Source organism: Methylobacterium sp. Leaf469 (assembly GCF_001424745.1).
GTDB lineage: Bacteria > Pseudomonadota > Alphaproteobacteria > Rhizobiales > Beijerinckiaceae > Methylobacterium.
Genome location: NZ_LMRE01000014.1, coordinates 1 through 45,062, shown reverse-complemented (window position 1 = coordinate 45,062; position 45,062 = coordinate 1). Strand labels below are relative to the sequence as shown.

Below are 45,062 nucleotides of genomic sequence, written 5' to 3'. Positions count from 1 at the left end.
GTACTGTGTCTCAAGACACGGGAGAGTCGGTCGCCGCCAGACCTGCACAGCACATCACATCCCCTCCAGACGATCACACCGAACAGGCCGCCCCACAAAGGGCGGCCTGTTCGCGTTCGCGGGGCGGTCGATGACCAAATCGTCATGCAGGCGCCAAAATCCGCTCATGGGTGCCATCCTCTCCTCAATCGAAGAGGGGAGGGGGCATGGGATACGCTTCACCGTCGCATCGCGAGACCGTATCGTTCGACGCCATGCGACTGCTCATCATCGAGGACGACCGCGAGGCAGCGTCCTATCTTGTCAAAGCCTTTCGGGAAGCCGGTCACATGCCGGATCTTGCCCATGACGGCCTTGACGGCTACGCCCTTGCCCGCGAGGGCGATTACGATATGCTCATCGTCGATCGGATGCTTCCAAAGCTCGACGGTCTATCCCTGATCCGGTCCCTGCGCGAACAAGCCGTGACGACGCCGGTGCTGATTCTCTCGGCCCTCGGTCAGGTCGACGATCGGGTGAAGGGCCTGCGGGCCGGCGGCGACGATTACCTTCCCAAGCCCTACGCATTCTCCGAACTGCTCGCCCGCGCCGAGATCCTGGCACGTCGTCGATCGGCGCCGGCCGGAGCCGTCGAGGTCACTCATTACCGGGTCGGCGATCTCGAACTCGATCGCCTGTCGCATCGCGTCGCCCGCGCCGGTCAGGAAATTATCCTACAACCGCGTGAATTCCGGCTGCTTGAGTACCTCATGCGCCATGCCGGTCAGGTGGTGACCCGGACGATGCTGCTCGAACATGTCTGGGACTATCACTTCGATCCGCAGACCAACGTCATCGATGTTCACATCTCGCGCCTGCGCGCCAAAATCGACAAGGATTTCGACCGGCCCATCCTCCACACCGTACGCGGCGCCGGCTACGTCGTGCGTGCCGAAGAGGCACGCGGCGCCTGATGGCGGATGATGTGGCACGGTCCGGGCGTTCGGCCGGGCGGCGCGACCATGGCCGGCTCCAGAACCTATTCCGGACCACGGCCTTCAAGCTGTCCTTCGCCTACCTGCTCATCTTCACCACTTTCGCCTTTCTGGCTCTCGGCTACGTCGCCTGGAACGCCAGCCGGGTTCTCGACGATCAGATGGTGTCGACCATCGAAGCCGAGATCAGCGGCCTTTCCGAGCAGTATAAGTCCGGTGGATTGCGGCGCTTGATCTCGGTGGTCGAGCGCCGCGCCGGTGAGCCGGGGGCTTCCCTCTACCTCGTGACGACGCCCGCCGGGGAGCATGTGGCCGGTAACGTCGGTGCCTTGCCGGCTGGTCTCCTCGCCGAACCCGGGCAGACCGAAGCGGTCTACGCCCGTGGTGGCTCATCCAGCCTCGATCACCGCGCGATCATGCGGATATTCACCCTGCCGGGGGGCTTTCGCCTGGTCGTCGGTCGCGATGTCGAGGAGCGTGACCGCCTGCGCTCGGTCATCGGCGGCACCTTCGGAACCTCGCTTCTGCTGGTGATCCTTCTCGGTGTCGTCGGCGGCTGGTTCGTGGCGAGCCGCGTGCTGAAGCGCGTCGACGCCATGACGGAGACCACCCGGCGGATCATGGCCGGCGACCTCGGCGGTCGCTTGGCGGTGGCCGGCAACGGTGATGAACTCGACCGTCTGGCTCGCAACCTCAACGAAATGCTCGAGCGGATCGGCGAGCTGATGCGGGGCCTCCGCGAGGTCTCCGACAACATCGCCCACGATCTCAAGACGCCCTTGACCCGCCTACGCAACCGCGCCGACGAGGCGCTGCGTTCGCCCGCGAGCGCCGCGGACCTGCGCCTCGCCATGGAGGGCGTGATCGAGGACAGTGACGGCCTGATCAGGGTTTTCAACGCCCTGCTGATGATCGCCCGCCTCGAGGGCGTTTCCGCCCACGAACTCATGGCCGAGTTCGACGTCGGCACGACGGCCCGCGAAGTCGGGGAACTCTACGAGGCCGTGGCCGCCGACGAGGGCGTGTCCCTCGACATCGTCACGACGGGGGACTTGCGGTTCATGGGCAGCCGCGAACTCATCGGGCAAGCCCTCGCGAATCTCATCGACAATGCGGTCAAGTATGGAGCGATGAAGGAAGCGGTTCCGAACCGGGATGGCGGCTGCATCCGCATCTCCGCGGAGCGCATCGGCTGTGCGATTCGCGTTGTCGTCGCCGACCGAGGGCCAGGCATCCCGGCGGAGGCGCGTGGCCGCGTCCTCGATCGCTTCGTCCGCCTAGAGGATGCGCGGTCCCGGCCCGGATTCGGCCTCGGGCTCAGCCTCGTCGCCGCCATCGTGCGCCTGCATCAAGGGACGCTGGTGCTCAACGACAATGCCCCCGGCCTCGCCGTCGTGGTAACGCTTCCGGCCCTCGCCGTGGGAGACCCCGCATGACCGAGCCTGGCAGCCTCCATCATCGCTTGCGACGGGCGCCGCCCTTGATCGACCCGGAGGCCGCCGCCGGGCGCCTCGCCGATATCGAGGACGCGTTTCCGGCCGGATTCCTCGACGTGCCCCTGCGGGCCCTCGTCCTCGCGCTCGCCGAACAATCCCCGTTCCTGTGGCAGGCCGTGGCGCGTGACCCGGTCCGGTTCGCCGATCTGGTGTCGCGGGCGCCCGAGGCCGCGAATGCCGATCTCGTCGCCCGCCAGCGCGCCGCCGGTGACGGCGGCGACCTCGCCGCCATCGCCCGCGCCCTGCGGGTGAACCGCACCGAGCACGCCCTCCTCGTGGCATTGGCCGATCTCGGCGGGCTCTGGCCCCTCGCCACGGTGACGGCGGCGTTGTCCGACTTCGCCGACGCGTCGGTCTTGGCCGCCACCGATGCGCTCCTCGCTGAGGCGGCGGCCGCCGGGCGCTTCCTGCCCATCGATCCGGGCGACCTCCAGGCCGGGTCCGGCCTCGTCATCCTGGCGCTCGGCAAGCACGGCGCGGGCGAGCTGAACTACTCGAGCGACATCGACCTCGTGGTGTTCTTCGATCCCGCCGTCGCCCCTCTCAAGGGAGGGCTCGCGCCGACGTCGTTCTTCACCAAGCTGGCACAGGGCATCGCCAAGCTCCTGCAGGAGCGCACGGCCGATGGCTATGTGCACCGCGTCGATTACCGCCTGCGCCCCGATCCGGGCTCGACGCCGACGGCCGTGTCCCTCAACGCGGCGTACCTCTACTACGAGAACCTCGGTCAGAACTGGGAGCGGGCGGCCTACATCAAGGCCCGGCCCATTGCCGGTGACCTCGCCCTGGGCCAGCGCTTCCTCGACGACCTGCGCCCATTCGTCTGGCGGAAATACTTCGACTTCGCCTCCATCGCCGACGTCCACGCCATGAAGCGGCAGATCCACGCCGTGCGCGGGTACGACACCCTCGCGGTGGCCGGGCACGACATCAAGCTCGGGCGGGGCGGCATCCGCGAGATCGAGTTCTTCGTCCAGACTCAGCAACTCGTCTTCGGCGGACGCCGGCCTGCCTTGCGCGGGCGGCGTACGGTAGAGATGCTTGCTACCCTCACCGACGAGGGCTGGATCGACGCCACCGCCCGCGACGAGCTCGCGGAGGCCTATGAGTTCCTGCGTACCGTCGAGCACCGCATCCAAATGGTGCGTGACGAGCAGACTCAACGCCTGCCGTCGGAGCCCGGCGAACTCGAAAGCTTCGCGCGCTTTGCCGGGTTCGCGACGCTCGCGGGCTTCGAAGCGTCGCTGCTGCATCATGCCCGCCGGGTCCAGGCCCATTACGCCTTGCTGTTCGAGGCCGAACCGGACCTGTCGTCGGCGGTGGGCGACCTCGTGTTCAGCGGAACGGGTGACGATCCCGCTACCCTCGCGACTCTGCGCGCCCTCGGGTTCCGCGAGCCCGAACGCGCCGTCGAAACCGTACGCGGCTGGCATTTCGGGCGGCGGCCGGCCGTGCGTACCGCCCGGGCCCGCGAAGTCCTGACCGAGCTTGTGCCGGCGCTGATGCAGGCGCTCGGTGGAACGACCGATCCGGATCTGGCCCTCGATACCCTGGACCGGGCCTTCGCCCGTATGCCTGCGGCGCTCGAACTCCTCACCATCCTACGCTCCAACGAACGCTTGCGCCTCCTGTTCGCCGATCTCCTCGGCACCGCACCGCGCTTGGCCGAGACCGTCTCGTTCAGTCCGCATGTGCTCGATGCCGTGCTGGAGCAGGATTTCTCGGCGCCACCGCCCGAGCCTGGCGGCATCGCCGCGCATTTTCGGACCTTGCTCGGGCAGCCGAGCGACCACGAGGATTTCCTCGATCGCAGCCGAGATACGGCGCGGCACCTGCGCTTCCTCACCGGCGCGCGTCTCCTCTCCGGCATTCTCGCGCCGGTGGAGGCGGGACGGGCCTACACCGCCATCGCCGACACGGTGGTGGGGACTGCGTTCGACCGGGTGTCGCAAGCCTTCTTCGCCGAGCACGGGGCGGTACCAGGGGGACGCCTCGCCGTGTTGGGGCTTGGGCGCCTCGGGTCGTGTCAGCTCACGGCGGAATCCGACCTCGACCTCGTCGTGGTCTATGACTTCGACCCCGAGTCCCGCATGAGCGCCGGGCCGCGCCCCCTTGATGCGGCGGTCGCCTACAATCGGCTGACGCAACGCCTCGTCGCCGCGCTCACCGTGCCGACCCGGCGCGGACATCTCTACGAGGTCGACCTTCGTCTGCGGCCCGGTGGCGGGCAGGGGCCGGTGGCGGTGCAGCTGCGCAGCATTCGGGGCTACTACGATACCGAAGCTGAGCTTTGGGAGCACATGGCCCTGACCCGTGCCAGGATGATCGCGGGTGATGCCGAACTCGGCGCAGAGTTGATCGCGATGATCCGATCCATGGTGACACGGCCGCGGGATCCGTCCGAAGTCTTTGGCGCCGTGCGATCCATGCGGCGGCTCGTGGCCGAGGAGAAAGGTGATGCGGGGCCCCTCGATCTCAAGCTCGCCCCGGGTGGCCTGCTCGACCTCGACTTCCTGGCCCAGGCCCTCGTCCTTGCGCACGGCAGCCGGTTTCCGGATCTCGCCGGCCCCGCTGCAGGCGATGTGCTGGCGCTGGCAGCGGGGCATGGCCTTCTGAAGCAGGCCGAGGCCGAGCGCCTGCGGACCGCCTACCGCCAGTTCGACGATGTCCTGCATTGGCAGAGGCTGATGGTGGCGGGCGACCCGGCCCAGGGTTCCGGGGTCGTCCTGACGCGCTTGGCCGTGGCGCTGGGCATGCCGGACGCCGCTCATCTGAAGGTTCAGCTCGACGAGCGGCGCGCCGATGTGCGCAACCTCTTCGATCGGCTTCTCGCCTGACGCAGAGGCCCGAGGCGTAGCCGCGATCGTCGAACGACGCGCGCCCTCAATGGGTCAGCTCGCGGCCGGCTCCATCCAGCCCCGGCGCGGCGTCGCCCCCGCAGCGTCCCGCAAGGATGCGACCGTTTCCTGCGAAGCTTCGAAGGCCACATCGCGTAGGCGCTCGGGCGTCGGCATGGGCAGGCGCACGAACACGATGGTGCCGAGACCCTCCTGGGAGCGCAGGCGAAGGGAACCCCCGTGCAACTCGGCCATGGACCGGGCGATGGCGAGGCCGAGGCCCGAGCCCTTGTAGGTGCGGGTCAGGTTCGTCTCGACCTGCTGGAACGGAGCGCCGAGGCGGCGCAGGGCTGCCTTGGGGATGCCGATGCCCGTATCCTCGATGAAGATGTTCACGGCATCCCCCATCGGCCGGGCCTTCACGACGATCCGCCCATCGCCTTCCGGCGTGAACTTCACCGCGTTCTGAACGAGGTTGAGCAGGATCTGGTGCAGGGCGCGCTCGTCGGCCAGCACCGAGAGGCCCTCGACCAGGTCGACATGGATGCTGAGGGATTTCGCCCGCGCCGGCTCGGCCACGAGCTTCAGGGCCGCCTCGATGGCTCCCGGCAAGCCGATCTCGCGGCGTACCAGTTTCACCCGGTGCGATTCGATGCGCGACATGTTCAGGATGTCGTCGATGACCGACAGGAGGTAATCTCCACTCGCACGGATGTCCTGGCAGTAATCCGTGTAACGCGACGAGCCGAGGGCTCCGTACACCCCGGTTTCCATGAGTTCGGCGAAGCCCATGATCGCGTTGAGCGGTGTGCGAAGCTCGTGGCTCATATTGGCGAGGAACTCGGATTTCGCCTGGTTGGCCGTCTCGGCCTGGGCCTTTTGATCGAGGTAGCGCTCGGCGAGGTCGGCGAGTTGCTGAGTCTGGAGTTCGAGGGTGCGGCGCGACCGCTTGAGGTCCTTCACGGTCGCGATGAGTTCGCGCTCGGAGGCCACGAGTTGTTCCTGGTGGCGCTTCAGACTGGTGATGTCCGTGCCAACGGAGACGTAGCCGCCATCCTTGGTGCGGCGTTCGCTGATCTGGAGCCAACGGCCGTCCGTGAGTTCGGCCTCGAAGGTACGGGCGGTTGCGCCCGAATGCTCAAGTTCGCGCATCTCGCGACGGATCGGCGGAAGCACACCGCGGCCCATGATCTCGGCGTAGCGCCGCCCCGGAACAGCATCCTCGTGACTCAGGGCATGGAGATCGCGGAACTTCGAATTGCACAGGACGAGACGGTTGCCGGTGTCCCAGAGGACGAACGCCTCGGAAATGGCCTCGACGGCGTCGCGCAGGCGCATGTCCGCGGTGGCGTTCAGTTCGGCCAGGTTGCGTTGCTCGGTGACGTCGAGGGCGATGCCGACGAGATGGCGACCGCCGGCCACCGTGTCCGGTACGATCTCGGCCCGCATCCGCATCCAAGTCCAGACGCCCGAGGCGGACCGGATCCGGAACTCGTGGTCGACGGTAGACTGGCTCGCGGCGAGGTGGCGCGCCAAGCTGTACAGGTCACCGTCATCGGGATGGACCAGGGCGTTGACGTCGCCGAAGGACAGGAACTCGCGCTCGCGGCGATAACCCAGCAGGGCGTACATCGAGTCCGACCAGTAGATCCGCCCACGGGGGATGTCCCAGTCCCACAATCCGCACCGGCCGCGTCCGAGCGCCGTATCGAGGCGCTGCTTGATCTGCTCGCACACTCGATCGACCGCATAGGCCCGCCGAGTCTGCAGGACGTATGCGATGCCGGTCCCGACGATGACCAGGGCCGCCGCCCCAAGCAGGATCACGTGGTTGCGCATCCTGGCGTTCCAGGCCGCGGTCACCGCTGCGATGGGTTGCAGGACGGCGACCTGACCGCGTCCGTTCGGCAGACTGCGAAGCGCAGCGAGGGCCGGGGCGCGGTCGGCGAGATCCACCGTCATCACCCCCGCCCGCTCCCCGAGGGTCGTGAGCGCCTGCATCTCTCCGAGGTGCTCCGTGAGCGTGCGGCTTCCGGCCCAGGGGGGGGCGGACGCGACGATGCTGTCGTCGGTGCCGACGATGAGGATCTGTCGGCCGAGCGGCAGGAGATGCGGCGGCAGAAGTGCTGCGAGACGACCCTTCATCGCGGCCTCGTCCGTGTCGCCCTGGCCGAGGGACGCCGCGACAAGCCGGGTCAGTGCGTCGATCTCAGTGACCGCACGCCCGAGAGTATCCTGGCGCTGTGCATTGAGATGGAGGCATTCCACCGTCGCCAGGCAAGCGAGGAAAGCCGCCAGCAGGGCCGGAAGGGCGACACGCAGCCAGGTTTCCGCCCGCACGAACCGGATGTGCGTCGTGGTCTGTGGGCGATGGATGCCGAGGATCGTATCCGCACGCGCGGAGAGGGAAGCGGAATCCGCCTCCAGCATGATATGTCTCCGCAGCTATGGTGAAACGTCTGGGAAGCGTGACCGTGTCGCGCTTCGAATCGCATTCATAACACCATTTTCACGGCCGAGTTGTCCACGCTTTTTTATGCTTCTGTTAATCCTGACAGGAGACCCATCTGCGTGCAGAGAAGCTTGGTCAGTACTGGAATACCTGTTTCCCTACAACGGCTTGTCAGTTGTCAAGCATCCGCCCGACGATGTCGGAAACATCGCGGGACAGGTTGGCAAGTGAGCCGATTGCCGCAAGCGAGCGTTCCGCCTTGGCGTGGCGTTCCGGTTCCAGCATTCGCCAGGAGCCGAAGCCTGTGAGCAGCTTCGCCGCGATCTGCGGATTGGTCGCATCGAGGGTTTCGACCACCTCGGCCAGGAACGCATAGCCGGCCCCGTCCGGCCGGTTGAACTGGGTTGGATTGCCGACGCTGAAGCTGCCGACGAGGGAGCGCACCCGGTTGGGATTGGTCATAGCGAAAGCCGGGTGCGCCTGCAGGCGGCGGACCCGTTCCAGCGTGGTGTCCTCGGGGATCATCGCCTGGATCGCGAACCACTTGTCGAGCACCAGGGGCTCGTTCCGGTAGCGCTCGGCGAAAGCCGCGAATGCGTCCTCCCGAGCCGAGCCTGGGATCAGCGCCAGCACGGAGAGGGCGGCGAGGCGGTCGGTCATGGTCGTCGCGGCCTCGATCTGGGCCTGCGCGAGGCCGATCCCGGACTGCGGGTCGGCGACCGAGATGAGGTCGAGGGCGACGTTGCGCAGGGCCCGGCGTCCGGCTGAGACCGCATCCGGTGAGAACGGCGTACCGGCCGGGTCAGCGAGCGCGTCGCGCAGGCTTGTCAGGTGCGGGTACAGGCCCTGCCCGAGCTGCAGCCGCAGGGCCGTCCGCGCCCGGTGGATCGCATCCGGGTCGATGGCTTCGCCGATTGCGTTGGCGATGTCGCCCTCGCTCGGCACGGTGAGCACGAGGGCCGCATAGGCCGGATCGGTCAGGGCTTCCCCGTCGAGGAAGGCGGCGAGGGCCGCGACGAGACCATCCGGCTCCGGCGGCGGCACCGGGGAGTCGGCCCGTGCGTCGGCGACGAGGCGAGCCATGGCGACATCCTGCGCCGCCTGCCACCGGTTGAACGGGTCGGTGTCGTGCGCGAGCAGAACGAGGCGGTCCGCATCGGTGATGGTCTGAACCAACCGCACGGGTGCGGAAAAGCCTCGGAACAGGGACGGAACCGGAGCCTCCGACACACCCGTGACGGTAAGACTGTCGTCGGCTCGCTCCAGGATGAAGACCCCGTTCTGGACGCGGTCGCAGGCCGCCGTGTCGAGGGGGCCGCCAGCTCCGACCAAGCCCAGCGCCACCGGAATGACGAGCGGTGGGCCCTCGCGGTCGCCGCGGAGTTCCTGCCGGAACCTTAGGGTGTAACTGCGGACTGCCGCGTCGTAGGAGCCCTCGACGGTCACCACTGGGGTGCCGGGCCGATCGTACCAGCGCGCGAAGGCGCTGAGGTCGCGTCCAGAGACCGTCGCGAAGGCACCGAGGAAATCTTCCACCGTCGCCGCGGTGCCGTCGCACGCCGCGAAGTAGTGATCCATCCCCTGGGCGAACGTATCCGTGCCAAGCAGCGTGCGCAGCATCCGCACGATCTCCGCACCCTTCTCGTAGACGGTGGCCGTGTAGAAGTTGTTGATCTCGGCGTAAGCTTGCGGGCGCACGGGGTGGGCGAGCGGTCCGGCATCCTCGGGAAACTGCCGAGCCCGCAGGGTACGGACCTCGCCGATGCGGTGCACCGCCCGCGAGCGCATGTCCGACGAGAATTCCTGATCACGGAAGACCGTCAAGCCCTCCTTGAGACAGAGCTGGAACCAGTCCCGGCAGGTGATGCGGTTGCCCGACCAGTTATGGAAGTACTCGTGCGCGATGATCGCCTCGATGGCGGCGTAATCCGCGTCGGTGGCGGTCTCGGGGCTGGCGAGAACGTAGCGATCGTTGAAGATGTTGAGGCCCTTGTTCTCCATGGCGCCCATGTTGAAGTCCGACACGGCGACGACGTTGAACACATCGAGATCGTAGGCACGGCCGAACGCCGTCTCGTCCCAGGCCATGGAGCGGATGACGGCATCGAGGGCGTAGGCGGCGCGGTCCGCCTTGCCGGGCTCGACATAGATTCCGAGGTCGACGGTCCGGCCCTCGCTGGTCGTGAACCGGCCGCCGAGCCGGTCGAGGCGTCCGCCGACGAGGGCGAACAGGTAGGCGGGCTTGCAGTGGGGATCGTGCCAGACGGCGTAGTGCCGACCCGGTCCCGCTTCCCCGGCCTCGATGGGGTTGCCGTTGCCGAGCAGCACGGGCGCGTCGGCCCGGTCCGCTTCGATGCGGGTTGTGTAGACCGCCATCACGTCGGGGCGGTCGAGGAAATAGGTGATCCGCCGGAAGCCGTCGGCTTCGCATTGCGTGCAGTAGACGCCGTTCGATCGATAGAGACCCATGAGCCGGGTGTTGGCGGTCGGATCGATCCGCGTGCGGATCGTCAGGGTGAAGGGTTCCTGCGGCGGCTGCGCCAGGATCAGGGCGGTTTCCGTTATCCGGTACGCGTCCGGCGCGAGGGCGACCCCGTCGAGATCGAGGGACAGCAGCGTCAGATCCTCGCCGTCGAGCACCAGTTCGGCCCCTGCTCGGCCGGCCGGGTTGGGCCGGAGCGCAAGGGTCGCCCGAACCTCCGTCGCGTGGGGGTGCAGGAGGATGTCGAGGCCGACCCGGTCGATGAGGTGATCGCTCGGCCTGTAGTCGGCGAGCCGGATCGGGATCGGGGTTTCGGTGCGCATGGAAGCCTCGCCTGTCGCAGGCCTCCCTCTTGAATCGCTTCCGTCCCGGGCGCAACGCGCGGTCGGTGCAAAGAACCGTTGCGCGAGAGACCAACGCAGATGCGTGGCGTTGACGGGACTCGCACGGCCACCACATAGGCCGCACCCTAAGGAGAATTCACGACGATGCGTTTTCTGCACACCATGGTCCGCGTGGCGGACCTCGACCAGGCGCTCGCCTTCTACGTCGATACGTTCGGCCTCACGGAGGTCCGCCGCGTGGACAACGAGAAGGGTCGTTTCACCCTCGTCTTCCTCGCAGCGCCCGGCGACGCGGCGACAGCCCGCGAGACCCAGGCGCCGGTGATCGAACTGACCCACAACTGGGACCCGGAGACCTATTCGGGGGGGCGCAACTTCGGCCACCTCGCCTACGAGGTCGACGACATCTACGCCTTCTGCACCAAGCTGCAGGCGGCGGGGATCACCATCAACCGGCCGCCGCGCGACGGCAACATGGCTTTCGTGAAGTCCCCCGATGGGATTTCCATCGAGCTGCTGCAGAAGGGTGACGCCAAGCCGCCGCAGGAGCCATGGGTCTCCATGGAGAACACCGGGTCCTGGTAGGTCCCGGAAGCCCGCGAGGCCGATGGCCTCGCGGCACCCCGATGTCAGTCGGCGCCTGCCTCGGGGGCGGGCGTAATACCGAGTTCGGCGAGTTTGGCCGACACGGTTTCGATGGGCCGCTTGAGCCTGAGGCTGATCACCGAGATCGGCACGCGTTCTCGGGCCAGACTCCGCAATTCCTGAACCTTCTCCAGTGTCCAGGCCGTCTCGTCGGTCGCCATGGTCACCTCCATCTGGTGAAGCCAAGTGGTCCGGGGCCGGCCGCGCGGAGGCGGCGAGCGCCTGTCTTTAGATTTAGCGCCCGCGTCCGGATGCGCAACCGCTCGCCGTAAATCCGAAGTCGGCGTTCCCGAATGCCGCCGGGCGCTTGACCTCATGACGGTCCGCGGCGCACATCCGCCTCGGATCAGTCGGCCGGGCGGCCGCTCCGGACCTCGCGTCCGGGGAGGAAAGTCCGGGCTCCATGGAGAGACGGTGCCGGATAACGTCCGGCGGGGGCGACCCCAGGGACAGTGCCACAGAGAGCAGACCGCCCTGTTTCACACAGGGTAAGGGTGAAAGGGTGCGGTAAGAGCGCACCGCGGACGCGGCAACGCGGACGGCACGGCAAACCCCACCGGGAGCAAGACCGAATAGGGGCGACACGATGGGCTTTGCGGCCCGTCAGGCTTCTCTCCAGGCCCGTCGCCCGGGTTGGTTGCTCGAGGCGCATCGGCAACGATCGTCCCAGAGGAATGGCCGCCACGTCAGGGGGACCCTCACGGGTCGTCCGGGCCCTACAGAACCCGGCTTAAAGGCCGACTGATCCACGCTGGTTCTGAGTTGTGGCACCCGGCAAAACACGAACACGCGGCAACGAAAAACTTACCGTCGGTTAACCTTGCTGAGGTCTGATCGGACAGGGCCAATGCGTTGCGGCCCCGTTCGTTGACGGCGCTCAGAGGCCCATGGTACCCCGATTCATCCCGTCAACGGCGATTTTCGGATCGACGGACGCAACCCGAGACTTTCGGGGCGGCGTCCCTGCAAGCGGTCGCGCTGCGCGCCGATCCGGCGATGTCCCGTCTCTCCGCGCCGCTTCACGGCGGCTCAGACTCTTGGAAGGGACGCATGCGCGGCCTCATCCCCGTCGCGTCTTCGACGCCCCCGTTTCCCGTGCTCCGCACGTTGGTCGAAGAGGCCGGGCGATGAAGCGCATGCGCGAACCCAGACCTCCCAACGACGGGACGCCCCACGTCCCGGTGCTGCTCGCCGAAGTGCTCGCCGCCCTCGATCTGGCGGGCCGGGCACTCGCGGTGGACGGCACCTTCGGGGCCGGCGGCTACACACGCGCCATGCTGGAGGCCGATCCGTCGGTTCACGTGCTTGCCATCGACCGCGATCCCGGCGCCATCGCGGACGGAGCGCCCCTGGTGGCTTCCTCGGAGGGGCGCCTGACCCTGGTGCCGGGCCGCTTCGGCACCCTCGATGGGAGTGTTCGTGATGCCGGTTGGGGGCAGGCCGATGCCGTCGTCCTCGATATCGGCGTCTCGTCCATGCAGATCGACCAGGCCGAGCGCGGCTTCTCGTTCCGCCACGACGGTCCCCTCGACATGCGGATGGAGCGCACCGGGCGCAGCGCCGCCGACATCGTCAACGACGCCGAGGAAGCCGATCTCGCCGACATCATCTACCATTACGGCGAGGAGCGCCGCTCCCGCGCCGTCGCCCGTGCCATCGTCGAGGCGCGTCGCAAGGGGCGGATCGAGACCACCGCGGCCCTGGCCGAAGTGGTCGCCAGCGTGGTCTGGGCCGATCCGGCGAGCGGCATCAATCCGGCGACGCGGACCTTTCAGGGCCTGCGCATCGCGGTGAACGACGAACTCGGCGAACTCGTCCAGGCCCTGCACGCCGCCGAGCGCATCCTGCGTCCCGGCGGGCGCCTCGCCGTGGTCACCTTCCATTCCCTTGAAGACCGCATCGTCAAGCAGTTCTTCTCCGCTCGCAGCGGTCGGGCGGCACAAGGCTCGCGCCACCTGCCGAGCCTGGAGGCGCCGGCACCCCGCAGTTTCTTGGCCGTGACCAAGGGTCCTGTGCTGCCTTCCGATTCCGAAATCCATGCCAACCCGCGCGCCCGTTCGGCCAAGCTGCGCGCGGTGGAACGCACGGACGCGCCTGCGCCCGCGCCCCTGGCCGCCATCGAGGCCCTCGCTTCCCTGCCGGAGCGGACAGTCAGGAGCGCACGCCGGTGATCCGTCTGCTGAACGTCATGGCGGTCCTCGGGCTCATCGGCTCGGCGATCTACGCCTACTCGATCAAGTACGACACCCTGTATCAGGCCGGGCAGGTCTCCAAGGCCCGCAGCCAGCTCCACCGCGAGCGTCAAGCCATCGCGGTCCTGCGGGCCGAGTGGCAGTTGCTGACCCGGCCCGACCGGCTTCAGGCGGCGGTGGCGCGCCATCTGGCGCTGGAGCCCATCGGCACGTCCCATCTTGGGCGCCTGTCGGACCTCCCGGCGCGTCCCGAGCGCGGCGACGAAATCGGTCGACTGCTCGCGGCGACCGCGACGCCGAAGGAAAAGCCCGGTCTGAACGAGCCGCGCACCACCGGCTCGATCACGACCCGCACCGTGACCACCCGCACGACGACGACCAGAACCCCGACAACGGCTTCGAGGTAGCACCCGTGTCGCAAGACGTTATTCCGGACGCCGCTCCGCCCGAGGCCGAGTCGATGCGAGAGCACGAGTCGCTGCCAGGGGCCCTGGTCGAAGTCCCCGTGGCGGAGCCGCCTCCTCCAGCGCCGCGCGGAAACCGCGTCGTCGCCCTGGCGCGGGCGATGTTCCATCTCGCCATCGAGCGGAGCTATGCCCGCGTCGGTCTCGTCGGCCTTGGCTTCGCCGCCGTGTTCGCGACCATCGGCGTGCGCCTGGTCTATCTCGCGGCGTTCCCGGAGACGGACAACTCGGACAAGCGCGTCGCCGCCTCCGCCACCACGGCGATCCGGCCCGATATCGTCGACCGCAACGGCGAGATCCTGGCCACCGATATCCGCACGGTGTCGGTCTTCGCCGAGCCGCGCAACATCGTCGACAAGGACGAGGCGGTGGAACTGCTCACCGCCGTCCTGCCCCAGCTCAACGCTAACGACCTGCGTACCAAGCTCTCGGCCCGCGTCGGATCGACCGGCAAGGAGAAGGGCTTCGTCTGGGTCAAGCGCGAGATCACCCCGAAGCAGCAAGCCGAAGTCCACCGCCTCGGCATCCCCGGCATCGGCTTCCTGCCCGACCACAAGCGCGTCTACCCCAACGGGGTCGCGGCGGCCCACATCATCGGCATCACCAACCTCGACAACCTCGGCATCGCGGGCATCGAGAAGTACATCGATACGCAGGGCAACAAGGCGCTCAACGAGTTCGGCCTCGTGGCGAAACAGACCGACCTCAAGCCGGTGCAACTCTCCATCGATCTTCGGGCGCAGTTTGCGCTCCGCGACGAGCTCGCCTGGGGTGTCGATCACTTCAAGGCCAAGGCGGCGGCCGGCATGATTCTGGATGTCACCACCGGCGAGGTGATCGCGCTGGCCTCCCTGCCGGATTTCGACCCCAACGACCCGGCAGACGCCCTGTCGTCCGACCGCATCAACCGCATGAACGTCGGCGTCTACGAGATGGGGTCGACCTTCAAGGCGATGACCCTGGCCATGGCGCTCGATTCGGGCAAATACAACGTCAATTCGACCTTCGACACCCGGGGCGGCGTGCTGACCTGGGGCCGGCAGAAGATCCACGAATATCACGGCACCAACCGCACCATCACCATGCCGGAGGTGTTCACGCACTCGTCGAACATCGGCTCGGCCAAGATGGCCCTCGGCGTCGGCGTGCCCGGTCACAGGGCGTTCCTGAAGAAGATGGGTCTCACCGACCGTATGCGGACGGAACTGCCGGAGAGCGCCGAACCCATCGTTCCCCAGCGCTGGACCGAGATCAACACCATCACCATCGCGTTCGGCCACGGCCTCGCGGTGGCGCCGCTCCAGGCGGCCGCGGCGGTGGGTGCCATCACCAATGGCGGCAACCTCATCGTGCCGACCTTCCTCAAGACCACCGAAGCCGAGGCCCTGAAGAAGGCGACCCGGGTGCTCAAACCCGAGACCAGCGAGGCCATGCGCTTCATCATGCGCCTCAATGCCGTCGAAGGTTCGGCCAAGAAGGCCTCGATTCCGCTGTACTACGTCGGCGGCAAGACCGGCACCGCCGAGAAGGTCATCCATGGGCGCTACGTGAAGAACCGCCTGTTCACCACCTTCATGGCCGCCGCGCCCATGAACGCTCCGAAATACCTCTTCGTGACCATCATGGACGAGCCCCAGGGCCTCCCGGAATCGGGCGGCTACGCCACCGCCGCCTGGAACTCTGGCGTGGTCACGGGCCGCGTCATCGAGCGCGTTGCCCCGATCCTCGGCCTGCCGCCGCAATTCGATCCGCCGGTGAAGCCGTTCCCCCTGATGGTCAAGCTCGGCGCCTATCACGCCACCCAGGTGGACGGACGATGACCGGGGCCACCCTCGGCAGCCTGTTCCCCGAAGCGGCCGGCGATGCGACGCCGGTCTCCGGACTGACGGCGGATTCCCGCAAGGTCGAACCGGGCTTCGTGTTCGTGGCCGTGCCCGGCACGGTGGCCGATGGACGTCGCTTCGTCGCTGGCGCCGTCGCGGCGGGCGCCGTCGCGGTGGTGGGGGAGGGCGACCGCCCGGCCGGTCTCGACCTGGCCTGTCCTTACGTCGCCGTCGACGACGTGCGGCGGAGCCTGGCCCTTGCGGCGCGCAACTTCTCCGGCCAGCAGCCGACCCGCATCGTGGCCGTCACCGGCACCAGCGGCAAGAGTTCGGTCACGGACTTCGTCCGTCAGATCCTGTCGCGGCTCGGATGTGAATCGGCCAGCCTCGGCACGGTGGGCATCGTCACCAACCGGGGCGCCACCTACGGCTCCCTGACGACGCCGGACCCCGTGACCCTACAGGCGACGCTGGGGCGGCTGGCGGCCGACGGCATCACGGACCTCGCCGTGGAGGCCTCCTCCCACGGCATCGAGCAGCGCCGCCTCGACGGCGTCGAACTCTCCGCCGTCGCGTTCACCAATCTCGGGCGCGACCATCTCGATTATCACGCCACCCTCGACGATTACCTCGCGGCCAAGCTGCGGCTGTTCACGACACTTGCCCAGCCCGGCATTCCGGCGGTGATCAACGCCGACGGCGCCTACGCCAAGGTGGTCATCGCGGCCGCCCTGGCGCGGGGCTTGAGCCTGCGCACGACCGGACGGGCCGGCGAATCCGTTCGGCTCCTCGCCGCGCGGACGGAGGGCTTCTGCCAGCACCTCGACGTGCTCGCTCCAGGCCTTGGCGGACAGACTCAGTATGCGGTGCGCCTTCCCCTTGTCGGAGGGTTTCAGGTCGAGAACGCCCTCCTCGCCGCCGGTCTCGCCCTGGCGACCCCGGCCGGCGAGGCCGATCCGGCCGGCGTGATCGCAGCGCTGGAACATCTCACGGGCGTGCCCGGCCGCATGGAGCGGATCGGCGAGGCGAACGGCGCCCTCTGCCTCGTCGACTACGCCCACAAGCCGGAAGCCCTCGAAGGCGTCCTCACGGCGTTGCGTCCGTTCGCGACGGGGCGCCTCGTCTGTGTGTTCGGCTGTGGCGGAGACCGCGACCGGGGCAAGCGCCCGATCATGGGCGCCATCGCGGCCAAGGGCGCCGACTGGGCGATCGTCACCGACGACAACCCGCGCTCCGAGGATCCGGCTGCGATCCGCGCCGAGATCCTGGCGGCTGCGTCCGACGCGACTGAGATCGGCGACCGCGCCGAGGCGATCCGTACGGCCGTCCGGGGTCTGTCGCCCGGCGACGTCCTCGTGGTGGCCGGCAAGGGCCATGAAACCGGCCAGATCGTCGGCACAACCGTCCTGCCGTTCTCGGACCACGACGTGCTCCGGGCGGCCATCGCGGAGCGTGCGGCATGAATTCCCCCCTGTCCGACGTGCCTCTCTGGACGGGGCAAGCCCTCGAGGCCGCCACCGGCGGGACCCTGCACGGTGACCCGAAGCCCATCACGGGCGCCTCCATCGACACGCGCAGCCTGCAGCCGGGCGACCTGTTCTTCGCCATTCGTGGGGAGGCCCGCGACGGCCACGACTTCGTGCGCGATGCCCTGTCGCGCGGGGCCGCCGCCGCCGTGGTCGCGGCCGATCGCGCGGCGGAATTCGGCGGAGCCGGTGCGGTGCTGGCCGTCTCGGGCGCGAGCGACGACCCCGTCCTCGACGCCATGCGGGCGCTCGGCCTCGCCGCCCGCGCCCGTACCAAAGCCGGTATCGTCGCGGTGACGGGGTCGGTGGGCAAGACCGGCACCAAGGAGGCCCTGCGCCACGTGCTGTCGGCGCAGGGGCGCACCCATGCCTCCATTGCGTCCTACAACAACCACTGGGGCGTGCCCCTGACGCTCACACGCATGCCGGCCGACGCCGATTACGGCGTGTTCGAGATCGGCATGAACCACCCCCGGGAGATCGTGCCGCTCGCTGCCATGGTCCGGCCGGACATCGCCCTGGTGACCACCGTGGAGCCCGTGCACATCGAGCACTTCGCCTCGCTGTCGGCCATCGCCGACGCCAAGGGCGAGATCTTTTCCGGGCTGCGCGCCGGCGGCACCGCGATCCTCAACCGCGACAACCCGAGCTTTTCGCGATTGCTGGCGCATGCGCAGGCGTCCGATGCCGGCCGGGTCGTCAGCTTCGGCGAGCACCCCGAGGCCGATGTCCGGGCGCTCCGCATCGTCCTGCGGCCCGACCTCTCCGTGGTCGACGCCGTGGTGATGGGCATTCCGGTGACCTACCAACTCGGCACCCCGGGACGGCACACGGCGATGAATTCGCTGGGCGTCATGGCGGTGGTCCACGCGCTCGGGGCCGACCTCGCCATGGCCGCCCTGTCGCTGGCGGCACTCCGGCCGCCCGTGGGGCGCGGCGAACGCACGGCCCTACGGATCGGGGAAGGCGAGGCCTTCCTTGTCGATGAGAGCTACAACGCCAATCCGGCCTCCATCCGGGCGGCTCTGGCCACCCTTTCGGCCATCGAGACCGGCCCGCGCGGACGCCGCATCGCCGTTCTGGGCGACATGCTGGAACTCGGGCCCGCCGGTGCGGACCATCACCGCGACCTCGCCGACGCCGTCGAGAAAGCGAACGTCGACCTCGTCTTCACCGCCGGCCCGCTCATGCGTCACCTGTTCGAAGCGCTTCCCTTGAGCCGACGCGGCACCTGCGCGGCGACCTCGGGCGAACTCATCGATTCCGTGCTCGGCATCCTGCGGACCGGAGACGCCGTGATGGTGAAGGGATCCAACAGCATCCGCATGGGCCGGATTGTCGAAGCTCTCAAAGCCCGGTACGCGAACCCCGGACAAGCTGCGACGGCTCAGACGATCGCTCTCTGAGACGCCCGCTCACGGCCGGGAGGGCGGGGTCCGCGGCCCCGCCTGTCCGGAATTGATCCTCGAAAACCGCGGCCAGGTGCTGGATGCTGTATCTTCTGTCGGACTTGAGCGGCACCCTGTCGCCGCTCAACGTCTTCCGCTACATCACCTTCCGCACCGGCGGCGCGCTGTTCACGGCGGGCCTGTTCGTATTCTGGTTCGGGCCGCTCATCATCTCGCTCCTGCGCCTGCGCCAGGGCAAGGGCCAGCCCATCCGCGAGGATGGACCGCAATCGCACCTGCTGACGAAGCGCGGCACGCCCACCATGGGCGGTTTGATGATCCTGGCCGGCGCCATCGTGGCGATCCTGCTCTGGGCCAACCCGCGCAACCACTACGTCTGGGTGGTGCTGGCCGTGACCCTGGGGTTCGGCGCCATCGGCTTCTACGACGATTACCTCAAGGTGACGAAGCAGTCGCACAAGGGTTTCTCGGGCCGCTTCCGCCTGCTGCTGGAAGCGGCCATCGCGCTCGCCGCCTGCACGGTCATCGCGGTGTACTCGCCGGCCGCCCTGCAGAACCACCTGGCGTTTCCGGTGTTCAAGGACGCGCTGCTGAACCTCGGCTGGTTCTACGTGCTGTTCGCCGCCTTCGTCATCGTGGGCGCGGGCAATGCCGTGAACATGACCGACGGCCTCGACGGCCTCGCCATCGTGCCGGTGATGATCGCCTGCGGCACCTTCGGGGTCATCGCCTACCTCGTCGGCAACGTCTTCACCGCCGGATACCTCCAGGTGAACTACGTCCGCGACACCGGCGAACTCGCGGTGGTCTGCGGTGCGGTGATCGGGGCGGGCCTCGGCTTCCTGTGGTTCAACGCGCCGCCGGCCCAGATCTTCATGGGCGATACCGGCTCGCTGGCGCTCGGCGGTCTGCTCGGCACCGTGGCGGTGGCCACCAAGCACGAGATCGTCCTCGCCATCGTGGGCGGCCTGTTCGTCCTCGAGATGATGTCGGTGATCATCCAGGTCGCGTCGTTCAAGCTCACCGGTAAGCGGGTCTTCCGCATGGCTCCGATCCATCACCATTTCGAGCAGAAGGGCTGGAAGGAGCCGCAGGTCGTGATCCGGTTCTGGATCATCGCCGTGATCCTGGCACTCGCTGGTCTCGCCACCCTGAAGCTGCGCTGATGACGCCCGCCTCCTGCTTCGCCGGCCGCAAGGTCGCCCTGTTCGGCCTCGGTGGCTCCGGCCTCGCCACCCTGCGGGCCCTGCGGTCCGGCGGGGCCGATGTGCTGGCCTGGGACGACAGCCCGGAAAGTGCGGCGCGGGCTCGCGAACAAGGGTTCACCGTCTCGGACCTGCACGCGGCCGACTGGACGGAGTTCGCGGCCCTCATTCTCGCTCCCGGCGTACCCCTGACCCATCCAGTCCCGCACTGGACCGTGGACAAGGCGCAGGCCGCCGGCATCGAGATCATCGGCGACATCGAGCTGTTCTGCCGCGAGCGGGCCCGGATCGCACCCGCCGCTCCCTTCGTGGCCATCACGGGCACGAACGGCAAATCGACGACCACGGCTCTCATCGCGCACATCCTCGGCCGAGCCGGCCGGGACGTGCAGATGGGCGGCAACATCGGCACCGCCATCCTGTCTCTTGCGCCGCCCGCGCCGGACCGCATTCACGTCATCGAGCTGTCCTCGTTCCAGATCGACCTGACGCCGTCGCTGAATCCCGGCATCGGCGTGCTCCTCAACGTCACCCCCGACCACCTCGACCGCCACGGGACCCTGGAGCTCTACGCCGCCATCAAGGCACGCCTGATCGCCGGCTCGGCCCTCGCCGTCGTCGGCATCGACGACGCCCCGAGCCGGGCCATCGCCGATGGGGTCACGTGCGCTATCGTGCGGGTGCACGTGGGGGAGGGGATGCTGGAAGGAAGCCTCGCAGCCCGCGACGGATGCGTGTTCGGGGCGGACGGCACGGTCCTCGCCGATCTCGACGGGATCGGCACCCTGCGCGGTGCCCACAATTGGCAGAACGCCGCCGTGGCCATCGCCGTGGTCCAAGCCCTCGGCCTCGACGCCGAGGCCATCCTGGCTGGTTTGAAGACCTTCCCGGGCCTGCCCCACCGCATGGAGGAGGTCGGCCGCCGCGGTCGGGTGCTGTTCGTCAACGATTCCAAGGCGACCAACGCCGACTCGACGGAGAAGGCGCTCACCGCCTTTCACGACATTCACTGGATCCTCGGCGGCAAGGCCAAGGCGGGGGGCATCGAACCGCTCGTGCCGCTGTTCGGCCGGGTCGCCCACGCCTACCTCATCGGCGCGGCGAGCGACGCCTTCGCCGCCACCCTGGAGGGGCGGGTGCCCTACACCCGCTGTGGCACCCTCGACGTCGCCACCGAGAAGGCTGCGGACGCGGCAGCGGCGTCCGAGGCGGCCGAACCCGTGGTGCTGCTTTCCCCGGCCTGTGCTTCCTACGACCAGTTCAGGAGCTTCGAGGATCGGGGCGACCGGTTCCGGGATCTCGTGCGCCGCCTCACCCGGTAGACTGACGGCGTTCGACGCCTCGGCGATCGGTTTCATCGGGGCTTAACCGCCGCGGTCGCATGGTCCGTCTCCAGTCGGCATGCTGCCGCGTTCGAGACCGCGCCACGATGAAGCAGATCGTCTCCGTGCAGGTTCTACGGGGTCTCGCCGCCCTCATGGTCGTCTTCGGACACGCCCAGCACCACGCCTTCGTGCAGAGCGGGAAGCTCGGCGGATCCTTCGAGCGCGTGCACCTGCTCCCCTGGGGCGCGGGCGTCGACATCTTCTTCGTCATCTCCGGTTTCATCATGGTCTACGCCTCCGAGAAGCTGTTCGGACGGCAGGGGGCCGCGAGCGAGTTCCTCGGCCGGCGTGTGGCCAGGATCGTCCCGCTCTACTGGATCTTCACCGCCCTCTACGTGGCGGTTGTGAGCATCGGGCTTGCCGGCACCACCAAGGAGGCCGCCGGTCCCACCACCATCCTGGCGTCGTTCGGCTTCTGGCCGGCCTACGCGCCCGGACAATCCGTTCCGTTGCCGGTCCTGGAACTCGGATGGACCCTCAATTACGAGATGTTCTTCTACCTCCTGTTCGCCGTGTTCATCGGTCTGCGGCGCGAGCGGGCGGTGATGACGGTGGCGGCCACTCTCGGCGCCCTCGTTGTCGTGGGGCTGGTGATGCAGCCGAGCGCGGCGGCGCCGTTCTTCTGGACGCGCCCGATCATCCTCGAGTTCGGGTTCGGAATGGGCCTCGCCCTCCTGCTTCGCAACGGCGTCTTGCTTTCGGGCCTCGCCCGGAGCGTCCTCCTCGCCGGCGGCTTCGCGATCCTGTTCGTCGACCCCATCGACTCCGTTCATCAAGCCATGGGATGGACGACACCGAACGATATCGCGCGGGTGATCGGCTGGGGTCTCCCCGCCGCCCTCATCGTCGCCGCCGCCGTGCTCGGTCGCCAAGCCGGTCCGTCGCCACTCGCGCGGCTCGGCCTTCTCCTCGGCGATGCCTCCTACGTGCTGTACCTCAGCCACCCCTTCGTGATCGTCGGAACCCGCAAGGCGGCGCAAGCGGCCGGCCTGGAAGAGCCATCGACCCTTTGGCCCATCGTCGCCGTCACGCTCGTGGCGTCCTGCGTCGTCGCGGTGATGATCCATCGCTGGATCGAAAGGCCGGTGACCGGCTTCGTTCAAGGGCTCCTCGTCCGCCGAGGGGCGCCGACGCCACTCACCGCCTGAGGCACGGGACGATTATCGCGGAAAAAAATCCGGACGGGCGCGTCCTTAAGGCTTCGCTGACACGCCTGTTCCATACTGAGGGGCAGCCGCACGCCTCGCGGCGGATTGGACGATGACGATGGCAGCGGGCTGGGCAGGGAGCACGTTCGACGGCGGCGCGGCGACGCCAGCGCGCCACGCCATATCGGCTCACCTCGAGTCCCTTGGTTACCTCCTCTTCGCGCTATTCATCTTCTTTACGTGTTTCACGTTCATGAAGCCGTCGCCCTATGATTTTCTTGCGCCGCCGACCATTCTGCTCTGGTTTCTGCTGGACATCAGGCTCTATCGCGCAACGATCATCATTGTTGCGCTGCTTCTGATCTATCTCGCCGCGATCCTCGTCTCGCTGATCCCCTATCTCGATGAAGCCCTTCCGGTCGAGTGGACCTATCAGACCGTCTATCTCGGGATCACGGGCATCTTCTTCGTGATGTTCTTCTCGGACGACACCGCCAAGCGCGTGACGTTCGGGCTCAAAGCGTATCTGGCCGGCTGCCTGTTCGCCGCGATCTGCGGCATCCTCAGCTATTTCGACATTATCGGCGAAGCCATCCTGTACAAGATGGACGGTCGGGCCTCAGGCGTCTTCCAGGATCCCAACCTCCTGGGGTCGTTCCTCATCCTGTCGGCTCTGTATCTCATCCGCGGATTGCTAGTGGGAGAAACGCGACGGGTCTTCCTGTCCGTGGCGGCCCTGCTGGTTATTCTCGCCTGTGTCTTCCTTTCGTTCTCGCGCGGGTCCTGGGGCGCTTGTGTCATCGGCATCGCGCTGACCGTCGGGCTGACCTGGGCGACTACCCCGTCCCGGATCGTCCGTCGGCGCATCGCGCGCCTGTCGGCCCTGGCGATGGTCGTCGGCGCGCTGCTGATCGGGGGCCTCCTCTCCGTCGACAGCATTGCCGAACGCTTCACCGACCGGGCCCAGGTCACGAAGAGCTACGACGAAGGCGAGACCGGGCGGTTCGGCAATCAGCGCCGGGGCATCCCGATGCTCATCGATCGTCCCCTCGGTTTCGGGCCCTTGCGGTGGCGGCTGGTCTTCGATCTCGACCCGCACAACACCTATATCGGCGGGTTCGCCAACGGAGGCTGGATCGGCGGATTCGCCTTCCTGGGCATCGTGTTGACGACGACGTTCGTCGGGTTTCGCCTTTGCCTCCAGCCCTCGCCGTATCAGGGGCTGAGCCAAGTCGTATTTCCGGCACTCCTGATGTTCTTCCTCCAGGCGTTCCAGATCGACATCGAGAAGTGGCGCCACGTCTACATGATGCTCGGGATGGTGTGGGGCCTCGAAGCCGCCCGCCTGGCCTGGCGTGCCGGCCGCCACGACGCCGACGCGCAGCTTCCCGGAGTTTCATAAGTTTCATGCCCCGAACACAGCCCGCCCGGACCAGCAGCGAGGCTTGAAACCTGCCGAATGCAGGTGATCCTGCACGAAATCTTTGCGCGATGGTGCGGCGCACAACTATCCGTAGCTTAAAATCTGATCGGACGTTTGCGCTTCACAGCGAAGTTTGGCACTCAAGGAGAGCAATTCCGGGGAGGAATGCGATCACACCATCGGGCGTCACGTCCCATGCGCGCCAATCACGAGGCAAGCCAGGACGACGAACCAGGACCACACGGCAAGCCAAGCCCATAAACCGCGCCCGACGGCTGAGGGATCATCTCGCGATCACCCAAGGACGGTACGAATGACCGCATTGCTGCTGATCATCCTGGGCGGGCTCTGCGCCGTCGCCTACGGCATCGTCACGATCAACGACGTCCTGCGCCGAGACGCCGGCACCCAGCGCATGCAGGAGATCGCCGGTGCCATCGCGGAGGGCGCCCAGGCCTACCTGCGCCGGCAATACGCCACCATCGCCGCCGTCGGTCTCGTACTGTTCGTCGCCCTGGCTTTCTTCCTCGGCCTCAAGGTCGCGATCGGCTTCCTCATCGGCGCGGTGCTCTCGGGCGCCGCCGGCTTTATCGGCATGAACGTGTCCGTGCGCGCCAACGTCCGCACGGCCCAGGCCGCCTCGACCTCGCTCGGGGCGGGCCTCGACGTGGCGTTCAAGTCGGGCGCCGTCACCGGGATGTTCGTCGCCGGCCTCGCGCTCCTCGGGGTCGCCCTGTACTACGGCTACCTCACCCGCATCGCCGGACTGGCGCCCGCCAGCCGAGAGGTCATCGACGCCCTGGTTGCCCTCGGCTTCGGCGCCTCGCTCATCTCGATCTTCGCCCGCCTCGGCGGCGGCATCTTCACCAAGGGCGCCGACGTCGGCGGCGACCTCGTCGGCAAGGTCGAGGCCGGGATTCCGGAAGACGACCCGCGCAACCCCGCCACCATTGCCGACAACGTCGGGGACAATGTCGGCGATTGCGCCGGGATGGCCGCCGACCTGTTCGAGACCTACGCAGTGACCGTGGTCGCCACCATGGTGCTGGCGGCGATCTTCTTCGCCGGGCAGACCGACGTCGCCGGCCGCAACGTCCTGGAGGCGATGCTGCTCTATCCCCTGGCCATCGGCTCGGCCTGTATCCTCACCTCCATCGCGGGCACCTACGCGGTCCGGCTCGGCGCCAACCAGTCGATCATGGGCGCCCTCTACAAGGGCCTGATCACCGCCGGCGCCCTCTCCATCGGCGCCATCGCGCTCGTGAACTTAGCCCTGTTCGGCAGCTTCTCCACCACCTTCACCACCAATGCGGGGGTGAGCTTCACCTCCGGCGGCCTGCTCGGCTGCGCCGTCATCGGCCTCGTCATCACGGCGCTCATCGTGGTGATCACCGAGTATTACACCGGCACCAACTTCCGGCCGGTCAAATCCATCGCCGATGCCTCGGTGACGGGCCACGGCACCAACGTGATCCAGGGCCTGGCGGTCTCGCTCGAATCCACCGCCCTGCCGGCCCTCGTCATCGTGGCGGGCATCATCGGCACCTACTCGCTCGCGGGCCTGTTCGGCATCGCCATCGCGGTCACCGCCATGCTGGCGCCCGCCGGCTTCATCGTGGCGCTCGACGCCTTCGGACCCGTCACCGACAATGCCGGCGGCATCGCCGAGATGGCGGGCCTGCCCCCGGAGGTCAGGAAATCCACGGACGCCCTCGACGCGGTCGGCAACACCACCAAGGCGGTGACCAAGGGCTACGCCATCGGCTCGGCCGGTCTCGGCGCCCTGGTGCTGTTCGCCGCATACACCTCGGACCTGAACTACTTCATCGCCAACGCCAGCCCGACCCAGTACCGCTTCTTCCAGGGCGTCACCGTCGATTTCTCGCTCTCGAACCCCTACGTCGTCGTCGGCCTGCTGCTCGGGGGCCTGATTCCGTTCCTGTTCAGCGGCATGGCGATGACGGCGGTGGGGCGTGCCGCCGGCGCCGTGGTGGAGGAGGTCCGCCGCCAGTTCCGCGAGAAGCCCGGCATCATGCTCGGGACCGACCGGCCGGATTACGGCCGGGCCGTCGATATGCTCACCCGGGCGGCGATCAAGGAGATGATCCTGCCCTCGCTCCTCCCGGTGCTGTCGCCCATCGTCCTGTTCTTCGCGATCCAGGCCATCGCCGGCAAGAGCCAGGCTTTCGCCACCGTTGGCGCCTCGCTCCTCGGCGTGATCCTCACGGGCCTTTACGTCGCCATCTCGATGACGTCGGGCGGCGGCGCCTGGGACAACGCCAAGAAGTACATCGAGGACGGGCACCACGGCGGCAAGGGTTCGGAGGCCCACAAGGCGGCCGTCACCGGCGATACCGTCGGCGACCCCTACAAGGACACCGCCGGCCCCGCCGTGAACCCGGCGATCAAGATCACCAACATCATCGCCCTCCTGCTCCTGGCTGTGCTGGCGCATTACTGACGGTGATAGCCGACCCAAAGATCCGCCTTTTGACCCCAATGTTCCGCACGTAATCAACCTAGAGTAAGGCGAGGCGAGCCATGGCAGTGGGTCGCCTCCCACGTCTCAAACTGTTCGCGGCGTCTATCCCTGGCCATTGAACGGGGTAGCGTCCGCCCTGCACGCTGAGGGGAATGCGCCACCACGCAAGACACGGGGGTCCTAGGTGCCGCGGGTTCGGAAGATCGCGTCGGTCGTCCGGGGTTGGCGCTCGGCCGAGGAGATCACCAGGACGGCAAGACCGACGGCGACGGCATCCTCGGCGAGGCCCTTGGCGCGGCCGGGCATCGTGCGGGAGTCGGGGCCCCGGGCGGAGCGTCCGAGGAGCGTCCCGGCGACCGCACCGGCAACGCCGGCCAAGGCCCCGACCTAGGGGGACGAACGGTGCCCGGCCAACGCCCACCCACCGAACGCGCCGACGGCGATCCGGAATGCGAAGGACGGCGGGATGCGCCGATCTGGGGCGAACGGCATCTTGTCCCCGGCCATCTCGGCAATTGCCGCCCCCGTGGCGAGCATGCGGGCGCCGGAACCGGCGGGGATGAGGTTTCCGTGCGTACGCCCCTCGGAGGCAGCCCAAGCCAAGGCGGCGCACGCCGTCATGTTGCGCGTCCCCGCAACGAAGCCCAGACCGAAAGAAGTAACGTAGCTCTGCATTCTGGAGGTCCTTCCGCGCGAGACTGCCCCCAATGGCAAGACGGCGTTGGCTTCGGGTGTTCCGACCCGGCCGGGAGGGCGCCTCGAAGGCTGCTGCCGCATTTAGATGGTGATCGGGCGGAAGTGCCCGCCACAGGGCGCTCCGTCCCTACCGGGTCGGTTCGGGTTCGGGGATGGGGGCACCGTCGTAGATCGCCCGCGCCGTTTCCCCCGTGCCGACGTTCGCGATGGAGCGCGTTTCGAACGCCAGGAAGTCAGGCGTCGGGCCACCGGCCTTCTTGCAGTCCTTGTAAAGGGAGACGAGCTGGTCGACGTACTTTCCGGCGGCCTTCCGTTGGTCCGGGAGCAGCCCGTCGGGAAGGAATGCGGCGAAGAGCTTCCTCATGTCGTCTTCGGTGTCGATGTTCAGCACGCTGAACTGCATGCTGTTCATGAGCGTTGCGATGTCCTTCGGGACGATGTTCTTTCCCCGTTCGTCATCGGGCAGGGTCGGGAAGCTCTGGATGACGGACAGGAAGCGGGCATAGATGCGGTAGGCGATTGCCCGCATAAGGGGTTGACGCACCTCGGCCATCTCCGCCTTCGTCAGCTTCAGGGTCGCCAGAAGGTCGTCGAAATCCTTGGTGAGGCCGTTGCCCGACCCCTGGACGCCGCCGAACGCCATGGTGGTGATGCCGGACGTTCCGTATCCTGCCTTGGCGACAAGGAGGCTCAGCCGACGCAATTGATCGCGGAAGGTCGGCCCAGGCGCGAGGCCATCCTGGAGGGCGCCATGACCCGGCTCCGTCCGGTGGCGATGACGGCCATGGTGGCGTCCCTCGGGTTCGTGCCGATGGCGTTGGCGACGGAGACCGGGGCGGAGATCCAGCGGCCCCTGGCGACGGTGGTGATCGGCGGGCTCATCAGCGCGACCCTGCTGACCCTCGTCGTCCTGCCGGCGCTCTACGCCAGGTTCGCGGCGGCCATCGAACCGGCGAAGGGCGCGGCGGCGGAGGCCGGGACACGGTCCCATCCCGTTCTGCCGCAGGCCGCCGAGTAGCCGGGTCCCGGAGAAGCGCGTCATGGACGCGAGGGTATTCGGACCACTTCTCCTGTCGGCCTGGGCCACCGCGGCGGGCGCACAGGAGGCGCCCTTCGGCCTCGCCTGGGGGCTCGTGACGGACGTTCCGAGGCCCTCGATGGTCGACCGGGAGGCGAACGTCACGGCGCTGACCTACCTCCACGACAGGCCCCTTGCATCGGGCGCCGACACCGACCGGGTCATCCTGGAGGTGTGCAGGGACGAGGGGCTGCAGCAGGTCGTCTGGCTGAGTCGGCCCCTCTCCGCCGCCGAGTTGCCCGCGCGCTACGATGCCATCCTCCGGGAAGGCACCCGCCGCAACGGGCCGCCCCGGTCGGATACCCGTTCCGGGACCTTGGCCTGGCCGAACGGCCGCACGCTGCTCGCCGTGGGCAAGCCGGGACCCGGTGGCAGGCGGCTGGTGATGCTCTCGCGCGGTGAACGCTACGATGCCCGCTCCCGCGCGCACGCCTCCACGACGGGCCATCCGGCGAACGTCCACGCCGGACGCCTCATCGATGGGGAGGACGGCGATCCGAGGTAGAGGCGGTTCCTGACCGAGCCGAGGCTACCTCGGGATGAACGTTCCCTTATCCATGCCCGGCTTGGAAGTACGCACCCCGTGGAACGGTCCTGGAAGCATGGCCGTTCCCCGATTTCGCCGGATCGGTCCCGGACCTGATCCAGGCCACCAACAACCCACGAGGAAGCCCCCCATGAGGAAGTCCCTTCTCGCCGTCGCAGCCCTGGCCGCCCTCGGCGCCATCGGCATCGCCGCACCCGCCTCGGCCGCTCCCGGCATGATCGGCGCCATCGACGCCACCACCAACGTCGTGGACGTCCGCATGGACGGCATGCACGGCCATCGCGGCCATGGGATGCGCCATCATCATCGCCGCGGGCACATGATGCGCCATCATCACCATCACCGCGGGCACATGATGCGCCACGGGAACGGCCATCGCCACCACCGCATGTGATCGTCCAGGGGCCCTTCGGGGCCCCTTATTTTTTCTCGATTGAAACGACGGACCTCAAGGCAGGCAGGTCGCGCGGCCTGGCGGAAGCGAGCTTACATCCGCTCCTTGATGCCGGAGCCGACGAGCCACCAGTTCACCGGGTAGCTGGTCAGGAATCCCGCGACCATGGCGACCTGCATGGCGAACCAGAACTCGACCGAGTTCACCGGAGCCCGTTGACCGGCAAGGTGCGGGAACACGGCGGACTGGGCGAACGCCATGAAGCCGGACATGCCGACCTGCCAGGCGATCAGCGACAAGGTGTCGGCCTTGAGCGAGGCGACGATGCCCCGGCCCGGGGAGAGCCCGCGCATCGGCACGATGGCGTAATATTGGAACACGATCCCGAGCCCGAAGGCGAAGACAAAGTCCAGCGCCCAGACCGCGTACATCTTCTCCTCGAACAGCGACTGCCAGCCGAACCAGACCGCAACCGCCGGCACCAAGAAGGCGAGCCACTCGGCGGCGACGTCGCCGAGCATGCAGCCGCTGCCGCAATGGAGCGCGCCCTTGCCCACCATCACCGGAAACGGCGGTTGCGTCATGTTCGGGGGCTTCCCGTCCCGCTCCATCGCGCGGTGATGCGCCTCCATGGTGGCGTGGCGGCCATAGCGAAAGTAGGCCCAGACCACCGCGACCGTGCCGAACAGGGCGCTGACCGGCCAGACCACGTTCATCACGGTCATGTGCTGCGGGTGCCGGACGACCTGCACCGACAGCAGCAGCGCGCAGGCGGCCCCGAGCAGCAGGGCGAGGATCGAAAGCACATGGAGCCATGCGGGGAACATCGTGGCCATGCCGCTCAATGCCCCATCGCCAGCATCCAGACGGCCATGGCGACCATCATCACGTTCTCGGTCAGCGAGACGAAGCCGAGCGGCACCTTGCTTGATCCGCCGACGCAGGCGCACTTGATCTCGCGCTTCTCGACGTAGACCGCCTTGAACACCGAGACCGCGCCGATGGTGCCGATGAACAGCGCCACGGGGATCGACAGCCAGTTCAGGGCACCGGCCACCATCAGGATGCCGGCGATGCCCTCCAGGAACGGGTAAGCGTAGGCGTAGCGCACCCAGCGCTTGGCCAGCAGGTCGTAACCAAGGAACATCGACGAGAAGGTCTCGACGTCCTGCAGCTTGAGGAGGGCGAGGACGCACATGCTGAAGGCGATGAACCACTCGCCCGCCCGGAACGTCAGGGGCGTGCCGTAAACGGCGTAGCTCGCTGCGAGCGCCATCAGCGCCGTCATCGAGAACACCGCCACGACCGGCGTGTAGGTCGTCGCGTTCGGGTCGTTGGCGGCCTGCCCGAAATGCCGCCTGAGGTCGTCGAAACCCCCGACCCGCTCGCCGTTGATGAAGGTCTGGGGCGTCGACTTGACCCCGTGATCGGCCTTGAAGCGGTCGGTCTCCTCGCGGGTGCTCAGCCAATGATCCTCCACCTCGAAACCCTGGCGTTCGAGGAGGTCCTTCGCCTTCAGGCCGTAGGGGCACGTGTGCTGCGGCATCATCATCCGGTACAGGACGGCCTTGCGGGACGCGGTGGCTTGCATCGGAAACTCCTTGGGTTGTCTGGCCGGGATGCCGTCCGCTCGTTGCCGTGGAAACGACGGATCGGTCGCGGCCGATTGGGCTTGCGGACCTTCCTGGACCTTCCCATCATGGGAAGGTCAACGGAGGGGCTCTCACGATGAACATCGGCGAGGCGAGCCGGGCCTCGGGGGTCTCGGCCAAGATGATCCGGCACTACGAAAGCATCGGGCTCGTGCCCCCGGCGGACCGTCGCGACAGCGGCTACCGCGATTACGGGACCGCCGACCTGCACCGGCTCGGCTTCATTCGGCACGCCCGGGACCTGGGCTTCTCGCTGGACCGCATCCGGGTGCTGCTCGGGCTCTGGAGCGACCCCGACCGCAGCAACGCCGACGTGAAGGCCATCGCGAGGGCCCATGTCACGGAACTCGAACAGCGGGCCCGCCAACTGAACGAGATGGCCGACGCCCTCCGGTCCCTGGCCGACGCCTGCGATGGCGACGGCCGGCCCGACTGCCCGATCATCGCCAGCCTGGAGACCGGGGCGAACGTCCCGCACTGCCATCCGGGCGCCTCCCAGGGGGCGATGCCGCCCCCCGCACCGCGCCGGAAGGCCATGGCCGGTCGCTGAGTCCGAACCGGCCCCGGCGGCGCTTCGGTCAGGCGGCCATCTTCCGGCAGCTCTCGGCGCAGCGGCGGCACTGCTCGACGCAATGCTGCATGTCGCCGACCTGCTCGCAGCTTCGGGCGCAATCCTCGCAGACGTCGGCGCACTCGGCGCAGGTGTGCTTGTGATGCCTCGTCCCGATCAGCATGAAGTGGGCCGACGTCCGGCAGATCTCGGCACATGCCAGCATCAGGCGGAAGTGCTCGGGCTCGACGTGCTTGCCGCCCGCCGGGAGGCAGTGGTTCGAGGCCATGCCGAGGCAGGTCTGGTAGCAGCGAAGGCACTCGTCGATGCAGGACTGCATCTCGCTCGACACATTGTTCATGTGAAGATCCTTGATGTTAGACAAAAAGAGACAAGGGTCAGTACCGGATGACAGCATGCCTCCAGTATTGCCTTGCTCATTATATCAACTCAGGCGGCTATAGTTCGTTCTAATAAATTCCTTTCTTCTTTCCCGGTATCCTCAATCCGTCCGCAAGCGCCTACTCCGCCGCCTCGCGGTAAGGGGGTCGTTCGGCCGGGGCTACGCTCGCCGGCGTCTCGGCAGCCGTGGACAGACCCCATCCCTTCACGAGTCCGTAGACGGCGGGGATCACCACGAGCGTCAGCACGGTCGAGGACACCATCCCGCCGATCATCGGCACCGCGATGCGCTGCATCACTTCGGAGCCGGCGCCCGTGCTCCACAGGATCGGGATCAGGCCGGCCATGATGGCGGTCACGGTCATCATCTTGGGGCGAACCCGCTCGACCGCGCCGACCATGATCGCCCGCCGCAGATCCTCGCGCGACAGGGGACGTCCCTCGCGGTCACACGCGGCCCGGACCTCGTCGAGGGCGTGGTCGAGGTAGACCAGCATGATCACGCCGGTCTCGGCGGCGACGCCGGCGAGCGCGATGAAGCCCACCGCCACCGCCACCGACATGTTGAAGCCCATCCACCACATCAGCCAGATGCCGCCGACCAGGGCGAACGGCAGCGACAGCATGACGATGAGCGTCTCGGTCAGGCGCCGGAAGTTGATGAACAGCAGCAGGAACACGACGAGCAGCGTCAGCGGCACTACGATCTTCATGCGCGCCTCGGCCCGCTCCAGGTACTCGTACTGCCCGCTCCATTGCAGGGTCGTGCCCTGTGGGAGCTTGACCTCGTCCGCCACGGCCTTGCGCGCCTCGGCCACGTAGCCGCCGAGGTCGCGCCCATTGATGTCGACGAAGATGTAGACCGCAAGCTGTCCGTTCTCCGTGCGGATCGAGGTCGGGCCCCGGGTGAGTTCGACCTTGGCGACCTCGCGCAACGGCACCGTGCCCCCGGCCGGGAGCGGCACCTGCACCTCGTCGGCGATGGCCCGCGGATCGGACCGGAAGGCCCGGGGATAGCGGACGTTGACGGTGTAGCGTTCGCGTCCCTCGACGGTGTTCGTCACGCTCTGGCCGCCAAGCGCCATGGCGATGACGTCCTGCACGTCACCGACCATCAGGCCGTAACGGCCGAGCGCCTCCCGGTCCGGCGTGATGTCGAGGAAGTAGCCGCCGATGACCCGCTCGGCGTAGGCGCTCGACGTGCCCGGCACGTTGCGCACCACCGCCTCGACCCGGCGGGCGACCCCTTCCATCTCCTTCAGGTCCGTTCCCAGCACCTTGATGCCGACCGGGGTGCGGATGCCGGTCGAGAGCATGTCGATTCGGGCGCGGATCGGCTGGGTCCAGGCATTCGACACGCCCGGGAACTGCAGCGCCTTGTCCATCTCGGCCTTGAGGCTCGCCAGCGTCACGCCCGGCCGCCACTCGGACGGCGGCTTCAGCGCGATGACCGTCTCGAACATCTCCATTGGCGCCGGGTCGGTCGCGGTGTTGGCGCGGCCCGCCTTGCCGTAGACCGAGGCCACCTCCGGGAAGGATTTTATGATGCGGTCCTGGGTTGCGAGGAGCTCGCCGGCCTTGGTCACCGACAGGCCCGGCAGGGTCGTCGGCATGTACATCAGCGTGCCCTCGTTGAGGTCGGGCATGAACTCCGAGCCGAGCTGACGGGCCGGCCAGACGGTCGCTGCCAGCACCCCGAGGGCGAGCAGGACGGTCAGGACCCGCGCCCGCAGGACGCCCGCGATGAGCGGCCGGTAGAGCCAGATCAGGAGCCGGTTCAGCGGGTTCCTGTGCTCCGGGATGATCCGTCCCCGCACGAACAGCACCATCAGCGCGGGGACCATGGTCACCGACAGGATCGCGGCCGCCGCCATGGCGAAGGTCTTGGTGAAGGCCAGCGGCCCGAACAGCCGGCCCTCCTGGCTCTCCAGAGTGAAGATCGGCAGGAACGAGACCGTGATGATGAGGAGCGAGAAGAACAGGGACGGGCCGACCTCCGAGGCCGCCTCGACCAGGATCTCGACCCGGGGCTTGTCCGGTGGCGCCCGTTCCAGGTGCTTGTGGGCGTTCTCGATCATCACGATGGCGGCGTCGATCATGGCGCCGACCGCGATGGCGATGCCGCCCAGGCTCATGATGTTGGCGCCGAGACCCAGGGCTCGCATTCCGACGAACGCCATCAGGATCCCGACCGGCAGCATCAGGATGGCGACCAGCGCGCTCCTCACATGCAGCAGGAAGACGAAGCATACGATGGAGACGACGACGCTCTCCTCGACCAGCGTGTGCCGCAGGGTGTCGATGGCCGCGTCGATGAGCTGGGAGCGGTCGTAGACCGGCAGGATCTTCGTGCCCGCTGGCAGGCTTTTCGCCACCTCCGCGAGCTTCGCCTTCACCCCCTCGATGACGTTCAGCGCGTTCGCGCCGAAGCGCTGCAGGACGATGCCGCCGGCAACCTCGCCCTCGCCGTTCATCTCGGTGATGCCGCGACGCTCGTCGGGGCCGAGCTCGACCCGGGCGACGTCCCGCACCCGCAGCGGCGTGCCGCCCGCGGTCTTGAGGACGATGTTCTCGATGTCGGCGACGCCCCTCAGGTAGCCGCGCCCGCGGACCATGAACTCGAACTCGGAGAGCTCGACCGTGCGGCCACCGACGTCAGCGTTGCTCGACCGGATCGCGTCGCGGAGCTTGTTGAGGGAGATGCCCTGGGCGCGTAGCCGGTTCGGGTCGACCACCACGTTGTACTGCTTCACGAAGCCGCCGACGCCGGCGACCTCGGCGACGCCCTCTGCCCGCGAGGCCCCGAACCGGACCACCCAGTCCTGCAGGGAGCGAAGCTCGGCGAGCGTCCGTTCCTTGGCCACCACCACGTACTGGTAGACCCAGCCCACACCCGTGGCGTCGGGGCCGAGCGTCGGGGTCACGCCCGCCGGCAGGCGGCTCGCCGCGGCGTTGAGGTATTCGAGCACCCGCGAGCGGCCCCAGTACGGGTCGGTGCCGTCCTCGAAGATGACGTAGACGAACGACACCCCGAAGAACGAGAAGCCGCGCACCACCTTCGCCTTCGGCACCGTCAGCATGGCGGTGGTCAGCGGGTAGGTGACCTGATCCTCCACGACCTGTGGGGCCTGCCCCGGGTACTCGGTGTAGACGATGGCCTGCACGTCCGAGAGGTCGGGGATGGCGTCGAGCGGCATGGTCCGAAGCGACAGGACGCCTGCCGCGACGGCGAACACGGTGCCCACCAGCACCAGGACGAGGTTGCGGGCCGACCATCCGATGAGGCGCGCGATCATGGCGTCGCTCCCGCGTCGGCGGCTTGGCGGTCGTCCTTGGGAGGCGCCAGGCCCTGCAGCGCCGCCTTCAGGTTGCTCTCGGCGTCGATGAGGAAGTTGGCCGAGGTCACCACCCGGTCGCCGGTCGAGACGCCGTCGCGGATCTCGGTGTAGCCGCCGCCGTGCACGCCGACCTTCACAGCCTTGGGCTCGAAGCGACCCTCGCCGCGGTCGATCAGCACGACCTGTCGCTCGCCGGTGTCGATGACGGCGTCGTCGGGCACGGCCACGACCGGCTTGGCGTCACCCGTCGCGATCTCGACGTCGGCGTACATGTCCGGCAGCAAGGTGCCGTCCGGGTTCGGGAGCTCGATGCGCACCCGCGTGGCCCGGGTCTCCGGGTTAACCTGCGGGTAGATCGTCCCGACCTTGCCGGAGAAGGTGCGGCCCGGGGCGGAGCGCAGGCGGATCGTGGCGGCCTGCCCGACGCGGACGTTGGAAAGGTCGCGCTCCGGCACGTCGGCCAGCACCCACATGGTGGAGATGTCGCCGATCCGGAACAGGGTATCCCCGGCCGCGGCCTTCATGCCCTCAATGGCGGTCCGCTGCAGGACGATGCCGTCCCGGGCCGAGGACCATGTGATGGCCATCGGCACGTTCCGGGTGCGCTCCATCTCGTCGATCACGGCCTCGGAGACGTTCAGGTTCCGCAGGCGCCGCCTCGCGCCGTCGAAGCCCGGGTTGGCGATGAGCTGGGCCGCCGCGGCGTTGATCTCGGGCGAGTAGACGTGGACCAGCGCCTGCCCCTTGCGGACGCGGTCGCCGGTGGTGACGTTCTCGACATGGTCGACGTAGGCGTCCGACCGGGTCGCGATGACCGTCACCCGCCGCTCGTCGAGGGCGACGGTACCGGGGACGCGCACGGGCTGGGCGACCACCCGGCGCTCGACCACCTCGGTCCGTACGCCGGTGCGCTGGACCTTGCCGGGCGAGACGGTCACGACGTTGCCGTCGCTGTCCTCGCCTTCGTAGACGGGGATGTAGTCCATCCCCATCGAATCCTTCTTCGGCGTCGCCGAGGTATCCGGCAGCCCCATCGGGTTGCGGTAGTATTGGATGCGCCGGGCGCCCGCGGCGGCCTTCGCATCCCCAGCCTTCCCCGTGTCCTGGGTGGCCATGTCGTGCCCGGCCATCCCGTTCCCGGCCATGTCGGCGGGCATGGCCTCGTCCGAATCCGGCGCGTCGAAGCGCACGTCCTCGCTGGCGTGGACCGCCCGGAACTCCCGGCCATCCGCGGTCGCCATCGGCGAAAGCGAGTAGACCGGCTTCCCGTCCGGGTCCTGGAAGTAGACCACCGGTCCGGTCGCCTTCGCGGGGGCCGTAGCCTGCGCGGCCGGCATGGGGCCCGGAGACCACCGGGCGAACTCCGTCCGGGCGCGCTCGGCGAGCGCCGGCACGGGGTTCTCCCCATGCCCCGCGACATAGCCGGCGCCCCCCGCCGCGAGTGCGGCGAGGGTCCCGGCGAACCAGGCCGCGCGGCTCACTTGACGGCCTTGAAGACCAGCTTGTCCTCGACCGTGCCGGTCTCGCCCTGGACCTTGGCCCCGAGCGACAGGCGCCAGCCGCCGGCCATCGTGAGCTTCGCCTTGAAGCGATAGACGCCCGGTTCGGTCGTGGGGAGTTGCTCGATCTTCGAGGTCATCTCGTCCATGCTGTCGGGCGCCATGTCGATGCGCTTGGCGAAGATCACAGCGTCGGGCACCGGCTTGCCGCTGCGCTTATCGAGAAGGCGCACGGAGAGGACGGACTCTCCGACCTTGGCCTCCTGCTGAACCAGTTCGAAGCGATAGTCCTTGGTGTCGGCGAGCGCCGGGAGCGCGGTCGCCGACAGGACGGCACCGAGCAGCGCCGCCGAGACGGCGCGCGAAAAAAGCTTCTGGGTCACGGGTACTGTCTCCTGAACGCGATGGCGTGCCGCACGCGGGCGTACGGCGTCGTGCCGGCGATCACGCCGGCGGCATCGGGTTCAGGCTCGGGGGGGCTCGGGTAGCGGCGTCCCGTGCACGCTGGCGAAGGTCGTTGAGGCGGGCCAGGACAGGGTGGCGCGTATCGAACCTCGGGCCGGGACGGCGACCGCGGTCAGCATCAGCGAAGCCACGCTCGCCAGGCATAGCGCCATCAGCGGGCAGCCCTTGGTGCAGTCGGGCTTTTCCTTCGGACAGCAGGGCATGTCGTCCATGGCCATCGCGGCCATGGACGACATACCCATGCCGGCGTGATCCATCGCCATGCCGTCATGGTGGTGGCCGGCAGCCGCCATGGTTTGAGCCTGGGCAGCCATGGACGCGTGCATGCCCGCGGTGGCCGCAGGAGCGGTCACCGGCGTCAGGGCGAGGCTGAGGACCGCGAGCAGCGGCAACAGTCGCCTAAGGGCAAGCCAAAGGATCACGGATGCAAGATGCCAAATTGCGCGGTCGGGCGAAAGCCCGTTCCGCATTCCTCGAACGACGCAGGATCAGGTTGGTTGCAAGCGCCCGTCAGGCGGGCACTGCCGGGAACCCGGCCGCAACGATGGCTCTGGCGATCCGGTCGGCCGGGCCGGCGGCATCGGACACGGTCACGAGCTTGGCGCCGAGGTCCACATCCACCCGGGCTCCCGGCTCGATGCCAAGCACCGCGCGGGTCACGGACTTGGCGCATCCGCCGCATCCCATTGTGTCGACCTTGTAACGGAACATGACGCTCTCCCTTCGATGGCGTCACGCCGAGATGGGGCTTCCTATGGTGGTAAAGTCAAGGGTCGCCGGCCGGTTTCCGTTCGCGCTTGCCCGATTGTTCGAACGATGCCCACGATGGCGCGAGCGGCGGCATCTCGCGGGCATCCAATTCCGTGAACCCAGGTGGATCGGGGAACGGGCCGGCGCTTAGCGTACGCGCCAGAGCAACAGGGCGAGCACCACGTTGCCCAGGGCCAGAACGGTCAGGACGGCATAGGTCGCATCGGCTCCGCCATGTGTCAGCACGACGGCCCCGAGGGATGGTGCGAGCGCCTGCGCCACCAGGCCCGGACGCGCCAACCGGCCGACGAGCGCGGCGTAGCGTTCCGGACCGAACAGGGCCAGGGGCACCGTACCCCGTGCAATCGAGTAGTTCCCGTTGCCGGCCCCGCAGAGGACCAGCGCCAGCCCGACCAAGGGTAGGCCGGCCGCCAGCATCGTGACCCCAAGGACCACCAGGATCATGGCGGCGGTCAGGGTCCAAAGTGGGTGATGCGGGCCCTTCCCGGCCATCTCGACGATGCGCGCCCCCACCTGCGACGGTCCGATCAGGGCGCCGTAAGCGACGGCCGAGGCCAGCGCGACGCCACGGGCCTGCAGCAGGGTGATGAGGTGCACCGACACCATGGCCATCACCGTGCCCCCGAGGGTCAGCACCCCCGTCATGAGGAGGAAGGCACGGTGTTCCCGACCATGGAGACGAATGACGGGGCTCGGGCCTGCGGGTCGCGTGACCGGGTGTGCGGGCGGGCGGGGGATCGCGAGCAGGACGAGCGGCAGCGTGACCGAAAGATGCAACCCGGCATAGGCGAGGCAGGTCCCGCGCCAGCCGACCCGTTCGACGAGGAAGGCCGAGAGCGGCCAGCACACCGTGCTGGCGAAACCGCCCCACAGGGTCAGGGTCGTGATGGCGGACCTTGCCTCGGCGCCGTAGAGGCGTCCGAGCGTGGCGAAGGCGGGATCGTACAACCCGGTGCCCATGCCGAGGCCGACGAGAAGCCAGGCCGCCAGGTAAGCCGTGAGGTTCGGGGCCAGGGCGAGGCCCGTGAGGCCCAGCGCCAGGGCGATGGCGGCGAAGGCCAGCACCGGCCGCCCGCCATGCTCCCCTATGAAGGCTCCCACCCGCGGCGAGACGAGGCCCGCGACGAGGAGGCCGGCCGACAGCCCTCCGATGACCCAGCCGAGGGGCCATCCCGTATCCTTCGACATCGGCGCGGCCAGCACCGACAGCAGGTAGAACGAGGAGCCCCAGGTCAAGATCTGGATGACGCCCAGGGCCGAGATCACGGGCCATCGACGCGTCGGGGGCATCGCCGCGCTACCGAGCCCCGAGCAGGGGCAGCCACAGTGCCAGGGCCGCCAGGGTGACGAGCAACACCGGCGGGGTGATCACGAGGCCGACCCGCATGTACTGACCCCAGGTGATGCGCTGGCCCTTGGTATCGAGGACGTGGAGCCAGAGTAGGGTCGCCAGACTCCCGATGGGCGTGAACTTCGGTCCGAGGTCGCAGCCGATGACGTTGGCGTAGACCATGAGCTCGCGCATCAGGGGCGACAGGTCCGGGGCCTGCTGGATCGAGAGCGCCCCCACCAGCACGCTCGGCATGTTGTTCATGACCGAGGACAGGATGGCTGCGGCGACCCCCGTGCCGATGGTGGCCACGAACGGTCCGTGGCCCGAAAGCCAGACGACGCCTTGCGCCAGGTAGTCGGTCAGGCCGGCGTTCTTCAGCCCGTAGACGACGAGGTACAAGCCGAGGCTGAACAGCACGATCTGCCAGGGGGCACCGGCGAGCACCTTGCGGATCGGGATGACGCGGCTCCTGTTCGCAAGCGCCAGCAGCACCACGGCGCCGGCGCAGGTGACCGCCGATACCGGCACGGCGAACGGCGCGGTCACGAAGTAGGCCACCAGCAGCAGGGCCAGGAGTGGAAAGGCCGCCTTGAACACTAGCGGGTCCTTGATCGCGTGCGGCGGCGCTTCGAGCTCGGCTACGGGGTACGTGGCCGGAAGGTCGCGCCGGTAGAACAGCCACAGCACCACCAGGGTCGCCGCGAGCGAGACGAGGTTCACCGGCACCATCACGGCCGCGTAGCGGCTGAACGAGATGTCGAAGAAGTTCGCCGAGACGATGTTGACGAGGTTCGAGATTACCAGCGGCAGGCTGGTCGAGTCCGCCACGAACCCACAGGCGACGATGAAGGCCAGGGCTGCCGCGGGCTTGAAGTCGAGTCTCAGCAGGATGGCCAACACGATGGGGGTAAGCAGCAGGGCCGCGCCGTCGTTGGCGAACACCGCGGCAATCGCCGCCCCCAGCAGGATCACCAGCGGAAACAGCAGGCGCCCCCGTCCGCCGCCCCAGCGGGCGATATGGAGCGCCGCCCAATGGAAGAAGCCGGCCTCGTCGAGGAGCAGCGAGATGATGATCAACGCCACGAACGTGAAGGTAGCATCCCAGACGATGTGCCAGACCACCGGGATGTCCCCGGGATGGATCACCCCGGTGGCCAACGCCACGGCGGCCCCGATCAGGGCGCTCCATCCGATCCCAAAGCCCTTCGGCTGCCAGATGACGAAGACGAGGGTGACGACGAAGATGGCGAGCGCGAGCATCGGACCGATTCTTGTTTTTGATTTTGTGAGGCGATCAGGCGGTGGCGACGCGGCGCCCGTGCTCGTCGACGACGCGCTCGCCGTCCTCCTTGACGAATTCGCCCTGCTGGGCGGGCAGGAGGTCGAGGACGGCCTCAGATGGGCGGCACAGGGCGACGCCTTTCGGGCTCACCACCAGGGGGCGGTTCAACAGAATCGGATGCTCGGCGACGGCATCGAGAAGCTGGTCGTCCGTGAGGCTCGGGTCCCCAAGGCCGAGATCGGCGTAGGGCGTGCCCTTCTCCCGCAGGAGGTCGCGCACGGTGAGGCCGGCACGCTCCGCGAGTTGACGGACCATTGCCCGGCTCGGCGGCGTCTTCAGGTACTCGATCACGTGGGGCTCGATGCCGGAGTTGCGGATGAGTGCCAGGGTGTTGCGGGACGTGCCGCAATCCGGGTTGTGGTAGATCACGACGTCCATCAGGCGGTTTCCTCGCAGCAGGCGGATAGGGCGGCTACGGCCGGGGCGCAGACCTCGGGGCGGCCCTGGCAGCAATCGCGCATCAGGAACTGGATGAGCTCCGACAGGTCCGGATAGGCGGCGCTGTAGATGATCGACCGGCCCTCGCGCCGGGAGGTGACCAGGCCGGAATGGCTGAGTTCCTTCAGGTGGAACGACAGGTTGGTGCCGGACACGCCGACCGCCTCGGCCAGCATGCCGGCCGCCATCCCGTCAGGTCCCGCGGTGACGAGCTGGCGCACGATGCGCAGCCGATGCTCCTGGCCGAGGGCCGCGAAGGCGGCGACGGCTTGCCGTTCGTCCATCATGATGTCAATATATCAACCATCGTTGAAATGTAGAGGAACGAAACGTCTTGGACAAGCCCCGACAGCCCTTCGCCGACGGCCTGCCGAACCTGAGCGAGGGACACTTCGTCGTCCCGACGAGCGCCGACCTGGAAGTGGCGACGCCGTTCGCCCACGCCCCGCGCTTCCTGATCCTCTACGGCTCACTCCGGGAGCGCTCGTTCAGCCGCTTCCTCGCCTACGAGGCCGCGCGCCTGCTTGAGGCGATGGGCGGCGAGGTCCGCACCTACGACGCGCACGGCCTGCCGCTGCCCGACGACGCCACGGCCGATCACCCCAAGGTCCAGGAACTCCGGAACCTCTCGATCTGGTCGGAAGGGCACGTCTGGGTCAGCCCGGAGCGACACGGGGCCATGACCGGGGTGATGAAGAGCCAGATCGACTGGCTTCCCCTCTCGGAAGGGTCAGTGCGCCCGACCCAAGGGCGGACCCTTGCGGTGATGCAGGTCTCGGGCGGCTCGCAGTCGTTCAACGCCGTCAACGGCCTGCGCGTCCTTGGGCGCTGGATGCGGATGATCACCATCCCGAACCAGTCGTCGGTGCCGATGGCCTACAAGGAGTTCGACGAGGCCGGTCGGATGAAGCCGGGGCCGCTCTACGACCGGGTCGTCGACGTCTGCGAGGAGCTCTTCAAGTTCACGCTCCTGACCCGCGAGCGTTCCGACCATCTCGTCGACCGCTATTCCGAGCGGAAGGAGCGCGAGCCGGAACGCCTGAAGGCCGTCGCCGCCGACATCGGGTTCCAGGCCCGGCCGGCATGAGGATCAACGGCCTGATGGAGATCGGGCGGAGGCGCAGCTGCATGGACACGGGTCTCCCGCGCTGGCAGCCCGACCAACGCTATGCCTGCCGGTCCGTAGGCGGACCGCGCACCCATGGCCAACTATCGCATCCGTTGGCCTATCCGGCGCTCCGATGCCCGGAACGGCCCGGGACGGTCCAGGTCAGGCAACCCGCCCCGCCGCGCCGACGCCGACATGGCCGACGCTCCAGTGCTCAAGGTGCTTGTAGACGATGACCTTGTTCGCGAGCTGGGCACCGTGCCGGCCGCAGAAGCCTTCGAGCTGCTCGCGGGTGCCGATCAGCTCGACGCACATGGTCAGCTCGGGGTTGAGCGACTCGGCCCCGTCGTCCTGGATCGGCCCGTGGTTGCTGTAGCCGTGTTGGGACTGGTGGGCGACGGCGTTCATGAGGCCCTCCGCCTTGGCCTGGGCGACGAGCTCCCGATAGAGCGGCCTGCCGTCGGAAAACCATCCGGTCCGACCGGTGCCCACCCGGTCCCGGGGCCTCATGTAGATCCGAATCATGCCGGTCTCGGTCGCGACGACGCGATGCGAAGCGTTCATGACGGTTCCTTCAATGGACGGTGGACGAGGGGGCGGGCTGGGGCCCGACGGCCGGCGCGCGCCCCGACCGCGCCTCGCGCAAGGTCGCGCCGCCGGCGAGGCCCGTCGCCGCCTTCGGGACGGCGATGCGCTGCGACAGGTAGATGCCGTTGTGGCCGGAGCATAGGTAGGCGAGGAAGCAGGCCACCGCGAGGTAGACCCCGTGCGTCGCGCCGAAGAGCTCGATGCCCATCAGCGTGCAGGCGAGCGGCGTGTTGGCCGCGCCGGCGAAGACCGCGACGAACCCCAGCGCCGCGAACAGGTCCACCGGCGCGCCGAGCACCCCGGCCAGGGCGTTCCCGAGGGCGGCCCCGATGAAGAACAGCGGCGTGACCTCGCCGCCCTTGAACCCCGCGCTCAGGGTCACGACCGTGAASAGGATCTTSAGGGCCCAGCTCCAGGGATGGACGTCCGGTCCGAAGAAACCGGTGATGGTCAGCCCGCCGGAGTTGGCGGCTGTTACGCCGAGCCCGAGGTAGTCCCGNAGGGCCCAGCTCCAGGGATGGACGTCCGGTCCGAAGAAACCGGTGATGGTCAGCCCGCCGGAGTTGGCGGCTGTTACGCCGAGCCCGAGGTAGTCCCGTGTGCCGAAAGCGTAGACGAGGCCGATGACGGCAAGGCCGCCGATCACCGGCCGGAGCGGTCCGTACGGGACCCAACGCTTGAGCCATCCCCCGAGGACGTGGTTGGCCTCGGCGAACACAAGCCCGACGATACCRAACGCGACCCCGGCAAGGGCTACCTTGGCCAGGAGTAACGGCTCCACGGTCAGTGTCTTGGCGCTACCGGCGAGAAAGTCGACGCGGTAGAGTSCGTGGTKGATGCCCCAGGCCYGGCAGGTCCAGTCGCCGACCACCGCCGCCAGCAGGCAGGGCACCAGCGCKGCGTACTCGATGCGCCCGACCGCCAGGACCTCCAACGCGAACACCGCYCCGGCGATGGGGGTGCCGAAGACGGCCCCGAAGCCGGCGGCGATGCCAGCCATCAGGAGGMCCCSCACTCCGGTGGCATCGACGCCGAACATCCTRCCGAACGCGCTGGCGAGACTGCCGCCCATCTGGACGGCGGTACCCTCGCGGCCGGCCGATCCGCCGAGCAGGTGCGTGACGATGGTGCCGAGGAAGATCAGAGGCGCCATCCGRAGCGGGACCCCGCCGTCCGGCTCRTGGATCTCCTCGACGATGAGGTTGTTGCCGCCYTCGACGCTCTTCCCGAACAGGAGGTAGAGAAGACCGACGGCGAAGCCCCCGAAGGGCAGCAGGAATAGGAGCCAGGGATGGTCGAAGCGCGCCTGGGTGGCCTCGTCGAGGCTCCACAGGAACGCGGCGCAGAGSGTSCCCACGGCGACGGCCATCGGGGGGCCGCCGCACTGGCCGGCCTATCCGGCCNCCGCCGAGCAGGTGCGTGACGATGGTGCCGAGGAAGATCAGAGGCGCCATCCGGAGCGGGACCCCGCCGTCCGGCTCRTGGATCTCCTCGACGATGAGGTTGTTGCCGCCYTCGACGCTCTTCCCGAACAGGAGGTAGAGAAGACCGACGGCGAAGCCCCCGAAGGGCAGCAGGAATAGGAGCCAGGGATGGTCGAAGCGCGCCTGGGTGGCCTCGTCGAGGCTCCACAGGAACGCGGCGCAGAGCGTGCCCACGGCGACAGCCATCGGCAACAGGATGACCGACCAGCGCGCCACCGAGATGGCGTGCGACCGGCGTGTCCGCAGGAAGCCGGCAAGGTCAAGGTCGTGAGAAAGGTTCCGAAACGACGCGCGCATGACTCCTCCTGTTCGCAAAATTGCGAAAAGTAGGAGTCATTAGCCGCATCAGGGATCGGCGGTTCGGCTTAAGGCCCGGCAGACACCATTACCGTCGAGGGTTTATGTCGCCGTTGCCTGCCTGCGGTCAATCCCACGGGATCAACGAAGGCCGCTTTCGGGTCCAGCGCAACTTGCCTTGAGCGGCGAGGTTGGGTCGATCCCGGAATGACCGCTCGGAATGGGAAGCAGCCGTTCCTAAAATGGGGTTTCCAGTCCTTCGCTGGCAACGACGCGAAATGCTCGATGAAGCGTAGATCATCCCAGAGGTCGGCGGCGTGCCCATCCACGAGGGCTTGTGCTTTCGCCTTGGCCTCATCGTCTCCCAGGGCTGAGATTTCGGACTGCGAGACGATCTCGCCGTCCGCTCCAACGCCCATCACTCGTTAATGCGGTGTTCCGTCCGGTTCGGCGGATGGGGGACCGCTCATCGGATCAACCACGTTCCAGAGAACGACAGGCCCGCCGTATAGACCGCACTCCCATCCTCATCGGTCACCACCACCGTGTAGATCTTCTGTTCGCCATCGCGCGGAATTTCGTCGGCCGCAATGGTGGGCAGAACCCGCTTGGCTTGTACGACGGCAGCTTCCAGGGTGGCGCACCCGACGCCGACTTCGTCACGATGGACGACGCCATTCTCATGTAGATCGAAGTGACCTGACCGGTATTTTGGACCGAGCCAATTGGAAGGCTACTGCATGGTGGCGGCCATGGGTAGCCGGAAGGCCAGATCCGGGAGGGTGACAGGCGC

General features: G+C 68.0%; 36 protein-coding genes, 1 other RNA gene, 4 pseudogenes and 1 riboswitch. Of the genes and pseudogenes, 20 read left to right on the top strand and 21 right to left on the bottom strand.

Annotation, left to right across the window (positions count from 1 at the left end; genetic code table 11):
• Positions 1-254 precede the first annotated feature (254 nt).
• From ASG60_RS10370 to ASG60_RS10360, 3 genes are read left to right on the top strand one after another with little or no spacing between them, the layout of a single operon-like run.
• Positions 255-953 carry a response regulator transcription factor gene (locus ASG60_RS10370; protein WP_056385422.1) on the top strand — a complete coding sequence of 233 codons (699 nt, stop codon included), beginning with the start codon at positions 255-257 and terminating at the stop codon, positions 951-953.
• Positions 953-2,410 (top strand): HAMP domain-containing sensor histidine kinase, encoded by a 1,458-nt coding sequence (locus tag ASG60_RS10365; protein WP_056385416.1) that lies wholly within the window; start codon positions 953-955, stop codon positions 2,408-2,410. The genes ASG60_RS10370 and ASG60_RS10365 overlap by 1 nt, the downstream gene beginning before the upstream one ends.
• Positions 2,407-5,307, top strand: coding sequence for a bifunctional [glutamine synthetase] adenylyltransferase/[glutamine synthetase]-adenylyl-L-tyrosine phosphorylase (locus ASG60_RS10360; protein ID WP_056385415.1), 2,901 nt, complete (start codon positions 2,407-2,409; stop codon positions 5,305-5,307). The genes ASG60_RS10365 and ASG60_RS10360 overlap by 4 nt, the downstream gene beginning before the upstream one ends.
• 54 nt (positions 5,308-5,361) lie before the next feature.
• On the opposite strand, the gene ASG60_RS10355 is transcribed toward ASG60_RS10360, so the two are convergent.
• Together ASG60_RS10355 and pepN are read right to left on the bottom strand one after the other, a co-directional pair.
• On the bottom strand, positions 5,362-7,737 hold the full coding sequence (locus tag ASG60_RS10355) for a PAS domain-containing sensor histidine kinase (RefSeq protein ID WP_056174185.1): 2,376 nt from the start codon (positions 7,735-7,737) through the stop codon (positions 5,362-5,364).
• A gap of 193 nt (positions 7,738-7,930) precedes the next feature.
• Entirely contained in the window at positions 7,931-10,564 is a 2,634-nt protein-coding gene (gene pepN, locus ASG60_RS10350; protein ID WP_056385413.1) for an aminopeptidase N, read from the bottom strand.
• A gap of 165 nt (positions 10,565-10,729) precedes the next feature.
• On the opposite strand from pepN, the gene ASG60_RS10345 reads away from it, so the two are divergent.
• Positions 10,730-11,170 (top strand): VOC family protein, encoded by a 441-nt coding sequence (locus tag ASG60_RS10345; protein ID WP_056363370.1) that lies wholly within the window; start codon positions 10,730-10,732, stop codon positions 11,168-11,170.
• A gap of 44 nt (positions 11,171-11,214) precedes the next feature.
• Here ASG60_RS10345 and ASG60_RS23140 read toward each other — a convergent pair whose 3' ends face one another.
• Complete coding sequence (locus ASG60_RS23140) at positions 11,215-11,391, bottom strand: hypothetical protein (RefSeq protein WP_200918899.1); 177 nt, start codon at positions 11,389-11,391, stop codon at positions 11,215-11,217.
• 185 nt (positions 11,392-11,576) lie between these two features.
• Here ASG60_RS23140 and rnpB point away from each other — a divergent pair.
• The 11 genes from rnpB to ASG60_RS10290 all read left to right on the top strand — a co-directional run bounded on the left by rnpB (position 11,577) and on the right by ASG60_RS10290 (position 26,266).
• An RNA gene (gene rnpB, locus ASG60_RS10375) (RNase P RNA component class A) lies at positions 11,577-11,979 on the top strand.
• A 387-nt stretch (positions 11,980-12,366) separates the two neighbouring features.
• Positions 12,367-13,401 carry a 16S rRNA (cytosine(1402)-N(4))-methyltransferase RsmH gene (gene rsmH, locus ASG60_RS10335; RefSeq protein WP_200918898.1) on the top strand — a complete coding sequence of 345 codons (1,035 nt, stop codon included), beginning with the start codon at positions 12,367-12,369 and terminating at the stop codon, positions 13,399-13,401.
• Positions 13,398-13,829, top strand: coding sequence for a hypothetical protein (locus ASG60_RS10330; RefSeq protein WP_056174196.1), 432 nt, complete (start codon positions 13,398-13,400; stop codon positions 13,827-13,829). Before rsmH ends, ASG60_RS10330 begins: the two co-directional genes overlap by 4 nt.
• A gap of 5 nt (positions 13,830-13,834) precedes the next feature.
• Positions 13,835-15,706 carry a penicillin-binding protein 2 gene (locus tag ASG60_RS10325; RefSeq protein WP_156368913.1) on the top strand — a complete coding sequence of 624 codons (1,872 nt, stop codon included), beginning with the start codon at positions 13,835-13,837 and terminating at the stop codon, positions 15,704-15,706.
• Entirely contained in the window at positions 15,703-17,172 is a 1,470-nt protein-coding gene (locus tag ASG60_RS10320) for a UDP-N-acetylmuramoyl-L-alanyl-D-glutamate--2,6-diaminopimelate ligase (protein ID WP_056385411.1), read from the top strand. The genes ASG60_RS10325 and ASG60_RS10320 overlap by 4 nt, the downstream gene beginning before the upstream one ends.
• Before the next feature lie 8 nt (positions 17,173-17,180).
• A complete protein-coding gene (locus ASG60_RS10315) occupies positions 17,181-18,641 on the top strand; it encodes a UDP-N-acetylmuramoylalanyl-D-glutamyl-2,6-diaminopimelate--D-alanyl-D-alanine ligase (RefSeq protein ID WP_056385420.1) in 1,461 nt (486 codons plus the stop codon).
• Between the two features lie 83 nt (positions 18,642-18,724).
• On the top strand, positions 18,725-19,810 hold the full coding sequence (mraY, locus tag ASG60_RS10310; RefSeq protein WP_056094024.1) for a phospho-N-acetylmuramoyl-pentapeptide-transferase: 1,086 nt from the start codon (positions 18,725-18,727) through the stop codon (positions 19,808-19,810).
• A complete protein-coding gene (gene murD, locus ASG60_RS10305) occupies positions 19,810-21,171 on the top strand; it encodes a UDP-N-acetylmuramoyl-L-alanine--D-glutamate ligase (RefSeq protein WP_056385409.1) in 1,362 nt (453 codons plus the stop codon). Before mraY ends, murD begins: the two co-directional genes overlap by 1 nt.
• A 107-nt stretch (positions 21,172-21,278) precedes the next feature.
• Positions 21,279-22,382: an acyltransferase gene (locus ASG60_RS10300; RefSeq protein WP_056385407.1), complete on the top strand. Its 1,104-nt coding sequence runs from the start codon at positions 21,279-21,281 to the stop codon at positions 22,380-22,382.
• Positions 22,383-22,494: 112 nt separating this feature from the next.
• A complete protein-coding gene (locus ASG60_RS10295) occupies positions 22,495-23,784 on the top strand; it encodes an O-antigen ligase family protein (protein WP_200947664.1) in 1,290 nt (429 codons plus the stop codon).
• 334 nt (positions 23,785-24,118) lie between these two features.
• A complete protein-coding gene (locus ASG60_RS10290) occupies positions 24,119-26,266 on the top strand; it encodes a sodium-translocating pyrophosphatase (protein ID WP_056385405.1) in 2,148 nt (715 codons plus the stop codon).
• A 201-nt stretch (positions 26,267-26,467) separates the two neighbouring features.
• On the opposite strand, the pseudogene ASG60_RS10285 reads toward ASG60_RS10290, so the two are convergent.
• Together ASG60_RS10285 and ASG60_RS10280 are read right to left on the bottom strand one after the other, a co-directional pair.
• Positions 26,468-26,962 (bottom strand): annotated as a pseudogene (locus ASG60_RS10285) (hypothetical protein).
• Positions 26,963-27,110: 148 nt separating this feature from the next.
• The gene (locus ASG60_RS10280; RefSeq protein WP_056385403.1) at positions 27,111-27,686 is read right to left on the bottom strand and encodes a hypothetical protein; all 576 of its coding nucleotides are present in this window, start codon (positions 27,684-27,686) and stop codon (positions 27,111-27,113) included.
• Here ASG60_RS10280 and ASG60_RS10275 point away from each other — a divergent pair.
• The 3 genes and pseudogenes from ASG60_RS10275 to ASG60_RS10265 form a co-directional block, all read left to right on the top strand.
• Positions 27,684-28,001 (top strand): annotated as a pseudogene (locus tag ASG60_RS10275) (efflux RND transporter permease subunit); the annotation flags it as partial. The gene ASG60_RS10280 and the pseudogene ASG60_RS10275 sit on opposite strands and share 3 nt — an antisense overlap.
• Positions 28,002-28,023: 22 nt before the next feature.
• Positions 28,024-28,566, top strand: coding sequence for a hypothetical protein (locus ASG60_RS10270; protein ID WP_056385400.1), 543 nt, complete (start codon positions 28,024-28,026; stop codon positions 28,564-28,566).
• 172 nt (positions 28,567-28,738) lie between these two features.
• Complete coding sequence (locus ASG60_RS10265; RefSeq protein ID WP_056385398.1) at positions 28,739-29,002, top strand: hypothetical protein; 264 nt, start codon at positions 28,739-28,741, stop codon at positions 29,000-29,002.
• Between the two features lie 92 nt (positions 29,003-29,094).
• Here ASG60_RS10265 and ASG60_RS10260 read toward each other — a convergent pair whose 3' ends face one another.
• Entirely contained in the window at positions 29,095-29,829 is a 735-nt protein-coding gene (locus ASG60_RS10260; protein WP_082531701.1) for a DUF4396 domain-containing protein, read from the bottom strand.
• A gap of 14 nt (positions 29,830-29,843) precedes the next feature.
• Entirely contained in the window at positions 29,844-30,593 is a 750-nt protein-coding gene (locus ASG60_RS10255; RefSeq protein WP_056385395.1) for a glutaredoxin, read from the bottom strand.
• A 137-nt stretch (positions 30,594-30,730) separates the two neighbouring features.
• Here ASG60_RS10255 and cueR point away from each other — a divergent pair, with 137 nt between their 5' ends.
• Positions 30,731-31,204 (top strand): Cu(I)-responsive transcriptional regulator, encoded by a 474-nt coding sequence (gene cueR, locus ASG60_RS10250; RefSeq protein ID WP_056385393.1) that lies wholly within the window; start codon positions 30,731-30,733, stop codon positions 31,202-31,204.
• A gap of 28 nt (positions 31,205-31,232) precedes the next feature.
• Here cueR and ASG60_RS10245 read toward each other — a convergent pair whose 3' ends face one another.
• From ASG60_RS10245 to ASG60_RS10200, 10 genes are all read right to left on the bottom strand, one after another.
• Positions 31,233-31,565 carry a four-helix bundle copper-binding protein gene (locus ASG60_RS10245; protein ID WP_056385391.1) on the bottom strand — a complete coding sequence of 111 codons (333 nt, stop codon included), beginning with the start codon at positions 31,563-31,565 and terminating at the stop codon, positions 31,233-31,235.
• Positions 31,566-31,725: 160 nt separating this feature from the next.
• Complete coding sequence (locus tag ASG60_RS10240) at positions 31,726-34,902, bottom strand: CusA/CzcA family heavy metal efflux RND transporter (protein WP_056385388.1); 3,177 nt, start codon at positions 34,900-34,902, stop codon at positions 31,726-31,728.
• Positions 34,899-36,425, bottom strand: a complete 1,527-nt coding sequence (locus tag ASG60_RS10235) for an efflux RND transporter periplasmic adaptor subunit (RefSeq protein WP_056385386.1) — start codon at positions 36,423-36,425, stop codon at positions 34,899-34,901. The genes ASG60_RS10240 and ASG60_RS10235 overlap by 4 nt, the downstream gene beginning before the upstream one ends.
• Entirely contained in the window at positions 36,422-36,826 is a 405-nt protein-coding gene (locus tag ASG60_RS10230) for a FixH family protein (protein WP_056385385.1), read from the bottom strand. Before ASG60_RS10230 ends, ASG60_RS10235 begins: the two co-directional genes overlap by 4 nt.
• 81 nt (positions 36,827-36,907) lie before the next feature.
• On the bottom strand, positions 36,908-37,330 hold the full coding sequence (locus ASG60_RS10225) for a hypothetical protein (protein WP_156398855.1): 423 nt from the start codon (positions 37,328-37,330) through the stop codon (positions 36,908-36,910).
• Between the two features lie 88 nt (positions 37,331-37,418).
• A complete protein-coding gene (locus ASG60_RS10220; protein WP_056385380.1) occupies positions 37,419-37,619 on the bottom strand; it encodes a heavy-metal-associated domain-containing protein in 201 nt (66 codons plus the stop codon).
• 186 nt (positions 37,620-37,805) lie between these two features.
• Positions 37,806-38,969: an MFS transporter gene (locus ASG60_RS10215; protein ID WP_056385378.1), complete on the bottom strand. Its 1,164-nt coding sequence runs from the start codon at positions 38,967-38,969 to the stop codon at positions 37,806-37,808.
• 7 nt (positions 38,970-38,976) lie between these two features.
• Entirely contained in the window at positions 38,977-40,272 is a 1,296-nt protein-coding gene (locus ASG60_RS10210) for an arsenic transporter (protein ID WP_056385376.1), read from the bottom strand.
• A gap of 34 nt (positions 40,273-40,306) precedes the next feature.
• A complete protein-coding gene (arsC, locus tag ASG60_RS10205; RefSeq protein ID WP_056385373.1) occupies positions 40,307-40,732 on the bottom strand; it encodes an arsenate reductase (glutaredoxin) in 426 nt (141 codons plus the stop codon).
• A complete protein-coding gene (locus ASG60_RS10200; RefSeq protein WP_056097023.1) occupies positions 40,732-41,079 on the bottom strand; it encodes a metalloregulator ArsR/SmtB family transcription factor in 348 nt (115 codons plus the stop codon). Before ASG60_RS10200 ends, arsC begins: the two co-directional genes overlap by 1 nt.
• A 47-nt stretch (positions 41,080-41,126) precedes the next feature.
• On the opposite strand from ASG60_RS10200, the gene arsH reads away from it, so the two are divergent.
• On the top strand, positions 41,127-41,879 hold the full coding sequence (arsH, locus tag ASG60_RS10195; RefSeq protein ID WP_056385371.1) for an arsenical resistance protein ArsH: 753 nt from the start codon (positions 41,127-41,129) through the stop codon (positions 41,877-41,879).
• A gap of 183 nt (positions 41,880-42,062) precedes the next feature.
• Here the strand turns inward: arsH and ASG60_RS10190 are convergent, their stop codons facing one another.
• The 4 genes and pseudogenes from ASG60_RS10190 to ASG60_RS23440 form a co-directional block, all read right to left on the bottom strand.
• Positions 42,063-42,464 (bottom strand): DUF190 domain-containing protein, encoded by a 402-nt coding sequence (locus ASG60_RS10190; protein ID WP_056385369.1) that lies wholly within the window; start codon positions 42,462-42,464, stop codon positions 42,063-42,065.
• A gap of 10 nt (positions 42,465-42,474) precedes the next feature.
• Positions 42,475-42,987 (bottom strand): annotated as a pseudogene (locus ASG60_RS23450) (chloride channel protein); the annotation flags it as partial.
• Between the two features lies 1 nt (position 42,988).
• A partial coding sequence (locus tag ASG60_RS23445; RefSeq protein WP_244476629.1) for a chloride channel protein occupies positions 42,989-43,857 on the bottom strand: 869 nt, incomplete at its 3' end.
• A 35-nt stretch (positions 43,858-43,892) separates the two neighbouring features.
• Positions 43,893-44,269: pseudogene (locus ASG60_RS23440) on the bottom strand (voltage-gated chloride channel protein); the annotation flags it as partial.
• A gap of 23 nt (positions 44,270-44,292) precedes the next feature.
• Positions 44,293-44,371, bottom strand: a riboswitch (Fluoride riboswitch).
• Between the last annotated feature and the right edge of the window lie 691 nt (positions 44,372-45,062).

What these genes read in the sequence shown, in the direction of transcription:
- ASG60_RS10370 (WP_056385422.1), top strand. Translation starts at nt 255, where the DNA reads ATGCGACTGCTCATCATCGAGGACGACCGCGAGGCAGCGTCCTATCTT.
- ASG60_RS10365 (WP_056385416.1), top strand. Translation starts at nt 953, where the DNA reads ATGGCGGATGATGTGGCACGGTCCGGGCGTTCGGCCGGGCGGCGCGAC.
- ASG60_RS10360 (WP_056385415.1), top strand. Translation starts at nt 2,407, where the DNA reads ATGACCGAGCCTGGCAGCCTCCATCATCGCTTGCGACGGGCGCCGCCC.
- ASG60_RS10355 (WP_056174185.1), bottom strand. Translation starts at nt 7,737, where the DNA reads ATGCTGGAGGCGGATTCCGCTTCCCTCTCCGCGCGTGCGGATACGATC.
- pepN (WP_056385413.1), bottom strand. Translation starts at nt 10,564, where the DNA reads ATGCGCACCGAAACCCCGATCCCGATCCGGCTCGCCGACTACAGGCCG.
- ASG60_RS10345 (WP_056363370.1), top strand. Translation starts at nt 10,730, where the DNA reads ATGCGTTTTCTGCACACCATGGTCCGCGTGGCGGACCTCGACCAGGCG.
- ASG60_RS23140 (WP_200918899.1), bottom strand. Translation starts at nt 11,391, where the DNA reads ATGGCGACCGACGAGACGGCCTGGACACTGGAGAAGGTTCAGGAATTG.
- rsmH (WP_200918898.1), top strand. Translation starts at nt 12,367, where the DNA reads ATGCGCGAACCCAGACCTCCCAACGACGGGACGCCCCACGTCCCGGTG.
- ASG60_RS10320 (WP_056385411.1), top strand. Translation starts at nt 15,703, where the DNA reads ATGACCGGGGCCACCCTCGGCAGCCTGTTCCCCGAAGCGGCCGGCGAT.
- mraY (WP_056094024.1), top strand. Translation starts at nt 18,725, where the DNA reads ATGCTGTATCTTCTGTCGGACTTGAGCGGCACCCTGTCGCCGCTCAAC.
- murD (WP_056385409.1), top strand. Translation starts at nt 19,810, where the DNA reads ATGACGCCCGCCTCCTGCTTCGCCGGCCGCAAGGTCGCCCTGTTCGGC.
- ASG60_RS10300 (WP_056385407.1), top strand. Translation starts at nt 21,279, where the DNA reads ATGAAGCAGATCGTCTCCGTGCAGGTTCTACGGGGTCTCGCCGCCCTC.
- ASG60_RS10295 (WP_200947664.1), top strand. Translation starts at nt 22,495, where the DNA reads ATGACGATGGCAGCGGGCTGGGCAGGGAGCACGTTCGACGGCGGCGCG.
- ASG60_RS10290 (WP_056385405.1), top strand. Translation starts at nt 24,119, where the DNA reads ATGACCGCATTGCTGCTGATCATCCTGGGCGGGCTCTGCGCCGTCGCC.
- ASG60_RS10270 (WP_056385400.1), top strand. Translation starts at nt 28,024, where the DNA reads ATGGACGCGAGGGTATTCGGACCACTTCTCCTGTCGGCCTGGGCCACC.
- ASG60_RS10265 (WP_056385398.1), top strand. Translation starts at nt 28,739, where the DNA reads ATGAGGAAGTCCCTTCTCGCCGTCGCAGCCCTGGCCGCCCTCGGCGCC.
- ASG60_RS10260 (WP_082531701.1), bottom strand. Translation starts at nt 29,829, where the DNA reads ATGTTCCCCGCATGGCTCCATGTGCTTTCGATCCTCGCCCTGCTGCTC.
- ASG60_RS10255 (WP_056385395.1), bottom strand. Translation starts at nt 30,593, where the DNA reads ATGCAAGCCACCGCGTCCCGCAAGGCCGTCCTGTACCGGATGATGATG.
- cueR (WP_056385393.1), top strand. Translation starts at nt 30,731, where the DNA reads ATGAACATCGGCGAGGCGAGCCGGGCCTCGGGGGTCTCGGCCAAGATG.
- ASG60_RS10245 (WP_056385391.1), bottom strand. Translation starts at nt 31,565, where the DNA reads ATGAACAATGTGTCGAGCGAGATGCAGTCCTGCATCGACGAGTGCCTT.
- ASG60_RS10240 (WP_056385388.1), bottom strand. Translation starts at nt 34,902, where the DNA reads ATGATCGCGCGCCTCATCGGATGGTCGGCCCGCAACCTCGTCCTGGTG.
- ASG60_RS10220 (WP_056385380.1), bottom strand. Translation starts at nt 37,619, where the DNA reads ATGTTCCGTTACAAGGTCGACACAATGGGATGCGGCGGATGCGCCAAG.
- ASG60_RS10215 (WP_056385378.1), bottom strand. Translation starts at nt 38,969, where the DNA reads ATGCCCCCGACGCGTCGATGGCCCGTGATCTCGGCCCTGGGCGTCATC.
- ASG60_RS10210 (WP_056385376.1), bottom strand. Translation starts at nt 40,272, where the DNA reads ATGCTCGCGCTCGCCATCTTCGTCGTCACCCTCGTCTTCGTCATCTGG.
- arsC (WP_056385373.1), bottom strand. Translation starts at nt 40,732, where the DNA reads ATGGACGTCGTGATCTACCACAACCCGGATTGCGGCACGTCCCGCAAC.
- ASG60_RS10200 (WP_056097023.1), bottom strand. Translation starts at nt 41,079, where the DNA reads ATGATGGACGAACGGCAAGCCGTCGCCGCCTTCGCGGCCCTCGGCCAG.
- ASG60_RS10190 (WP_056385369.1), bottom strand. Translation starts at nt 42,464, where the DNA reads ATGAACGCTTCGCATCGCGTCGTCGCGACCGAGACCGGCATGATTCGG.